This is a genomic window from Klebsiella sp. SWET4, from assembly GCF_024296565.1.
GTDB lineage: Bacteria > Pseudomonadota > Gammaproteobacteria > Enterobacterales > Enterobacteriaceae > Klebsiella > Klebsiella variicola.
In genome coordinates this window covers 346,030-389,189 of sequence record NZ_JANCOB010000004.1, presented here as the reverse complement: position 1 = coordinate 389,189, position 43,160 = coordinate 346,030, and the positions used below count along the sequence as shown (strand labels likewise).

The 43,160-nt window shown below is 59.8% G+C and carries 39 protein-coding genes, 1 pseudogene and 1 other annotated feature (1 of these 41 running past the window's edge); of the genes and pseudogenes, 13 read left to right on the top strand and 27 right to left on the bottom strand.

Translation table 11 applies throughout. The features are described 5' to 3' along the window. The 7 genes and pseudogenes from NKJ21_RS13220 to wbdC all read left to right on the top strand — a co-directional run. Positions 1-278: pseudogene (locus NKJ21_RS13220) on the top strand (phosphomannomutase CpsG); the annotation flags it as partial. A 1-nt stretch (position 279) separates the two neighbouring features. Next, a complete protein-coding gene (gene wzm / locus NKJ21_RS13215; protein WP_008804106.1) occupies positions 280-1,074 on the top strand; it encodes an O8 family O-antigen export ABC transporter permease subunit in 795 nt (264 codons plus the stop codon). Further along, positions 1,074-2,288 carry an O8 family O-antigen export ABC transporter ATP-binding subunit gene (gene wzt / locus NKJ21_RS13210; RefSeq protein ID WP_023322961.1) on the top strand — a complete coding sequence of 405 codons (1,215 nt, stop codon included), beginning with the start codon at positions 1,074-1,076 and terminating at the stop codon, positions 2,286-2,288. The genes wzm and wzt overlap by 1 nt, the downstream gene beginning before the upstream one ends. Then, positions 2,288-3,565, top strand: coding sequence for a bifunctional 2-polyprenyl-6-hydroxyphenol methylase/3-demethylubiquinol 3-O-methyltransferase UbiG (locus NKJ21_RS13205; protein ID WP_008804108.1), 1,278 nt, complete (start codon positions 2,288-2,290; stop codon positions 3,563-3,565). The genes wzt and NKJ21_RS13205 overlap by 1 nt, the downstream gene beginning before the upstream one ends. A 2-nt stretch (positions 3,566-3,567) precedes the next feature. Next, positions 3,568-7,209, top strand: coding sequence for a glycosyltransferase (locus tag NKJ21_RS13200; RefSeq protein WP_086631307.1), 3,642 nt, complete (start codon positions 3,568-3,570; stop codon positions 7,207-7,209). A gap of 67 nt (positions 7,210-7,276) precedes the next feature. Next, positions 7,277-8,422 (top strand): glycosyltransferase family 1 protein, encoded by a 1,146-nt coding sequence (locus NKJ21_RS13195; RefSeq protein WP_022065008.1) that lies wholly within the window; start codon positions 7,277-7,279, stop codon positions 8,420-8,422. Between the two features lie 9 nt (positions 8,423-8,431). Then, positions 8,432-9,547 (top strand): N-acetyl-alpha-D-glucosaminyl-diphospho-ditrans,octacis-undecaprenol 3-alpha-mannosyltransferase WbdC, encoded by a 1,116-nt coding sequence (wbdC, locus tag NKJ21_RS13190; protein ID WP_004184789.1) that lies wholly within the window; start codon positions 8,432-8,434, stop codon positions 9,545-9,547. 38 nt (positions 9,548-9,585) lie between these two features. On the opposite strand, the gene hisIE is transcribed toward wbdC, so the two are convergent. The 9 genes from hisIE to hisL form a co-directional block, all read right to left on the bottom strand. Next, positions 9,586-10,182 (bottom strand): bifunctional phosphoribosyl-AMP cyclohydrolase/phosphoribosyl-ATP diphosphatase HisIE, encoded by a 597-nt coding sequence (hisIE, locus tag NKJ21_RS13185; RefSeq protein ID WP_008804111.1) that lies wholly within the window; start codon positions 10,180-10,182, stop codon positions 9,586-9,588. Continuing rightward, positions 10,176-10,952, bottom strand: a complete 777-nt coding sequence (gene hisF, locus NKJ21_RS13180) for an imidazole glycerol phosphate synthase subunit HisF (RefSeq protein ID WP_008804112.1) — start codon at positions 10,950-10,952, stop codon at positions 10,176-10,178. Before hisF ends, hisIE begins: the two co-directional genes overlap by 7 nt. Further along, positions 10,934-11,671, bottom strand: a complete 738-nt coding sequence (hisA, locus tag NKJ21_RS13175; RefSeq protein WP_004152515.1) for a 1-(5-phosphoribosyl)-5-[(5-phosphoribosylamino)methylideneamino]imidazole-4-carboxamide isomerase — start codon at positions 11,669-11,671, stop codon at positions 10,934-10,936. Before hisA ends, hisF begins: the two co-directional genes overlap by 19 nt. Continuing rightward, entirely contained in the window at positions 11,671-12,261 is a 591-nt protein-coding gene (hisH, locus tag NKJ21_RS13170) for an imidazole glycerol phosphate synthase subunit HisH (RefSeq protein WP_008804113.1), read from the bottom strand. Before hisH ends, hisA begins: the two co-directional genes overlap by 1 nt. Continuing rightward, positions 12,261-13,328 (bottom strand): bifunctional histidinol-phosphatase/imidazoleglycerol-phosphate dehydratase HisB, encoded by a 1,068-nt coding sequence (gene hisB / locus NKJ21_RS13165; RefSeq protein ID WP_008804114.1) that lies wholly within the window; start codon positions 13,326-13,328, stop codon positions 12,261-12,263. The genes hisH and hisB overlap by 1 nt, the downstream gene beginning before the upstream one ends. Then, positions 13,325-14,386 (bottom strand): histidinol-phosphate transaminase, encoded by a 1,062-nt coding sequence (gene hisC / locus NKJ21_RS13160; RefSeq protein ID WP_012967604.1) that lies wholly within the window; start codon positions 14,384-14,386, stop codon positions 13,325-13,327. The genes hisB and hisC overlap by 4 nt, the downstream gene beginning before the upstream one ends. After that, positions 14,383-15,687 (bottom strand): histidinol dehydrogenase, encoded by a 1,305-nt coding sequence (hisD, locus tag NKJ21_RS13155; protein WP_008804115.1) that lies wholly within the window; start codon positions 15,685-15,687, stop codon positions 14,383-14,385. The genes hisC and hisD overlap by 4 nt, the downstream gene beginning before the upstream one ends. Before the next feature lie 39 nt (positions 15,688-15,726). Then, positions 15,727-16,626, bottom strand: coding sequence for an ATP phosphoribosyltransferase (hisG, locus tag NKJ21_RS13150; protein WP_002912152.1), 900 nt, complete (start codon positions 16,624-16,626; stop codon positions 15,727-15,729). Positions 16,627-16,673: 47 nt separating this feature from the next. Further along, positions 16,674-16,796 (bottom strand) — a sequence feature (His leader region). Continuing rightward, a complete protein-coding gene (gene hisL / locus NKJ21_RS13145) occupies positions 16,772-16,822 on the bottom strand; it encodes a his operon leader peptide (protein WP_004899375.1) in 51 nt (16 codons plus the stop codon). It overlaps the preceding feature by 25 nt. Before the next feature lie 176 nt (positions 16,823-16,998). Here hisL and NKJ21_RS13140 point away from each other — a divergent pair, with 176 nt between their 5' ends. The 4 genes from NKJ21_RS13140 (at position 16,999) to plaP (ending at position 20,400) form a co-directional block, all read left to right on the top strand. After that, a complete protein-coding gene (locus NKJ21_RS13140; RefSeq protein ID WP_008804116.1) occupies positions 16,999-17,823 on the top strand; it encodes an SDR family oxidoreductase in 825 nt (274 codons plus the stop codon). A 38-nt stretch (positions 17,824-17,861) separates the two neighbouring features. After that, positions 17,862-18,752: a LysR family transcriptional regulator gene (locus NKJ21_RS13135; protein WP_254732937.1), complete on the top strand. Its 891-nt coding sequence runs from the start codon at positions 17,862-17,864 to the stop codon at positions 18,750-18,752. Positions 18,753-18,989: 237 nt separating this feature from the next. Next, positions 18,990-19,052 (top strand): membrane protein YoeI, encoded by a 63-nt coding sequence (gene yoeI, locus NKJ21_RS27845; RefSeq protein ID WP_096335043.1) that lies wholly within the window; start codon positions 18,990-18,992, stop codon positions 19,050-19,052. After that, the gene (gene plaP / locus NKJ21_RS13130) at positions 19,042-20,400 is read left to right on the top strand and encodes a putrescine/proton symporter PlaP (RefSeq protein ID WP_004148994.1); all 1,359 of its coding nucleotides are present in this window, start codon (positions 19,042-19,044) and stop codon (positions 20,398-20,400) included. The genes yoeI and plaP overlap by 11 nt, the downstream gene beginning before the upstream one ends. 1,576 nt (positions 20,401-21,976) lie before the next feature. On the opposite strand, the gene NKJ21_RS13125 is transcribed toward plaP, so the two are convergent. The 4 genes from NKJ21_RS13125 to nifL all read right to left on the bottom strand — a co-directional run bounded on the left by NKJ21_RS13125 (position 21,977) and on the right by nifL (position 27,118). After that, positions 21,977-22,492 (bottom strand): nitrogen fixation protein NifQ, encoded by a 516-nt coding sequence (locus NKJ21_RS13125; protein ID WP_012541103.1) that lies wholly within the window; start codon positions 22,490-22,492, stop codon positions 21,977-21,979. Beyond that, positions 22,492-23,898 carry a nitrogenase cofactor biosynthesis protein NifB gene (nifB, locus tag NKJ21_RS13120; RefSeq protein WP_008804119.1) on the bottom strand — a complete coding sequence of 469 codons (1,407 nt, stop codon included), beginning with the start codon at positions 23,896-23,898 and terminating at the stop codon, positions 22,492-22,494. The genes NKJ21_RS13125 and nifB overlap by 1 nt, the downstream gene beginning before the upstream one ends. A gap of 164 nt (positions 23,899-24,062) precedes the next feature. Then, positions 24,063-25,637, bottom strand: a complete 1,575-nt coding sequence (gene nifA / locus NKJ21_RS13115; RefSeq protein ID WP_101837108.1) for a nif-specific transcriptional activator NifA — start codon at positions 25,635-25,637, stop codon at positions 24,063-24,065. Further along, positions 25,634-27,118, bottom strand: coding sequence for a nitrogen fixation negative regulator NifL (nifL, locus tag NKJ21_RS13110; RefSeq protein WP_025714614.1), 1,485 nt, complete (start codon positions 27,116-27,118; stop codon positions 25,634-25,636). The genes nifA and nifL overlap by 4 nt, the downstream gene beginning before the upstream one ends. Positions 27,119-27,437: 319 nt before the next feature. Here nifL and NKJ21_RS13105 point away from each other — a divergent pair, with 319 nt between their 5' ends. Continuing rightward, positions 27,438-27,968 (top strand): flavodoxin, encoded by a 531-nt coding sequence (locus tag NKJ21_RS13105; RefSeq protein WP_008804122.1) that lies wholly within the window; start codon positions 27,438-27,440, stop codon positions 27,966-27,968. A gap of 22 nt (positions 27,969-27,990) precedes the next feature. Here the strand turns inward: NKJ21_RS13105 and nifM are convergent, their stop codons facing one another. The 14 genes from nifM to nifH all read right to left on the bottom strand — a co-directional run bounded on the left by nifM (position 27,991) and on the right by nifH (position 41,604). Beyond that, complete coding sequence (gene nifM, locus NKJ21_RS13100; protein ID WP_101837109.1) at positions 27,991-28,791, bottom strand: nitrogen fixation protein NifM; 801 nt, start codon at positions 28,789-28,791, stop codon at positions 27,991-27,993. After that, positions 28,791-29,234: a nitrogen fixation protein NifZ gene (locus NKJ21_RS13095; RefSeq protein WP_012541106.1), complete on the bottom strand. Its 444-nt coding sequence runs from the start codon at positions 29,232-29,234 to the stop codon at positions 28,791-28,793. Before NKJ21_RS13095 ends, nifM begins: the two co-directional genes overlap by 1 nt. Continuing rightward, on the bottom strand, positions 29,231-29,488 hold the full coding sequence (locus NKJ21_RS13090; RefSeq protein WP_008804125.1) for a nitrogenase-stabilizing/protective protein NifW: 258 nt from the start codon (positions 29,486-29,488) through the stop codon (positions 29,231-29,233). The genes NKJ21_RS13095 and NKJ21_RS13090 overlap by 4 nt, the downstream gene beginning before the upstream one ends. Before the next feature lie 2 nt (positions 29,489-29,490). Next, the gene (nifV, locus tag NKJ21_RS13085) at positions 29,491-30,633 is read right to left on the bottom strand and encodes a homocitrate synthase (RefSeq protein ID WP_032733504.1); all 1,143 of its coding nucleotides are present in this window, start codon (positions 30,631-30,633) and stop codon (positions 29,491-29,493) included. A 15-nt stretch (positions 30,634-30,648) separates the two neighbouring features. Beyond that, positions 30,649-31,851 (bottom strand): cysteine desulfurase NifS, encoded by a 1,203-nt coding sequence (gene nifS / locus NKJ21_RS13080; RefSeq protein ID WP_023297938.1) that lies wholly within the window; start codon positions 31,849-31,851, stop codon positions 30,649-30,651. A 15-nt stretch (positions 31,852-31,866) separates the two neighbouring features. Then, the gene (nifU, locus tag NKJ21_RS13075; RefSeq protein WP_016161450.1) at positions 31,867-32,706 is read right to left on the bottom strand and encodes a Fe-S cluster assembly protein NifU; all 840 of its coding nucleotides are present in this window, start codon (positions 32,704-32,706) and stop codon (positions 31,867-31,869) included. Between the two features lie 194 nt (positions 32,707-32,900). Continuing rightward, positions 32,901-33,371, bottom strand: a complete 471-nt coding sequence (locus tag NKJ21_RS13070) for a NifB/NifX family molybdenum-iron cluster-binding protein (RefSeq protein ID WP_008804129.1) — start codon at positions 33,369-33,371, stop codon at positions 32,901-32,903. Beyond that, on the bottom strand, positions 33,358-34,743 hold the full coding sequence (gene nifN, locus NKJ21_RS13065) for a nitrogenase iron-molybdenum cofactor biosynthesis protein NifN (RefSeq protein ID WP_008804130.1): 1,386 nt from the start codon (positions 34,741-34,743) through the stop codon (positions 33,358-33,360). Before nifN ends, NKJ21_RS13070 begins: the two co-directional genes overlap by 14 nt. 9 nt (positions 34,744-34,752) lie before the next feature. After that, positions 34,753-36,126 carry a nitrogenase iron-molybdenum cofactor biosynthesis protein NifE gene (gene nifE / locus NKJ21_RS13060; protein ID WP_012967613.1) on the bottom strand — a complete coding sequence of 458 codons (1,374 nt, stop codon included), beginning with the start codon at positions 36,124-36,126 and terminating at the stop codon, positions 34,753-34,755. 582 nt (positions 36,127-36,708) lie between these two features. Beyond that, entirely contained in the window at positions 36,709-37,371 is a 663-nt protein-coding gene (locus tag NKJ21_RS13055; RefSeq protein ID WP_039104102.1) for a NifB/NifX family molybdenum-iron cluster-binding protein, read from the bottom strand. 10 nt (positions 37,372-37,381) lie between these two features. Then, entirely contained in the window at positions 37,382-37,600 is a 219-nt protein-coding gene (gene nifT / locus NKJ21_RS13050; protein ID WP_004203557.1) for a putative nitrogen fixation protein NifT, read from the bottom strand. Between the two features lie 39 nt (positions 37,601-37,639). Continuing rightward, positions 37,640-39,202, bottom strand: a complete 1,563-nt coding sequence (nifK, locus tag NKJ21_RS13045) for a nitrogenase molybdenum-iron protein subunit beta (protein ID WP_008804133.1) — start codon at positions 39,200-39,202, stop codon at positions 37,640-37,642. Positions 39,203-39,257: 55 nt separating this feature from the next. Then, a complete protein-coding gene (gene nifD, locus NKJ21_RS13040; RefSeq protein ID WP_012541112.1) occupies positions 39,258-40,706 on the bottom strand; it encodes a nitrogenase molybdenum-iron protein alpha chain in 1,449 nt (482 codons plus the stop codon). A 16-nt stretch (positions 40,707-40,722) separates the two neighbouring features. Continuing rightward, entirely contained in the window at positions 40,723-41,604 is an 882-nt protein-coding gene (nifH, locus tag NKJ21_RS13035) for a nitrogenase iron protein (protein ID WP_004203553.1), read from the bottom strand. A gap of 403 nt (positions 41,605-42,007) precedes the next feature. Here nifH and nifJ point away from each other — a divergent pair, with 403 nt between their 5' ends. Further along, positions 42,008-43,160: the 5' end (the start) of a pyruvate:ferredoxin (flavodoxin) oxidoreductase gene (gene nifJ / locus NKJ21_RS13030; protein ID WP_254732935.1), read on the top strand. The gene runs 2,363 nt beyond the window's last position; 1,153 of the gene's 3,516 nt are visible here — the first part of the coding sequence; it begins with the start codon at positions 42,008-42,010; its stop codon lies off the right edge, out of view.

The following is a 43,160-nucleotide window of genomic DNA, read 5'->3' as shown; positions in this document are numbered from 1 at the left end:
TGGCGGACCGCCAGGCGGCGTTCCCGGCGTCGGGGGAGATCAACCGCAAGCTGGGGAACGCGGCGGAGGCGATAGCGCGCATCCGGGCGCAGTATGAGCCGGCGGCCGCACACATCGACACAACGGACGGTATCAGTATTGAATACCCTGAGTGGCGCTTTAACCTGCGCACGTCCAATACCGAGCCGGTGGTGCGTCTGAACGTTGAGTCCAGAGCGGATACTGCGTTAATGAATGAGAAAACGACCGAGCTGTTACACCTGTTAAGCGGGGAATAAGGTGAGAGATTTACTAACGACGATTTATCGTTATCGGGGATTTATCTGGAGCAGTGTTAAGCGTGATTTTCAGGCACGCTATCAAACCAGTATGCTGGGCGCGTTATGGCTCGTTTTACAACCGCTCTCTATGATCTTGGTCTATACCCTGGTCTTTTCCGAGGTGATGAAGGCCAGAATGCCCGACAACACCGGGCCGTTTGCCTACAGTATTTATCTCTGTTCTGGGGTACTGACCTGGGGATTGTTTACAGAGATGCTGGATAAAGGTCAGAGCGTATTCATCAATAATGCTAATCTGATCAAGAAACTAAGTTTTCCGAAAATTTGTCTGCCGATCATCGTGACGTTATCAGCAGTGCTTAATTTCGCGATTATCTTCAGCCTGTTTCTGATTTTTATCATTGTCACTGGTAACTTCCCTGGCTGGCTGTTTTTCTCGGTGATACCGGTTCTGCTTTTGCAGATCCTTTTTGCCGGTGGGCTGGGTATGATCCTCGGTGTGATGAACGTCTTTTTCCGGGATGTGGGGCAACTGGTTGGGGTTGCACTGCAATTTTGGTTTTGGTTCACTCCCATTGTTTACGTACTGAATTCATTACCAGCATGGGCGAAAAATCTGCTGCTTTATAATCCGATGACTCGGGTCATGCAATCTTATCAGTCCATCTTCGCCTACCATCAGGCGCCCAACTGGTATTCGCTATGGCCAGTATTGGCTCTCGCCATTATTTTCTGCGTCATCGGTTTCAGGATGTTCCGCAAGCATGCGGCGGATATGGTGGATGAATTATAATGAGTTATATCAGAGTAAAAAATGTCGGTAAGGCATATCGCCAGTATCACTCAAAAACTGGGCGACTGATCGAATGGTTATCCCCTCTGAATACAAAACGCCATAATCTTAAATGGATCCTCAGCGACATTAATTTCGAAGTTGCTCCGGGAGAGGCGGTTGGTATTATCGGTATCAACGGTGCGGGCAAGAGTACCCTACTTAAACTTATTACCGGTACGTCCAGGCCAACGACCGGAGAGATTGAAATCTCAGGCCGTGTCGCTGCCTTACTCGAACTGGGTATGGGGTTTCATTCTGATTTCACTGGCCGACAGAACGTTTATATGTCAGGGCAACTGCTGGGGTTATCCTCTGAGAAAATTACTGAGTTGATGCCGCAAATCGAAGAGTTTGCGGAGATCGGGGATTATATCGACCAGCCGGTGCGCGTCTATTCCAGTGGTATGCAGGTTCGATTAGCTTTTAGCGTAGCGACCGCTATCCGTCCTGATGTGCTGATTATTGATGAAGCGTTATCCGTTGGGGATGCCTATTTCCAGCATAAAAGTTTCGAACGTATCCGTAAATTCCGTCTGGAAGGAACCACGTTGCTGCTGGTATCTCATGATAAACAGGCGATCCAGAGCATTTGCGACCGGGCTATTTTGTTGAACAAAGGCCACATTGAGATGGAAGGCGAGCCTGAAGCGGTGATGGATTATTACAATGCGCTTCTTGCCGATAAGCAAAATCAGTCCATTAAACAAGTTGAGCACAACGGTAAAACGCAAACTGTTTCAGGCACTGGTGAAGTGACAATCTCTGAGGTTCATCTTCTCGATGAACAGGGCAATGTGACTGAATTTGCCTCGGTAGGGCATCGGATCAGCTTGCAGGTTAATGTTGAGGTTAAGGCTGATATCCCTGAGCTCGTCGTCGGTTATATGATCAAGGATCGACTTGGGCAACCGATTTTCGGGACCAATACGCATCATCTCAAACAAACACTCACCAGCCTGAAAAAAGGCGAAAAGCGTTCGTTTTTATTCTCTTTTGATGCGAGGTTGGGGGTTGGCTCCTATTCTGTCGCTGTCGCGTTGCATACTTCCAGTACGCACCTCGGCAAAAACTATGAATGGCGCGATCTGGCCGTGGTATTCAACGTCGTTAACACGGAACAACAAGAGTTTGTCGGCGTGTCCTGGTTGCCACCTGAACTGGAGATTTCTTAATGGGTTCGTCGTTTTATCGTTCATTTGAAGAACGACACAGAGGTTCGGTTGAAGATATCAAGAACCGCCTGAGTTTTTATTTACCTTTCTTGTCTCGTCTGAAGGATCTTTATCCCGAAGGCGTGATTGCGGATATTGGCTGTGGACGTGGTGAATGGCTGGAAATCCTGACTGAAAATGGTATTGCGAACATCGGCGTCGATCTCGATGATGGCATGCTGGCACGTGCCAAGGAAGCCGGGCTGAACGTGCAGAAAATGGATTGTCTGCAGTTTCTGCAAAATCAAGCAGACCAGAGTCTGATAGCGTTGACTGGTTTCCATATTGCTGAGCATTTGCCCTTTGAGGTATTGCAGCAGCTCGTCATGCATACCTTACGGGTGCTGAAACCTGGCGGTTTGCTAATCCTCGAAACGCCGAACCCGGAGAATGTAAGCGTCGGGACCTGTTCATTTTATATGGATCCAACGCATAATCACCCTTTGCCGCCGCCATTGCTTGAGTTTTTACCTATTCATTATGGTTTTAACCGGGCAATTACCGTTCGTCTACAGGAAAAAGAGGCTCTCAAATCCCCGGACGCAGCGGTTAATCTGGTCGATGTGCTTAAAGGTGTTAGCCCCGATTACAGCATCATTGCTCAGAAAGCAGCGCCTGCAGATGTTCTTGAACGCTTTGAAACCCTGTTTACCCAACAGTATGGTCTGACGCTGGATGTCCTGAGCAACCGTTACGATGCAATTTTACGCCAACAGTTCTCATCCTTTGCCTCACAGCTGGAGACGTTAAACCAGACATATACGCGCCAGCTAAGCAAAATGGCAGAGAATATTCAGACGTTGCAAGGCCAGGTTGACGAACTAAATCATGTCATTGGTCAGAACAATCAGCTTCATCAGCAAGTGGCAGATTTGCATAACAGCCGTTCATGGCGTATCACTCAACCTCTACGCTGGCTGTCTTTGCAACGCCAATTACTGCGTCAGGAAGGGGCTAAAGTACGAGCCCGTCGGGCGGCGAAAAAAATATTGCGCAAAGGGATGGCGCTCTCGCTGGTCTTTTTCCATCGTTATCCTAAGTCAAAGGTTTATCTGTTTAAATTTCTAAGAAAAACCGGCTGCTACACATTGCTACAGCGTTTGTTCCAGCGCGTAATGCTGGTGCAATCTGACACGATGATGATGCAGTCCAGAAGATATGATGTGGGTACTGAAGAAATGACAAGTCGCGCGTTGAGTATTTATAACGAATTAAAAAATAAAAATACGGAGAAATAACGATGCGTATTGTCATTGATTTACAAGGCGCGCAGACGGAAAGCCGCTTTCGTGGCATTGGTCGTTATAGTATTGCTATCGCCAGAGCGATTATTAGAAATAACAATCGACATGAGGTTTTCATCGCGCTATCCGCTATGCTGGGTGAGTCGATTACTGATGTTAAGGCGCAATTTGCTGATCTCCTGCCAGCAGACAACATAGTCGTCTGGCATGCTGCAGGACCAGTACGTGCAATGGATAAAGGTAATGAATGGCGTCGGGAGAGCGCAGAACTGATTCGGGAAGCGTTTCTTGAATCATTGCGTCCGGATGTCGTTTTCATTACAAGCTTGTTTGAAGGTCATGTCGACGATGCGGCCACTTCGGTACACAAATTTAGTCGTCAGTACAAAGTAGCCGTACTGCATCACGATCTTATTCCCCTGGTGCAGGCTGAGACCTATCTGCTGGATGATGTATTCAAATCCTATTATTTACAGAAAGTGGAATGGTTAAAAAACGCTGACCTTCTGCTAACTAACTCCGCTTATACGGCACAGGAAGCGATTGAGCATCTGCATTTGCAGGGCGACCATGTGCAGAATATTGCAGCTGCAGCCGATCCTCAGTTTTGTATGGCGGAAGTGACAGCGAGCGAGAAAGAGTCCGTCCTTGGCCATTACGGTATTCAGCGCGAGTTTGTGCTGTATGCACCAGGTGGATTTGACTCCAGGAAAAACTTTAAGCGATTGATTGAGGCCTATGCAGGACTCAGTGATGCTCTACGTCGCAGCCATCAATTGGTTATCGTTAGTAAGCTGTCCATTGGGGATCGTCAGTATCTGGAATCCCTGGCGTCAGGTAATGGGTTGCAGCAGGGTGAACTGGTTCTGACTGGCTACGTGCCGGAAAATGAGCTGATTCAACTCTATCGTCTGTGTAAGCTTTTCATCTTTGCTTCGCTGCATGAAGGCTTTGGGCTGCCTGTTCTGGAAGCAATGTCGTGCGGCGCACCGGCCATTGGCTCAAATGTCACCAGTATTCCTGAAGTCATCGGTAATCCTGAGGCATTATTCGACCCGTATTCTGTCTCTTCCATTCGGGAAAAGATCGCGCAATGTCTGAATGATGCTCCATTCCTGGCGCGCCTGAAGGAAATGGCTCAGCAGCAAGCACGTAATTTCTCCTGGGACAACGCTGCCGTGACGGCTCTGGAAGCTTTCGAGAAGATTGCGACAGAAGACGCCGGCACCCTGCAGGTCTTGCCTGAGGCACTAATTCAGCGGATCCTTGCTATTTCTCACTGTCAGCCAGAAGAGCGCGATCTGCGTTTGTGCGCAACGGCCATCGATTACAATCTGAAGACGGCTGAGCTGTATCAAATTGATGATAAGGCGCTGACCTGGCGTGTGGAAGGTCCCTTCGATAGCTCATATAGTCTGGCGCTGGTGAATCGGGAGTTTGCCCGGGCACTCTCAGCCGATAGTGTAGAAGTACTATTGCACTCCACTGAAGGGCCGGGCGATTTTGCGCCGGATGTCTCGTTTATGGCACAGCCGGAAAATAGCGATCTTCTGGCATTTTATAATCAATGTCGTACCCGCAAGAGTAACGAAAAGATAGATATTCTTAGCAGAAATATCTATCCACCGCGGGTTGCCGATATGGATGCCAAAGTAAAACTCCTTCATTGCTATGCCTGGGAAGAAACGGGTTTTCCACAGCCGTGGATTAATGAATTTAACCGGGAACTTGACGGCGTGCTGTGTACTTCAGAACATGTCCGTAAGGTATTGATTGACAACGGCTTGAATGTGCCTGCATTTGTTGTAGGCAATGGCTGCGATCATTGGCTCACCACAGCAGCTGAAACGGCAAAAGATGTGGATGAGGGAACCTTCCGTTTCCTGCATGTCTCTTCCTGCTTCCCACGAAAAGGGGTGCAGGCAATGCTTCAGGCTTGGGGCAGGGCGTTCACTCGTCGTGACAATGTTATCTTGATCATTAAGACTTTTAACAATCCACACAATGAAATTGACGCGTGGCTGGCACACGCCCAGGCTCAATTCGCGGACTACCCCAAAGTTGAAATAATCAAAGAGGATATGTCAGCCAGCCAGCTTAAAGGGCTTTATGAAAGCTGCGATGTTCTGGTTGCTCCAGGTTGCGCCGAAGGCTTTGGTTTACCTATCGCTGAAGCAATGCTGAGTGGGCTTCCAGCCATCGTCACTAACTGGAGCGGTCAACTAGATTTTGTTAATTCACAAAATTCATGGCTGGTTAACTATCAGTTTACCCGGGTAAAAACACACTTTGGTCTGTTTGCCTCGACATGGGCCAGTGTGGACATTGACAACTTAACGGATGCGTTAAAAGCTGCAGCCTCGACGGATAAATCAGTGCTGCGTGACATGGCTGATGCTGGTCGCGAGCTTATTCTGCAGCAGTTTACCTGGAAAGCGGTGGCTGATCGTTCTCGTCAGGCAGTTAAGACGCTGCGTGCGCATATTGATATTGCTCAGCATCGGGCGCGAATTGGCTGGTTGACGACCTGGAACACGAAATGTGGGATCGCAACCTATTCTCAGCATTTGCTGGAGAGCGCACCGCATGGCGCGGATGTTGTTTTTGCTCCCCAGGTCAGCGCTGGAGATCTTGTGTGTGCAGACGAAGAGTTTGTACTGCGCAACTGGATTGTGGGTAAAGAAAATAACTATCTTGAAAATCTCCAGCCACAAATTGATGCTCTGCGACTTGATGTCATCGTGATCCAGTTTAACTATGGATTCTTTAATCATCGCGAACTGTCGGCGTTTATTCGTCGCCAGCATGACGCCGGTCGAGCGGTTGTCATGACGATGCATTCAACTGTGGATCCGCTGGAAAAAGAGCCGACCTGGAATTTCCGCCTTGCCGAAATGGCGGATGCGCTGGCGCTTTGTGACCGATTGTTGGTGCATTCAATTGCCGATATGAACCGCCTTAAAGATTTAGGCTTAACCGATAATGTTGCTTTATTTCCGCATGGTGTTATCAACTACGCTGCTGGGAGCGCCGCGCGTCAACAGCAGGCTTTACCGTTAATTGCGAGCTATGGCTTCTGCTTACCGCATAAGGGCCTGATGGAGCTGGTAGAATCCGTCCATCGCCTCAAGCAGGCGGGGAAACCGGTTCGTTTGCGTCTGGTTAACGCGGAGTATCCGGTTGGAGAATCACGCGATCTGGTGGCAGAACTTAAAGCGGCAGCTCAGCGGCTAGGTGTTAACGATCTCATTGAGATGCATAATGATTTCCTGCCTGATGCGGAAAGTTTGCGGCTGCTCTCAGAAGCTGATCTACTGATTTTTGCTTACCAGAATACGGGTGAGTCAGCTAGCGGAGCGGTACGTTATGGCATGGCAACCCAAAAACCTGTTGCGGTAACACCCCTGGCGATATTTGATGATCTGGACGATGCGGTCTTTAAATTTGATGGATGCAGCGTCGACGATATCAGTCAGGGGATTGACCGGATCCTTCATTCCATCCGTGAACAGGACGCCTGGGCTACCAGGACTCAACAACGTGCCGATGCATGGCGTGAACAACATGATTATTATGCTGTTTCACGCCGCCTGGTTAATATGTGTCAAGGCTTAGCTAAAGCTAAATATTTTAAATAAAAATATTCCCCCTTGTATTTTTTGCCTTTGAATACAAGGGGAGCTAGATGATGATGTGTCATTTATTATGAAAATTATTTTTGCTACTGAGCCAATTAAATACCCATTAACGGGCATCGGTCGGTATTCCCTGGAGCTGGTTAAGCGGCTGGCGGTTGCCCGTGAAATCGAAGAGCTGAAGCTGTTTCACGGCGCGTCGTTTATCGATCAGATCCCCCAGGTGGAGAATAAAAGCGATACCAAAGCCAGCAATCATGGTCGTCTGTCGGCGTTTCTGCGTCGCCAGCCGCTGCTGATTGAGGCGTATCGCCTGCTGCATCCGCGGCGCCAGGCGTGGGCATTGCGCGATTACAAAGACTACATTTACCATGGTCCCAATTTCTATCTGCCGCATCGCCTGGAACGCGCCGTGACCACGTTTCATGACATCTCCATTTTTACCTGCCCGGAATATCATCCAAAAGATCGGGTTCGCTATATGGAGAAGTCCCTGCACGAGAGCCTGGATTCGGCGAAGCTGATCCTGACCGTCTCCGACTTCTCGCGCAGTGAAATCATCCGCCTGTTCAACTATCCGGCGGATCGGATCGTCACCACCAAGCTGGCCTGCAGCAGCGACTATATTCCGCGCAGCCCGGCGGAGTGCCTGCCGGTCCTGCAGAAATATCAGCTGGCGTGGCAGGGGTATGCGTTATATATCGGCACCATGGAGCCGCGTAAAAATATCCGCGGTCTGCTGCAGGCCTATCAGCTGCTGCCGATGGAGACCCGCATGCGCTACCCGCTGATCCTCAGCGGTTATCGCGGATGGGAAGACGATGTGCTGTGGCAGTTAGTCGAGCGCGGTACGCGTGAAGGGTGGATCCGTTACCTGGGCTATGTCCCGGATGAAGACCTGCCTTATCTGTACGCGGCGGCCAGAACCTTTGTTTATCCCTCTTTCTATGAGGGATTCGGTTTACCTATTCTTGAAGCGATGTCTTGCGGTGTGCCGGTAGTATGTTCCAATGTCACTTCTTTGCCTGAGGTGGTTGGCGATGCCGGCCTCGTTGCCGATCCTAATGATGTAGACGCGATTAGCGCGCATATTTTGCAGAGCCTGCAGGATGATAGCTGGCGGGAAGTCGCCACCGCGCGCGGTCTTGCCCAGGCGAAACAGTTTTCGTGGGAGAACTGTACGACCCAGACCATTAACGCCTATAAATTACTCTAAGGGTGTCAGTTGAGAGTTCTACACGTCTATAAGACCTACTATCCCGATACCTACGGCGGTATTGAGCAGGTCATTTATCAGCTAAGTCAGGGCTGCGCCCGCCGGGGAATCGCAGCCGATGTTTTTACTTTTAGCCCGGACAAAGAGACAGGTCCTGTCGCCTACGAAGACCATCGGGTCATTTATAATAAGCAGCTTTTTGAAATTGCCTCCACGCCGTTTTCGTTGAAAGCGTTAAAGCGTTTTAAGCAGATTAAAGATGATTACGACATCATCAACTACCATTTTCCGTTTCCATTCATGGATATGTTGCATCTCTCGGCGCGGCCTGACGCCAGAACGGTGGTGACCTATCACTCGGATATTGTGAAACAAAAACGGTTAATGAAGTTGTACCAGCCGCTGCAGGAGCGATTCCTCGCCAGCGTAGACTGCATCGTCGCCTCGTCGCCCAACTACGTGGCCTCCAGCCAGACCCTGAAAAAATATCAGGATAAAACCGTGGTGATCCCGTTTGGTCTGGAGCAGCATGACGTGCAGCACGATCCGCAGCGGGTGGCGCACTGGCGGGAAACCGTCGGCGATAACTTCTTCCTCTTCGTTGGCGCTTTCCGCTACTACAAAGGGCTGCACATTCTGCTGGATGCCGCCGAGCGTAGCCGGCTGCCGGTGGTGATCGTCGGGGGCGGGCCGCTGGAGGCGGAAGTGCGGCGTGAGGCGCAGCAACGCGGGCTGAGCAATGTGGTGTTTACCGGCATGCTCAACGACGAAGATAAATACATTCTCTTCCAGCTCTGCCGGGGCGTGGTCTTCCCCTCGCATCTGCGCTCCGAGGCGTTTGGCATTACGTTACTGGAAGGCGCGCGCTTCGCCAGGCCGCTGATCTCCTGCGAGATCGGCACCGGGACCTCGTTCATTAACCAGGACAAAGTGAATGGCTGTGTGATCCCGCCGAATGACAGTCAGGCGCTGGTGGAGGCGATGAATGAGCTCTGGCATAACGATGAAACCGCCAGCCGCTATGGCGAAAACTCGCGTCGTCGTTTTGAAGAGATGTTTACTGCCGACCATATGATTGACGCTTACGTCAATCTCTACACTACGCTGCTGGAAAGCAAATCCTGAGGTCAGCTACCCCCGCCGTTGCGGCGGGGGTTAACGCGTTAGTGACGACTCTTCAGATTATCAATCACTTCCCCGAGATCCAGCCCCTGGTCCTGCAGCAGCACCAGCAGGTGGTACATCAGGTCCGACGCCTCATTCTTCAGCTCGAAGCGGTCGTTCACCGTGGCGGCCAGCGCGGTCTCCACGCCTTCTTCCCCCACTTTCTGCGCAATACGCTTGGTGCCGCTGGCGTACAGCTTCGCCGTGTAGGAGCTCTCCGGGTCGGCGTGCTTACGCTCGGCCAGCAGCTGCTCCAGCTGATAGAGGAACAGCCACTGGTGGCCGGTTTCGCCGAAGCAGCTGGTGGTGCCTTTGTGGCAGGTCGGCCCGATCGGGTTCACCAGCACCAGCAGCGTATCGTTGTCACAGTCCGGCGTGATGCTCACTACGTTGAGGACATTGCCCGAGGTTTCACCCTTGGTCCACAGTCGCTGTTTGGTGCGTGAGTAAAAGGTGACCTTGCCGGTGGCTTCGGTTTTCTCCAGCGCCTCCTTGTTCATGTAGCCCAGCATCAGCACTTCGCCGGATACGGCGTGCTGCACGATGGCCGGCATCATGCCGTCCGTTTTTTCCCAGTCCAGCTGTTCAGTCAACATACCCTTATCTCCACGCCCTGTGCCGCCAGGTACGCTTTCAGTTCGCCAATATTAATAATCTGTTTGTGGAATACCGAGGCCGCCAGCGCGCCGTCAACGTTGGCGTCGCGGAAGGCTTCGAGGAAGTGTTCCATGGTGCCCGCGCCGCCGGAGGCGATCAGCGGGACATGGCACACCGCGCGAACCTTCGCCAGCTGCTGCAGGTCGTAACCGTTGCGCACCCCGTCCTGGTTCATCATATTGAGGACGATCTCGCCCGCGCCGCGCTTCTGCACTTCCTCCACCCAGTCGAGGGTTTCCCACTGCGTCACCCGGGTGCGGGTCTCGTCGCCGGTATACTGGTTGACGTGATATTTGCCGGTCTCTGCATCAAACCAGGTATCAATCCCCACCACGATACACTGCACGCCAAAGCGGTCGGCAAGGCGGGTGATCAGCGTCGGGTCGGCGAGAGCAGGGGAGTTAATCGAAATCTTATCGGCGCCGAAGGAGAGGATCTGCGCCGCGTCTTCCAGCGACTTGATCCCACCCGCCACGCAGAAAGGAATGTCGATCACTTCCGCCACGCGCGACACCCAGCTCTTGTCGACCACCCGGCCGTCGCTGGAGGCGGTGATATCATAGAACACCAGTTCGTCGGCTCCTTCGTCGGCATAGCGCTTGGCCAGCGGGACGATGTCGCCAATGATCTCGTGATTACGGAACTGCACGCCTTTCACTACCTGGCCGTCGCGGACGTCGAGGCAGGGGATTATCCGTTTTGCCAGCATTGAATGGCCTCCGTTACGTTGAATTTGCCTTCCAGCAGCGCGCGACCGACAATCACGCCGCGCACCCCGGTGCCGCGCAGCGCGGCAATATCTTTGAGATCGCCGATGCCGCCGGATGACTGAAACGCCACCTGCGGGTAGCGGGCGCAGACTTCCTCGTACAGCGAGACGTTAGAGCCTGCCAGCGTGCCGTCGCGGGAGATATCGGTGCACAGCACATGCTGCAGGCCGACCGGCAGATAACTTTCCACCAGTTCCTCCAGCGTCACGCCGGAGTTTTCCTGCCAGCCGCTGACCGCCACCTGCTTGTTGCCGTCGGCGTCAATGCGCACGTCGAGCGCCAGCACCAGCCGTTCAGGGCCAAAGCGTTTAAACCAGCCTTTCACTTCCTCCGGGGATTTCACCGCGGTGGAGCCGACCACCACGCGGGCGACGCCGGCCTCAAGCAGGGCCGCGACATCCGCTTCGGTCCGCACGCCGCCGCCAACCTGTACCGGGACGTCAACGCCGGCGACCAGAGATTTCAGCAAGGGGATCTGGCGTTTCGCCGGATCCTTCGCCCCGGTCAGGTCGACCAGGTGCAGGACTTCCGCCCCCTGAGCGGCATAGGACTGCAGGCGCGGCAGCGGATCGCTGCCATAGTCGCGCTGCTGGCCGTAATCGCCCTGGTGGAGACGAACGACGGTGCCGTCGATTAAATCTAAAGCAGGAATAATCATCACATCTCCAGGAAGTTTTTCAGCAGCTGCGCCCCGGCGCTCCCGGAGCGCTCCGGGTGGAACTGCACGCCAAAGAAGTTATCTTTCTGCACCGCGGCGGTGAACGCCTCGCCGTAATTGCACTGGGCGATGGTGTACGGGTTGACCGGCATGGCGTAGCTGTGCACGAAGTAGAAATACGCGCCTTCTTCAATGCCGCGGAACAGACGATCGCCTGCTTTGGCATACACCCGGTTCCAGCCCATGTGCGGCAATGGCAGACCGTGGTCGGTCATCTTCGGCACCTCTTCTTCGATAATGCCCAGCAGATCGACGCCGTTGTTCTCCTCGCTGCGCTTGCCGAGCAGCTGCATGCCCAGGCAAATCCCCAGCACCGGCTGGGTACAGGCTTTGATCAGGTCGATCAGATCGCGGTCGCGCAGCTGGTCCATCGCCGCCTGGGCGGTGCCGACGCCGGGAAGAAACAGTTTATCGGCACGCAATACCACCTCCGGATCGCGGCTGACCACCGGCTCATAGCCGTGGCGGCCAATCGCCGATTTCACCGAATTGAGGTTGGCGCACCCGGTATCAAGGATCACCACATTCATCACAGCACCCCTTTGGAAGACGGCAGGGCATCGCCCTGGACGCGGATCGCCTGGCGCAGCGTACGGCCAAAGGCTTTGAACAGGCTCTCCACGCGGTGGTGATCGTTCTTGCCCTTGGTTTTCAGGTGCAGGGTCACCGCCATGGTGTAAGAGAGCGAGCGGAAGAAGTGTTCCACCATCTCGGTGCTCAGATCGCCGACGCGCTGATAGGTGAAGTCCGCCTTATACTCCAGGTGCGGACGGCCGGAGATATCCAGCGCGCAGCGGGCGAGACACTCGTCCATCGGCAGCACGAAGCCGAAGCGGTTGATGCCGCGCTTGTCGCCAAGCGCCAGCTTCAGGGCTTCGCCGAGGGCCAGGCCGGTATCTTCCACGGTGTGGTGATCGTCGATGTACAGATCGCCGCCGACGTTGATCTCCATGCGGAAGCCGCCATGGGTGGCGATTTGGTCGAGCATATGGTCAAAAAAGCCGACGCCGGTGTGGATCTTGCTGCCGCCTTCGCGGTCCAGCCACACCTTCACGTCCACCTGGGTCTCTTTGGTGATGCGCTCGACGTGGGCATAGCGGTCGCGGCGGGTCAGCTGCTCGCTGATGGTCGGCCAGTCCAGGGTCTCACGGTCATAGCGCAGGCCGGTAATTCCCATGTTATCCGCCAGCTCAAGGTCGGTGGCCCGGTCGCCAATCACATAGCTGTGGCTTTTATCCAGTACGCCGTCTTCCAGCCACGGCAGCACCAGCTGCGTTTTCGGTTTGCGGCAGGCACAGTTGTCGCCCGGGAAGTGCGGACAAATCAGCACCTCTTCGAAATTGACGCCCTGCGAGGCGAAGATCTGCATCATCAGGTTGTGCGGGCCATCAAATGCTTCCTGCGGCAGACTGTCGGTTCCCAGGCCATCCTGGTTGGTGATCATCACCAGCTTATAGCCTTCCTGCTGCAGCTTCAGCAGCGCCGGGATCACCTGCGGCTCAAACGCCAGCTTGTCGAAACGGTCCACCTGGAAATCCACCGGCGGTTCGGAAATCAGGGTGCCGTCACGGTCAATAAAGAGATACTTCTGGGTCATACATTCTCCGCAGTCAAGGCGTCAATCACGCGCTGGCTCTCGGCACGGGTACCGATAGTGATACGCAAACAGCCGCTTAATGAAGGTTGTTTATTCTGGTCACGTAAGATAATGCCCTGATCCCACAAAGATTTAAACACTGCGCTGGAGGCGGTTATCCGCGCCAGAACGTAGTTCGCCTCGGAATCGAAGACCTGCTCCACGCAGGCGATGCCGCGCAGCTGTTCCACCAGGTAGCGGCGCTCGTCGAGGATCTGCGCCACGCGCTGGCGCATCGCGGCGATGCCTTCCGCGCTCAGCGCCTGGGCAGCGATATCGGCCACTGGCGTAGAGAGCGGATACGGAGCGATCACTTTCAGCAGCACGTTAATCACCTCGGCGTTGGCGAGGGTGAAACCGCAGCGCAGGCCGGCGAGGGCGAAGGCTTTGGACAGCGTGCGCAGCACCACCAGGTGCGGATAGTCGCTGAGCCAGCCGGCGAGCGTCGCCTGCGGGCAGAATTCAATATAGGCTTCGTCAGCGACCACGATGGCTTTATCGCGAGTCATCTCCAGCAGGTCGCGTATCGACTGCGGATCGATGATCTGACCGGTCGGGTTGTTCGGGCTGCAGACAAAGACCACCTTCACGCCGTCCAGCTGCGCCTCGATACCCGGCAGGTCGAGCTGCCAGTCGGCGAGGGTCGGCACGGTGCGGCATTCGACGCCGATGGTCTCGGCGCTGACGCTGTACATGCCGTAGGTGGGCGGGCAGTAGAGTAGCGCGTCTTTGCCGGGCTCACAGAAAGCGCGGATCAGCAGCTCAATCCCTTCGTCGGCGCCGCGGCTGACCAGCACCTGCTCCGGTTTGACGTCGGCGTAGCGGGCGTAGCTCTCGATGACTGCCTTCGGCTGCGGCTCCGGATAGCGGTTCATCGTTTGCGCGGTAAGCTGGAAAGCCACGGCGGTCGGGAATTCGTTGGCGTTCAGCCAGACGTCGCCTTTGCCGCCCAGACGGCGAGCGGATTGATACGGGGTCAGCGCACGGACGTTGGCGCGGGCTAAATCTTCAATGCTCATGCTTGCTCCTTCAGGGCGGCAACGCGCAGCGTTACGGCGTTTTTGTGGGCGTCAAGGCGCTCGGCGGCGGCCAGGATCTCAATCGTTGAGGCGAGGGCGGCAAAGCCGTCGCGCGACAGCTCCTGCACGGTCATCCGCTTCTGGAAGTCGGCCAGGCCGAGGCTCGAACAGGTGGCGGTATACCCATAGGTCGGCAGGACATGGTTGGTGCCCGAGGCGTAATCGCCCGCGGATTCCGGTGACCAGTCGCCGAGGAAAACCGAACCGGCGCTGGTGATGCTGTCCACCAGCTCGCGGGCCTGACGGGTCTGAATGATCAGGTGCTCCGGACCATACTGGTTGGAGATAGCCACGCACTGCGCCAGGTCGCGGGCCACGATGATCCGGCTGGCGGAGAGGGCCACGCGGGCGGTTTCCGCGCGCGGCAGGGCGGCCAGCTGGCGTTCGACGGCCTCAGCGACGCGGCTGCCGAGGTCGGCGTCCGGGGTCAGGAGGATCACCTGCGAGTCCGGGCCGTGTTCCGCCTGCGACAGCAGGTCGGAGGCGACAAAGTCCGGGGTGGCGCCGCTGTCGGCGATTACCAGCACTTCCGAGGGGCCGGCCGGCATGTCGATGGCTGCGCCGTCCAGACGCTGGCTGACCTGACGTTTGGCTTCCGTGACGTAAGCGTTACCCGGGCCAAAGATTTTATCCACCTTCGGCACCGACTCGGTCCCGAGGGCGAGGGCGGCGATGGCCTGGGCGCCGCCGACGTTAAAGATGGTTTTCACGCCGCACAGCTGCGCGGCATAGAGGATCTCATCGGCGATCGGCGGCGGCGAGCAGAGCACCACCTGCTGACAGCCGGCGATGCGCGCCGGCGTCGCCAGCATCAGCACCGTGGAGAACAGCGGCGCCGAGCCGCCCGGAATATACAGCCCGACGGAGGCGATAGGGCGGGTGACCTGCTGGCAGCGTACCCCCGGCAGCGTTTCGACATCCACCGCCTGCAGCTGTTGCGCGTTGTGGAAGGTCTCGATGTTTTTCACCGCCACCGCCATCGCCTGCTTCAGCTCGTCGCTGAGGCGTTCGCCGGCGGCGGCGATCTCCGCCTCGCTCACCTGCAGCGCGGCGACGGTGGTTTTATCAAACTTCGCGCTGTATTCGCGCAGCGCCGCGTCGCCGTTGGCTTTGACGTTATCGAGGATCTCTGCCACCGTTTTACTGATGCTGTCGGAGGCGGAAATCGCCGGGCGCGTTAAGAGTTGTTGCTGTTGGTCTGCGCTACAGCCGTTCCAGTCGATGATTGTGTTGAAGCTCATGATTGTTTTCCCCTGTGTGTCCCGTGACCGGCTGGCCGATTACTCCATCATCTTCTCAATCGGCAGCACCAGAATGGAGCTGGCGCCCAGCGCTTTCAGTTTTTCCATGGTCTCCCAGAACAGGGTTTCGCTGCTGACCATGTGCATCGCCACGCGCTGCTTGTCGCCTGCCAGCGGCAGAATAGTCGGACGCTCGGCGCCCGGCAGCAGGGCAACCACTTCTTCCAGGCGTTCGGTCGGAGCGTGCATCATGATGTATTTCGACTCGCGGGCCTGGATCACGCCCTGAATACGGGTCAGCAGGCGGTCAATCAGCTGCTGTTTGGCGTCGGCCATCTCGCCGTCGCGCTGGATCAGGCAGGCTTTGGAGCGGTAGATCACTTCCACTTCGCGCAGTCCGTTGGCTTCCAGGGTGGCGCCAGTGGAGACGAGGTCGCAGATGGCGTCGGCGAGGCCGGCGCGCGGCGCCACTTCCACGGAGCCGTTCAGCAGACAGGATTTAAAGGAGATACCTTTTTGATCGAGGTAGCGCTTCAGCAGGTGCGGGTAAGAGGTGGCGATGCGTTTGCCGTCCAGCGCCGCCGGGCCGTTCCAGGCTTCATCCACCGGGGTCGCCAGCGACAGGCGGCAGCCGCCGAAGTCGAGACGGCGCAGGGTGAAGTAGCGCGGGTCTTCGCCCTGAGCGCGGCGGCTGAGCAGCTCTTCTTCCAGCACGTTTTCGCCGATAATGCCGAGGTCGACAACACCGTCCATCACCAGGCCCGGGATATCGTCATCACGCACGCGCAGAATGTCGATTGGCATATTTTCCGCCAGCGCAATCAGACGCTGGGTGTGCAAATTGACTTTAATGCCGCAGCGGCTGAGTAATTCGCGTGAATCTTCGCTTAAACGGCCTGATTTCTGAATAGCTATGCGTAAACGGGTGTTGTCTAACATTGTTCTTTTCCTCTGAATACCTGTCTGAATCTGTCCGAATTTGGTCCAAAAAAAAGCCCCCGGAAGTGAATCTTCCGGGGGCTCTCTGCGCGTTCATGCACCACTGGAAGATCCAAATGTCTTCCAGCACACATCGCCTGAAAGACTAGTCAGGATGATGGTGATGATGGTGGTGTTTAAATTGAACGCGGTTCATAAAAATTCTCTGTGAATGACTATGCATTTGATGTCCTTTAACCTAAACCACTTCCGCCGCAGAAAGCAAGGGCTTTTTTCTATCATTAATTCATTTCACATTGAGCGAAGAAATTGTCAGTTGCCGCTGGCTGGCGTAGCCTGTAATCAGCACAGCGAAAGAGTCAGGAGCCTGGGATGAAAAAGGTCGCGATAGTCGGTTTGGGATGGCTGGGAATGCCGCTGGCGCTGTCATTGATGGCGCGAGGCTGGCAGGTCACCGGCAGTAAAACCACGCAGGATGGCGTGGAGGCGGCGCGGATGTGCGGGATTGACAGCTATCCGCTGCGCCTGGAGCCGCAGCTGGTCTGTGATACCGAGGACCTCGACGCGCTGATGAACGTCGATGCGCTGGTGATCACGCTGCCGGCCCGGCGTACCGGGGCGGGAGAAGGGTTTTATCTGCAGGCGGTGCAGGAGATTGTCGATACCGCGCTGGCGCACCATATTCCGCGGATCGTCTTCACCAGTTCCACCTCGGTGTATGGCAACGTCAACGGCACGGTGAAAGAGAACTCCCCGCGTCTGCCGCAAACCGCCAGCGGGCAGGTGCTCAAGGAGCTGGAGGACTGGTTGCACAACCTGCCGGGAACCTCGGTGGATATTCTGCGTCTGGCCGGGCTGGTGGGGCCTTCCCGTCATCCGGGACGTTTTTTTGCCGGCAAGTCGGCGCCGGATGGCCAGCACGTGGTCAATCTGGTGCATTTGCAGGATGTGGTGGCCGCTATCGAACTGCTGTTGCAGGCCCCGAAGGGCGGGCACATCTATAATCTATGTGCGCCCCGCCATCCGGCGCGCGGCCTCTTTTATCCGCAGATGGCCCGTGAACTGGGGCTGCCGCCCCCGGTGTTCAGCGACAGCCCGGACGGTGGTCAGGGCAAGATTGTGGATGGCAATCGTATCTGCAATGAGCTGGGGTTTGAGTACCAGTACCCCGATCCGCTGGTGATGCCGATGGAGTGATCTACCAGCGGTGATTCGCATACCGTAAGGGGGTAGCGATGAAACCACTGCTGGATGTCCTCTTGATCCTCGACGCGCTGGAAAAAGAGGGGAGCTTTGCCGCCGCGTCGGCAAAGCTCTTTAAAACGCCCTCGGCGCTGAGCTACACCATTCACCGGCTGGAAAGCGATCTCAATATTCAGCTGCTCGACCGCAGCGGCCACCGCGCGCGCTTTACCCCCACCGGACAAATGCTGCTGGAGAAAGGGCGGGAGGTGCTGCATATCGCCCGCGAACTGGAGATCCGGGCGGTCAAACTGCAGCAGGGGTGGGAGCACACCCTCCGCCTGGCGGTGGACTGCACTTTTCCCGTGACGCAGCTTTCGCCGCTGATTGCCGCATTTTATCAACAACAGCCGCTGACCCGGCTGCACTTCACGCAGAACCCCTCGCTGCTGGACTGGCGCCCGCTGACCGACGGGCAGGCCGATCTGCTGCTGGGCGCCCTTGGCGAGCCGCCGCCGCTGAGCGGTTATGACTATCTCCCCCTCGGCGAGCTGGAGCTGCTGCTGGTGGTTTCCCCGCAGCATCCGCTGGCGCGACACCGCGCTCCGCTGAGCTGGCGGACCCTGCGCCGTTATCGGGCGGTGGCCACCGGCGAGGGCGGGGCGCTTCTCAGCGATCAGGAGACCCTGACGGTGTGTGACGCCGCGGGGCAGCTGGCGCTGCTGCGCATGGGGCTGGGCTGGGGCTGTCTGCCGCGTTACCAGGTGCAGGGGCTGCTGGAGAGCGGCGAGCTCATCAGCATGGCGGTTCGCGGGCTGTCGCCCCGCCAGCATGCCTGGATCGCCTGGAATGACGCCACCTGCGGTTTGGCCAGCAAATGGTGGCGGGAAATGCTATTAGCAAATAGTGCTATTTTTACAATTTATCATACGGAAATCGTATAGATATTAGCGCGTTAAAAAATACGCTTACGCAATGAACTTCATAACATCTTGTCAACGCCGTTGAATTTGTTGCAAAATATGCGGCCTGAAAACCAGAGACTAGCCGACGCTTTTTTTAAAAGTGTCGGTTATTTTTTTGGTCGAAAGACACATCATTCAATACCAAGAGGCCGGGCTTCGTACCGGATAGATATTTACTAAAAACCGACAGTCGTTGTCGCTGAGGAATAGAAAGAAATGGGGCAATTTTTTGCTTACGCGCTGGCGTTCACCGTAAAAGGGGATAACTATGTCGCATAACGCTACTCCAAATACCTCTCGCGTGGAATTACGTAAAACGCTTACGTTAGTTCCGGTTGTAATGATGGGCCTGGCCTATATGCAGCCGATGACGCTGTTCGATACGTTTGGTATCGTCTCTGGTATGACCGACGGTCACGTGCCGACGGCCTACGCCTTTGCGTTAATCGCCATTCTGTTTACTGCCCTGAGCTATGGCAAGCTGGTACGTCGTTACCCTTCTGCCGGCTCGGCGTATACCTATGCGCAGAAATCCATCAGCCCGACCGTTGGCTTTATGGTGGGGTGGTCCTCGCTGCTCGACTACCTGTTCGCGCCGATGATCAACATTCTGCTGGCGAAAATCTATTTTGAAGCGCTGGTGCCTTCGATTCCGTCGTGGGTGTTTGTTATCGCGCTGGTCGCCTTTATGACCGCCTTTAACCTGCGCAGCATTAAATCCGTGGCCAACTTCAACACCGTGATCGTGGTGCTGCAGGTGGTGCTGATTGCCGTTATTCTCGGCATGGTGATTTATGGCGTGTTTGAAGGCGAAGGCGCCGGTACGCTGGCCAGCAGCCGTCCGTTCTGGTCCGGTGACGCGCACGTGATCCCGATGATTACCGGGGCGACGATCCTGTGCTTCTCGTTTACCGGCTTCGACGGCATCAGCAACCTGTCTGAAGAGACCAAAGATGCAGAGCGCGTCATCCCGCGGGCGATCTTCCTGACCGCGCTGATCGGCGGCCTGATCTTCATCTTTGCCACCTACTTCCTGCAGCTGTACTTCCCGGACATCTCTCGCTTTAAAGATCCGGATGCGTCACAGCCGGAAATTATGCTCTACGTAGCAGGTAAAGCCTTCCAGGTTGGCGCGCTGATCTTCTCCACCATCACCGTGCTGGCGTCCGGTATGGCGGCGCACGCTGGCGTGGCGCGTCTGATGTACGTGATGGGCCGCGACGGCGTGTTCCCGAAAAGCTTCTTCGGCTATGTTCACCCGACCTGGCGCACCCCGGCGATGAACATCATCCTGGTCGGCGCTATTGCGCTGCTGGCGATTAACTTCGACCTGGTGATGGCGACGGCGCTGATTAACTTTGGTGCGCTGGTGGCGTTTACCTTCGTTAACCTGTCGGTGATTTCGCAGTTCTGGATCCGTGAGAAACGCAACAAGACGCTGAAAGACCACTTCCAGTATCTGTTCCTGCCGATGTGCGGCGCCCTGACCGTTGGCGCGCTGTGGGTCAACCTGGAAGAGAGCTCGATGATTCTGGGCCTGATCTGGGCCGGTATCGGTCTGGTCTATCTGGCCTGCGTGACCAAAAGCTTCCGCAACCCGGTGCCGCAGTATGAAGATGTGGCCTAAGGCATAGCGTGATGTAAATGAGAAAAGCCGGAGGGAAACCTCCGGCTTTTTTTCGTTTGGCCCGGTGCGATACCTTTTGCCCGGCGGCGCTGCGCTTGCGCGGGCCTACGGTGATGGTTAACCATCTGAAATTTAATGGTTATGTAGGCCGGGTCAGGCGTAGCCGCCACCCGGCAATATGTTGGGCACGGAAACGACGACCGGACGGTTCCCTCTCCCTCCGGGAGAGGGTTAGGGTGAGGGGAAGCACTGCAGTGTGGTTGTTTATGTTATCTGTGGCTTCAGCGTAGTTTGCGCTCCCGGTTAGTCTTCTGCGTTATGTCTCTTATGGTGCTGGGAGCGCACAGGGGGCGGCCAGTCGCCGCCGCCCCCTGTACCCCCGGGCTCCGGCCAGCAACATCGCCACTTCGTGGTACCTTCGACTTATCCCTGCAGGCTTCGGGTCGGGCCGAGGCAGCGTCCGTGCAAAACACGGCCCTCAGCCCGCATCCATGCGGGCTGCCCCGGCCTGCCGGGAACGTCTCAGCGATTTTGAGGCCGCCAGCACCGGCAGTTTCAGCGGCCCCTGATCCAGTGGTGATTTGGGGTTGTAGGCCGGGTCAGGCGCAGCCGCCACCCGGCAATATGTTGGGCACGGAAACGACGACCGGACGGTTCCCTCTCCCTCCGGGAGAGGGTTAGGGTGAGGGGAAGCACTGCAGTGTGGTTGTTTATGTTATCTGTGGCTTCAGCGTAGTTTGCGCTCCCGGTTAGTCTTCTGCGTTATGTCTCTTATGGTGCTGGGAGCGCACAGGGGGCGGCCAGTCGCCGCCGCCCCCTGTACCCCCGGGCTCCGGCCAGCAAAATCGCCACTTCGTGGTGCCTTCGACTTATCCCTGCAGGCTTCGGGTCGGGCCGAGGCAGCGTCCGTGCAAAACACGGCCCTCAGCCCGCATCCATGCGGGCTGCCCCGGCCTTCCGGGAACGTCTCAGCGATTTTGAGGCCGCCAGCACCGGCAGTTTCAGTGGCCCCTGATCCAGTGGTGATTTGGGGTTGTAGGCCGGGTCAGGCGCCGCCGCCACCCGGCAATATGTTGGGCACGGAAACGACGACCGGACGGTTCCCTCTCCCTCCGGGAGAGGGTTAGGGGGAGGGGAAGCACTGCAGTGTGGTTGTTTATGTTATCTGTGGCTTCAGCGCTCATTGCGCTCCCGGTTAGTCTTCTGCGTTATGTCTCTCATGGCGCAGGGAGCGCACTGAGGGCGGCCAGTCGCCGCCGCCCCCTGTACCCCCGGGCTCCGGCCGGCAAAATCGCCACTTCGTGGTACCTTCGACTTTTCCCTGCAGGCTTCGGGTCGGGCCGAGGCAGCGTCCGTGCAAAACACGGCCCTCAGCCCGCATCCATGCGGGCTGCCCCGGCCTTCCGGGAACGTCTCAGCGATTTTGAGGCCGCCAGCACCGGCAGTTTCAGTGGCCCCTGATCCAGTGGTGATTTGGGGTTGTAGGCCGGGTAAGCGAAGCGCCACCCGGCAGAAACCCGCGTAAAGCGCTAAAACGCGAGTGTGGTTGGGTCAGCCGCAGGGGGCTGCGGCTTGTTTATAGCGGTGGCGGTTCGAAGCAGAGGCTGCGCTCCAGGCACTCGTCGCAGCTTGGCGATCGGCAGACAATCTCCCCCTGCGACTGCAGGCAGCGCTGGCGGTAAAAGAACTTTTTCCAGCGCATATGGTGGACGTTCTGCACCACCAGCAGTGGAAAGCAGTCGCTCATCAGCCGGCCCAGTTCCGCCCGCGAATCGAGTCCCAGATCCTCCCACAGATGGTTAAACGCCAGCGCTACCTCGGCGACGATCTGCGCCATCGGTTCGGCCCCCGGCGCCATCCACTCCGTCAGCCACTGCCCCAGCTGCCGACGCTCTTCGTCGCGGGTAGCATTCAGCTCGGTCATCAGCCGACGGCGGCTCAGCGTCGCGCTGTCCAGCGGCGTCGCCACCTCGCCCAGCCGCTGCTGCAGCGACCGCCATGCCGCGGGCGTCAGCCCCATCCGCAGCGGAAAGCAGCCTTTTCCGGCGTGATACAATCGCCACAGGCGGGTCAACCAGTCGACCGGCGCCATCAGGCGACCCCCTGACGCAGACGCGATGCCGCCAGGCTCTGGCGCCGCCGCTGCCACCAGGCAGGCAGCACCTCGGCGACCGAACGCCACGCGCCGTCCACCTGCGGCTCAATGCCCTGTAATTCCAGCTGCTGCCATGGCGTATGGCCGATACGCACGCAGAACACCGCTTTTACGTCGGCGAGCAGCGCCAGCAGCGCCGCCAGTCTGGCCTCGTTCTCCTGTGGCTCACACTCCTCTTCGCCGCGGCAATATTTCGGTGTAAAGCGCTCGCCCACCAGCACCATACCGGCGGCCGACAGGCTGTAGATCGAGAAGCGGTCGGCATGGCCAAAATGACAGTCAATGACCTCGCCGTGGCGGGAGGCCACGGCCACCAGACAGGCGTCATCCGCGTCCGACTCCCCCTGCGTGGCGAGGCTGGCATGAAGTTCGGCGCGCTGGTGGAGGATGGGCAGCCAGTCGGGGAGGCTGTCCGGGTCCGGCAGCCGGGTGAACTGCTGGCTGCGATCTTCGCCCAGCATGCCGATGGCGTCGGCACGGCACTGGTGGCAGTGGGTCATCTGCGGCATCACCTCCCCGCACTGGCTGCGGATCGCGGCGAGCATCCCGGCGTCCGGCTCCGGCTGGCCGTTGAGACCAAAAACCGTGCCGTGCTCCGGTCTGGCAATCAGCGGCATAATATTGTGAATAAACGCGCCGCTTTCCCGCAAACGACGGCCGACCTCGGCCATGCCGCCGTCGTTGATCCCCGGGATCAGCACCGAGTTTATCTTGACCAGCACCCCCGCGGCGGTCAGCCTGCGGACCCCTTCAAGCTGGCGGGCAATCAGGATCTCCCCGGCTTCCCGGCCGCGGTAGCGTTCGCCGTCGAGCCACAGCCAGGCATAGATTTGCCCGGCGATATCGGCATCCAGGGTATTGATGGTCACCGTGACGTGATCCACGCCGACCTCCAGCAGGCGATCGACCGCGTCGGGCAGCATCAGCCCGTTGGTTGACAGGCATAATTTGAGGTCCGGAAGCTGGTCGCGGACCAGCTCCAGGGTGCGGAAGGTGCGGGTCATATTGGCCAGCGGATCGCCGGGCCCGGCTATGCCGACCACCGACAGCTGCGGGATGGCCTGGGCCACCTGGCGCACTTTCAACACCGCCTGCTCGGGGGTCAGCAGCGTCGATGACACCCCGGGGCGGGATTCATTACTGCAGTCGAATTTACGGTTGCAGTAGTTGCACTGCAGATTGCAGGCCGGGGCGACCGGAAGATGCATCCGGGCGAAACGGTGATGCCCGCTGCGAGAGTAGCAGGGGTGCGCGGCGACCTTGTCGGCCACCCGCGGCGCTAACGCGCTGGCGTCCGCCGACTGACAGGCGTTACCGCCGGAAAAAGAAGAGCAGGAAGTCATGGTCGTACCTTCATGGTTGGGCGATACCTTCCTGCTGCAAACGACGTACCAGTGACGAATTTTTTATCTGGCTGAAAAATAAAGCGTTATCCCGCATCCCTGCGGCTCAACATTGTCGCGTTCCTGCCGTACTGACGACAATGTCCTGAACCTGACACCGCGGCCTACAGACGCGGCAGGGTGATATCCATGATCTGGATCCGATAAGCGACCTGGCGCGGCGTCATCCCCAGCAGCCGTGCCGCCTTGGCCTGCACCCAGCCGGCTTTTTCCAGCGCGGCGATCAGTCGCTGACGTTCGTCCAGGCTGTTGTCCAGCCAGCTGTCTTCTGCTGACCCGCTGGCAGGCAGGGCTTTGGCGGGACGATCCTGGTGAGTGAAGAGGATCACGTCGCGATCGATCAGGCCACTCTCCGACATCACCGCCGATCGTTCGAGGCAGTTCTCCAGTTCGCGAACGTTACCCGGCCAGCTGTACTCCATCAGCAGGCGGATCGCGCCCTCGCTGATCCGCAGCGTGCGTCCCTGATGCTGGCCGATTTTGCGCACCAGGAAGTGCGCCAGCTCGGCGATGTCCTCCTGACGTTCGCGCAGCGGGGGCAGGGCGATGGGCATCACGTTCAGACGATAATAGAGATCCTCGCGGAAATGGCCCAGCCGGACCTCCTCCTCCAGGTGACGGTTGGTGGCGGCGATGATGCGGACATTCACCCGCAGGGTCTCATCGCCGCCGACCCGCTCCATCTCCCCCTCCTGGAGGATACGCAGCAGCTTGGCCTGGAACGAGGCGCTGCTTTCACCAATCTCATCGAGGAACAGGGTGCCGCCATCCGCCAGCTCAAAACGTCCTTTACGCTGACGCACCGCCCCGGTAAAGGCGCCTTTCTCATGGCCGAACAGTTCGCTTTCCAGCAGGGTGTCCGGCAGCGCCGCGCAGTTAAATTTGACGAAGGCGGCGCCAGCCCGTGGCGAATGGTGATGGATGGCGTTGGCGATCAGCTCTTTCCCGGTGCCGCTTTCGCCGCGTACCAGCACGGTGGTGTCCCAGCGCGAGACCTGACGGATCACCTCCACGATCTGGCGCATCGCCGGGCTCTTGCCGACCATATTGTCAAGGCCCACGCCGCGCGACGACGAGCAGGCCGGCGGCCGTTCCACCTTCGGCGGCTGGCGGCTCGACAGGGCGGGTGAGGCCGGAAGGATCATCAGCCGGATGGTCTGGGCGACGAGGTTGGCGACGGTTTCGAGAAAACGGGTGCAGGCCGGCAGCCGCTCTTCCTGGCGCGCCATCGGCTGGGCCGCCAGCACCCCTATTGGCCGGGCGTTGGGCCCCATCAACGGTACGGCGATAAACGGCAGATCGTAATCGTAGAGGCTCAGGCGGTCGAGAAAACGCTGATCGTCGGCGACCCGGGGCAGCACCAGCGACTGCCCCTGGGCCAGCACGGTCCCCACCAGTCCCTCGCCGGGGCGATAGCGGATCTGCGTGCTGCCGGGGAGGGGCTGCTGGCCGGTTTGCTGCAGCGCTTCGATACTGAGGATCTCCTGCTCGCTGTCGTACAGGCAGATCATCCCGTGCTGCATAAAGGCATCGTTGTGCAATACGCTGAGCACCTCCTGCAACGTTTTGCTGGCCTCGGTGGCCCGGCTCAGCACCACGCTTATCCGCTGCATGGCGGTGAACTGCTGAGAGAGGTCGAAGCGTCTGACGGAGGTGTCCGGGTCGGATTCAGGGATCATGCTTCACCTCCGGTCAGGGTGTTAAACAGCGGGAAACGCAGGGTCAGGCAGGTGCCGCCCTGCGGTCGGGAAGCCAGCTCAATGGCCCCGCGATGATGCGCCACCAGGGTCTGGATCAGCCGCAGCTCCATGCCTTTGCCCGGCGAGTTCAGCGCGTCGGGGGAGTGGGCGTAGCGCACCTGCAGCAGCGGTACGTTGTCAGTCAGGTACAGCGACAGCCAGCCGTCGTTCTCCTCGGCGTAGAGCTGCATCGCCAGCGGCACGGAGGGCAATTCGGCGGCGAGGGCCAGGGTGCGGTCGAGCCACAGGCTTAAGCACGCCAGCAGCGGGGTGCGCTGGCCAAAGCCGATCAGATGCGGTGAGGCCATGTCGACCTGCAGCCCGTCGGGATCGAAGCGGGTACGGTAGAGGGCGCACAGATCGTCGAAAAAGGGCTGCAGCGGCCAGACGGCGGGGTTTTCGAGTTCCAGCGATGGGCGACAGCGCTGGAGCCGCGCCATCGCCTCTTCCCCTTCACGCCAGGCGGCCTCCAGCGCCACATTCCCGCTTCCCTCGCCGTTCAGCCGACGGGCTGCCGCCAGCATATTAATCGGGCAGTTCAGCTGGATCAGCGCGGCGTCCAGCGACTCGCGGATCGCCGCCAGCAGCTTGCCGGCGGTCATTTGCTGCTTCAGCCGGTCAAGGCGTCCTTGCTCCTGCTGCTGACGCTGCTGGGTACAGTCGGCGATCACCACCAGGGTCCGCGCCAGCGCGCTGTCGATAAAGTAGCGGCTGGCCTCTTCGCTGACGCCGGGCAACGGCCAGCAGGTTACCGACAGCCAGCGCGCGGCCCCGCGCAGCGCCACCGGCAGGATCGCCTCCACGCCGGGCGTCATCCGGCCAGGGGAGACCTGCAGCTCGGTGAGCAGCTCCCGGCCGCCGCAGTCAGCGCAGAAGGTTTTGTAGGCGAGGTTGTCCATCACCACCCGATCCTGCTCGTCCACCACTACCACGGCGGCGGGGATATTATTCAGCACCGCCTCCATCAGGGTCATATGGTTGCGCAGCCGCTGCTCGAGGGTGTAGCTGACGCTGATATCCCGCTGCATCGCCAGATAATGCTCCAGTTCCCCTTGCGGGCTAAGCACCGGGGTGATGTCAATCTCCACCAGGTACAGGCCGCCGTCCCGACGCTGATTAATCAGCTGGCCGCGCCAGGGCTGACGCTGGAGCAGGGTATGCCACATCTCCTGATAGATCTCGCGCGGCGTCTGGCTGCTGGCCAGCAGGCGTGGGTTCTGGTTTAACAATTGCGCCAGCGAATAGCCGGTCTGGCGGCAAAACGCCGGGTTGGCGTAAATGATCCTGGCGCTGGCATCGGTGAGGGAGATGGCCACCGAGGCCTGTTCCACCATGGTAAAAAACAGCCCCGGATGTTGTTGAGTCAGCGCGCCGGCGATGGCCTCCGGCGCGGCGTTATCGAGCATCATATTCAGGGTCATCGCAAACTCCTGTGTCGCAGTTATGACAAATTGTCCGACACCGTGCGCAAAACGCGGCGGGGTAAGCCGAACCCGGATAACCATGCAAAGTGTGCGCCCTTATCGGAACGACCACGCGAAACATTGATCCGACAGGGGGAAAATTCACGGATTTTTACCTTTCGCCCCGCCGGGTGCGCCTTTGGCGCGCGGCATCGTGATGCGAAGCGATCCTGATGGGGCAGGGATGGGCCGTCGCGGTGCAGGGCAACCTGGCACAGCCTTCGCAATACCTCTGTCGTCATTCCTTTTTTCAACACCATTCCGACAGGAGCGTACTATGGCGAACATTGGCATTTTCTTTGGTACCGATACCGGTAAAACCCGCAAGATCGCGAAAATGATCCACAAGCAGCTGGGGGAGGCCGCCGCCGCCCCGGTCAATATTAACCGCGCCACGCTGGCGGACCTGCTGGCCTACCCGGCCCTGCTGTTGGGGACGCCGACGCTGGGCGACGGCCAGCTGCCGGGCCTCGAGGCCGGGGGCGAGAGCGAGTCGTGGGCCGAGTTTATCCGCAACCTCGGCGACGTCAGCCTGCAGGGGAAAACGGTGGCGCTGTTTGGCCTCGGCGATCAGCGTGGCTATCCGGATAACTTCGCCAGCGGGCTGCGGCCGCTGTACGACGCCCTGCGTGCCCGCGGGGCGACGATGATCGGCAGCTGGCCGAACGAGGGGTATGAGTTCAGCGCCTCATCGGCGCTGGAGGGGGATCGCTTTGTCGGACTGGTGCTGGATCAGGATAACCAGTTCGACGAGACCGACGCGCGGCTGGCGACCTGGCTTGAGGAGATTAAACCGCATCTGCTGTAGGCGATGGCGGGTAGCCTGTCGGCTACCCGCACAGCCCCGGCTGGCGCGCTAACATCTCGGCCAGCCACTGGCGCTGGTGGCGGCGCTGGCTCTGTTGACTGAGGTAATCGCGGGCGCTTTCCAGCGCCTGCTCAGGCGTCATCGGCGCGGCAGGGCGAATGGCCTCACACCAGATCAGATGCCAGCCGAGCTCACTGGCCACCGGCGCGCTCAGCGCATTTTCCACCAGCGCAAACAGCGCCTCCTCCAGCTGCGGATAGAGCAGCCCCCGGCCGATCCACCCCAGCCGCCCGCCGTCCAGCGCGCTCGGGCAGTGGGAGTGTCGCTGGGCCAGCGGCGCAAACGCCTCGCGAGAGGCTTCGATTTGCCCATGAAGCTCCCGTATGCGCGAGTAAACCGCCTGGTCGTCGCCATCGACGGTGAGCAGCAGATGGCGGGTCAGGCGCTGTTCCGGGCGCATAAACTGCGCCTGATGCCGCAGATACCAGGCCTGCACCGCGGCGGGATCCGGCCGCGGCGCCTGGCTGGCAATCCCGGCGAAGGCGGTTTCCAGCCGGGCGTGGTGCAGGACGATCGCCGCCCGCTCCGCTGGCGTAAATCCTCCCTCATCCAGCCAGGCGCCCAGCGAAGTGGCGAGGCCCTCCAGCAGCGCGGCGGGGATCGCCTCCGGCGCAATTTGGGCGACGATGAGCTGCTCCATCTGGGCCTGGCGCTGCCAGGCCGTCTCGAAGGCCTGCCGGTCGACCGCGTCGATGGCCGCCGGCTCGCAGTTCCAGCGGCTCTGCGCCAGCCGCTGCCGGCCAAATCGTTGCCATGGCTCCATTATTCTTCCTCCTCTGCCAGCGCCAGCGCGCTTACCGGGACCTGGAACCAGCGGCCGCCGAAGTCGACGATATAGCCGTCGCCATGCTCGCCCCGGTCGGTGGCTTCGATGCGCCCCAACTGACCTACGCTGACCACCATCTCGCCCTGCATCGCCAGCGCCGTCTGACAGATTACGCTATCGCCATACTGCAGATTGCCGGCCAGCCAGGGCCGATCGCCGGCAATCAGCTCCTGTTCGCGACAGCCGACCACCCGGTCGCAGTCCGGGAAGTGGATCTGGTAGATGATCTGGTCCTGCAAGAATACTCCCCAGTCGCGGACATAGCCGATGCTGCCCCGGCGCACCAGCAGGGCGCCGGACGGCAGGCCCGCATAGGTGCCATCGTTACGGATGGCGCGCACGACGCGGACCGCTTCGCTAAAGGTAAATCGGGGTCTCATGGCGTGTTCTCCTCGAACTGTTGCTGATAACTCTCCGCCAGCAGTCGGCGCGCCAGCAGCCAGTGCGCGCGCGGGTTATCCTCCAGCTGGTTGAGCAGAGGCACTTCCGCCTTCAGCTTGCGGTGAAAGGTGGCCAGCACCGGCAGGCTGCAGTGCGCCAGGCGCTCGGGCTGGTAGGGAACGGCGAAAAACTGAAAGAACGCATCGGCGGAGCGCAGGTCGCCCACGCCGGGGATCTGATAAAACCACTCCATACTCACCCCCTGGCCTGCAGCGTTTCGGCGCCGCAGAGCGCGTGGTAGATTGCCGCCAGCTCATCATCCCGCGGGCTGCGTTTGCCGTTTTCGGCAAAGCGACGGAGCGCTGGCAGCAGCTGGTCAATTTGCGCTGATGTCAGGTGATAACCCATCCGATCGAAGACGCCGTTAACCGCCTGGCGACCGGAGTGTTTGCCCAGCACCAGCCGATAGCCGCGGCCCAGCAGGGCGGGGTCGATCGCCTGATAGCTCTCGCTGTCGCGCAGCAGCGCCGCAACATGTACGCCGGATTCGTGGGTAAAGACCAGCTCGCCCACCAGCGGCTGCTGGGGGTCCACCGGGCGGCGGGTGGCGAGGGCCACCTGTTCGCACAGCGCCGGCAGGGCGGTGAAACGCACGCCGGTCTTGACCTCCAGGCAGCGCTCTAGTCCGAGCGCCACGGTCTCCAGCGCCGCGTTGCCCGCGCGTTCGCCCAGGCCCAGCACGGTGGTGTTCACGCTGGTGGCCCCGGCGCGCACCGCCGCCAGGGTGTTGGCGGTAGCCAGGCCCAGATCGTTATGGGCGTGCATCTCGAGTTCGCCGGGCCAGACGCGGCGCAGGGCGGCGATCTGCGCCGCGGTGGTGAACGGGTCGAGGATACCGACGGTATCGGCATAGCGCAGACGGGTGGCTCCCGCCTCCCGGGCCAGGCGGGCAATGTCCTGCAGCGTCGCATCGCTGGCTCGCGAGGCGTCCTCACAGCCAATGCAGACCTTCAGGCCAAGGGTGTGGGCGAGGTGGATCAGGGCCGCCAGCCGCTCCAGCAGCAGCGGTAAGCCTTCGCGCAGTTTGTACTGCCGCAGCTTGTCGGAGGCGGGGATGGAGATATCCACCCAGTCCATGCCCAGGTCGGCGCTCTGGCGAATTTCTCCCGCCTGCATCCGGCACCAGGTCATCAGCGTGGCGCCCGGGAGCTGTCGGCGCACCTGCCGGATACGGGCGCACTCCTCCTCGCCCATCGCCGGGGTGCCGACCTCCATGGCCTCGATCCCCGCCGCGTACAGCGCCTCGGCGATGGCGATCTTTTCGCTGGCCTGAAAGGCCACGCCGGGACTCTGTTCACCATCGCGCAGGGTAGTGTCGTTAATCAGTACGCGTCCCATCATTGTCTCCCCGCCTTAGCCGTAGACCGGCGTGAAGGCGCCATCCTGCAGGTGCGGCTGACCCTGTCGCCAGTAGGGCGACAGGGCGCGCAGCCGGTCGATAACCGACGGCAGGGTGGCGATGACGTAGTCGATCTCTTTTTCCCGGGTATAGCGTGAGAGGGAGAAGCGGATGGTGCCGTGGGCCGCAGTGTAGGGGATATTCATTGCCCGCATGACGTGCGACGGCTCCAGCGAGCCGGAGGTGCAGGCGCTGCCGCTGGAGGCGGCGATCCCGGCCTGATTCATCAGCAGCAGGATTGCCTCGCCCTCGATACACTCGAAGGCCAGATTGAGAGTGCCGGGCACCCGCGGCTGGCTGCCGCCCATCACCGTCACCGCCGGGATAGTGGCCTGGAGATGTTGTTCAAGACGATCGCGCAGTTGGCTAATCTGCGCCATGCCCGGCAGATGAACCTGCGCCAGCTCGCTGGCGGCGCCCATTCCGACAATGCCGCTGATATTTTCCGTACCGGCCCGCCGGCCATGCGCCTGGTGGCCGCCGCGCAGTAGCGGGCGAAATCGTGTTCCCCGCCGCAGCCAGAGGCAGCCCACCCCTTTGGGACCGTGGAATTTATGCGCCGAGCAGGAGAGCATATCGATCCGCGTCTGGCTGAGCGCCATCGGGATTTTGCCCACCACCTGCACCGCGTCGCAGTGAAACAGCGCGCCCTGCTCATGAGCCAGCTCCGCCAGTTCGGGCACCGGGAACATGACGCCGGTTTCGTTATTGGCCCACATGATGCTGACCAGCGCCACGCGCGGGCTAAGCGCCGCCCGAAATTGCGCCATATCCAGGGCGCCCTGCTGATCCACGGCGATACGGTGGATCAGGTATCCCTGGCGCTCCAGCTGCTCACACACCGCCAGAGTGGCGGGATGTTCGACCGCGCTGGTGATGATCTCGCGCCGCTCCGGCATCAGGGCCACCGCCGAGGCGATGGCGGTGGTGGTGGCCTCGGTGGCACAGGAGGTAAAGATGATCTCGCTGGGGTAGTCGGCCCCGAGCAGGGCGGCCACCTGCTGGTGCGCCCGTTCAAGGGCCGCCTGCGCCGGCAGACCAAAATCGTGTATCGACGAAGGGTTGCCGTAAAAGTCGGTTAAAAAGGGCATCATCGCGTCGAGAACCATCGGGTCGAGACGGGTGGTGGCGTTGTTATCGAGATAAACAGGTTTCATCGTATCCCCCTTGGGTTAGTTAACCGCGGCCGGGGCCGCCACCACGTCCATGTAAGTTCCGGTACGCTCCATCAGCTTTTGCTGCAGCCAGGCGAGGGTCATGTCGGTCATCATGCAGCCGCTGCAGCTGCCGGAGAGGCTGACGGTCACCTGACGCGGGGTGACGTTGAGCAACGTCATGTCGCCGCCGTCGGCCTGAATGTGCGGGCGCAGTTCGTTGATGGTATCGACCACGCTTTGCCAGTGCGCATCGTGGGTCGTCTCCGCTGGCAGGGGGGCTGGCGGCTGTTGGGCGAGGATCGCCGCCAGCGCCAGCTCAATTTTTTCATGGCAGGCGGTGCAGCCGCCGCCGGCTTTGGTGTAGTTGATCACTTCCTCGAGGGTGGTCAGGCCATTGTTCACCACGGCCCGGCGAATATGCCCTTCGTCGACGCCGAAGCATTTACAGATCAGCTTGCCCTCCTCATGCTCCTCCTCAAGGCTTTCGCCGCGAAAATGGGCGATGGCCGCACGCAGCGCTTCCTGGCCCATCACCGAGCAGTGCATTTTTTCCGGCGGCAGACCGTCGAGGTAGTCGGCGATCTGCTGGTTGGTGATCTGCCCGGCTTCGGTCAGGGTGTGGCCGATAATCAGCTCCGTCAGCGCGGAAGAGGAGGCGATGGCGCTGCCGCAGCCGAAGGTCTGGAAGCCCGCCTCCTCGATGATCTCGGTCTGCGGATCAACCCGCAGCATCAGGCGCAGCGCATCGCCGCAGCTTAATGAACCCACATCGCCCACCGCGTTGGCGTTGTCGACCACGCGCGCGTTGCGGGGATGAAAAAAATGGTCTTTCACTTTCTCGGAGTAGTTCCACATGCTGTCAGCTCCAGGGATGATGACGAAAACGCCGGGGCGCGGTACACCGCAGACTGGCGGTGGTACTGACCCCCAAGCAATTGCGATACCAACGCATAAAAACCTTATTTGTTAATGACCTGGCGGGTTAATCGCCCCCGACAGGGCCGACACTGTTGTGGCGTTTTGTGGGCTTTGTCACATAAACGACAGGATCAGGGGAGCGGGTCGGGTTCCTCCCGCCACGCCGGCTCCTCCAGCAGGCGGTTAAAGCGCTGCGGATCGCGTTGCCGCGCGCTGCGGCGCTGCGCTTTTTCATACCAGGAGAGTTGGATCTCCTGCAGCAAGCCGAGGATGGTGGTCTGGTCTGGGACACGTTCGGCGCGGACGCCCACCTGCAGCAGCTGGCGAAAAACCGCCTCGCCAATCGCCACGCAGAACAGGGTGACGCAATCCTCAAGGGCATGGATGCGCTCGGCTATCTTCTCGGTCTGGTGACCGCTGGCGACCGGGAACTCCACCACCCGCAGCAGGGTGACCCGGTCGGCTTTGACGCCGTAGACCACCAGCCGCGGCGTGGCGCCGAAATGCTGATCGACGTGGCGGTAATCGGAGCTGGCGAAGGCGACTTTCATCGACCACTCGTCGGCGTGGACCATATCAAACTGACGGTTAATGGGCGGCATAAGCGTCTCCTGAAGCCGGCTGGGGGTCGGCGCCCTGGCGAAGCGGCGAGCGGTAGAGGGCGGTGTGGTGATGGCGGTCGCGCAGCAGATTGGCCAGCTCAAACAGCGTATCTCGCATGCCGGCGTACCCCTGGCGGACCCGACGAAACTCACCGAGCCGGTCGAAGAGGGGAAAACCGACGCGGATCAGCGGCAGGGCAAACTGCTCCGCCAGATCGCGGGCGTGAGAGTTAGCCACCAGCAGATCGGCGGGTTGGTGGCTCAGCAGCTGCTGCAGATCCTCAAGATCCCCCGGCACGACTTGCTCGACCGGCAGCTGGCGCAGGCTGGGGTGGCTGGTGGGGGCGACCAGCGGGCCGGGCTGCATCCCCTGGCTGCGGGCGAAATCACACCACGCCGCCAGCAGGTCGCCCTCCGCCGCCATCGCCATGCGCTGGCCCTGAAGCCACATATGGCAGTCGATCATCGCATCCTGCAGCTGGCCGCGCTGGCGCTCAATCCAGGCCGGTACGCGGCGTCCGGACATCTTCGCCAGCTGATGGATAAAGGTATCGCAATGGTCGAGGGTCATCAGATGCGGCAGGGCGATCACGTCGCCGCGGCTGCGTTGGGTCAGGAGCGATGCCGCCCGCTGGAGCGACACGCCAATGGCGAAGCTGCCCAGACTCTGGCCCATCTGGGCAATCTGGCGCAGCGAGGCGCCGCCCTGGGTCAGGGGCGTAAAATCCCCTTCACCGAGGTGGCCATCCATTGACTGTGAGAGGTCCGGCAGGATCACCGGCTGCAGGCCAAAGGCCTCCACGCAGCGGCCCAGCCATTCGATATCCCCTGGCGAACAGAGGTGGCTGACCAGCAGGTTGACCCGCCGGGGCCGCTGCCCCGGACGCGGCGTCGGCGCGACCCACTGCTCGATCACGCTCTCGATCACCGCGCTGTAGCCGTTTTCCATAGAGCCAAAAAAATCCGGGGTATTGACGGTGAGGATCGCCACGCCGTTATGGCGCGGATGCGCCTCACGAAACTGGCGCACCACCCGGGCGATATCGCTGCCCTGCGCTTCCGCCAGACCGGTGCTGAGCAGCACGATGGCCTGCGGGCTGTGGCGCTGGCAGAGGGTGTCGAGCGCGGTGAAGATATTGCCGTCGGCCCCCATGATCGTGGCGGTCGGATCCATGGCCGTCGACTGCAGCGGCACCGGGTCATGGAAATGCTGAATAAAGAAAACTTTGGCGAAGGCGCTGCAGCCCTGGGCGCCGTGGACCAGCGGGATGGCCTGGGCCAGCCCGAGGCTGGCGAGGATCGCCCCGAGCGGTTGCCCGGTTTTAATCGGGCTCACCGCCAGCGGTTTTTCACTGCGGATAATGTCTGCCATGGTGTTCTCCTAGCGCCACGGGGCGCGGGTATGCGTTTGCGGCCAGACGGGACTGGCGAGGGTCAGACAGAGCTGGCGGGCGAGGGTGATGATGCCCTGATAGCCGGCGTAGGCGTGCTCGCGCTCCTGATTGATATCGAGAAACGGCAGCCGGGCTTTCCAGGCGGTGTACATATTGCGTCCGCCGGCGATCATCAGGTCGGCCTGATAGCGGTACACCACGTCGAGCAGGGTGCGGGCATTGCCCTCCTCAAGCATCACCGCCTCGTCGCCCATCAGCTCACGGATCCGCTGTTTGTCCTCCTCGGTGGATTTCCGCGTGCCGGTGGCCACCACGGTCATGCCGAGATCCTGCAGGGCCGAGACCACCGACCAGGATTTCACGCCGCCGGTATAGAGCAGCACTTTGCGCCCGCGGAGCTGCTCGCGCCACGGCGCCAGCGCCTGCTCCGCCGCCTGCTCTTCGCGGGCGATCAGCGCCTCGGTGCGGCGGCACAGGTCGTCATCCCCCAGCAGCGTCGCCAGCTGGCGCAAGGCGTCGGAGGTGGCGCGGATCCCGTAGAAGCTGCCTTCAAACCACGGCGTGCCGTAGCGCAGCTCCAGCCCCCGGGCGACGTTGATCAGCGCGCGCGAGCACACCAGCATATTGGCCTGCGCCCGGTGCAGGGTCTGGATCTCGGCAAAGCGGCCGTCGCCGGAGAGGCTGCCGAGGACGCGGATCCCCAGCTCATCCAGCAGCGGCTGGACCTGCCAGAACTCGCCGGCGATATTGAATTCGCCAATCAGGCCGATATCGTGGCGCTGGGCCGGGGCAAAGGGCGTGTTGTCTGGCCACGGGGCCGGTTCGCGCTGGCCAATCACCTGCCTGAGCATCACGTCGCCCGCCATTCGGTTGCCAAGATTTTTACTGCCGTAGAAACCGGCGGCGTCAATGGCGATGACCGGGACGCCGGTGGCGGTCTGTGCGGCCTGGCAGACGGCCTCCAGGTCATCCCCCTCCATCGCCGGTACGCAGGTGTTGTAGATAAAGACCGCCGCCGGATGATAGCGGTCGACGATGTGACGGACGGCGTGGAACAGGCGGCGTTCGCCGCGGCCCATAATCACATCCTGTTCGTTGAGATCGGTGGTAAAGCCGAGCCGGTTGAGGGCCGGGCCGGCGCTGACGCTGCCGCGGTTATCCCACGAGCTGCCCGCGCAGCCGATGGGGCCGTGCACCAGGTGCGCGACGTCGGCGATGGGCAGGAGCGTTATCTGCGCGCCGTCGAAGGCGCAGCCGCCGGCGGTAGCGCCGGGCTTAGGAGCGCTGCAGCCGGATTTTTGCTTCTGGTTGTGCTCGCAGGCGGGTTCGTCCAGCAGTGCCAGAATTTCCTTTCCCTTCATAGTGACCTCGTTGACGGTGGGAGACCGGAGAAGTGATGCAATTCGCGCTCCAGGGAGAGGGAGATTGATTTTTAAGGGAAAAGGGTTGTGGGTTTTGCGACAAAGGCAACAATCAAACAGGGGGAAGGCATGATTTATCGCGCTGATAACTGGATTTACCGCGACAGTATTGCCGCATATTGGCGAATGACGGGAAGGGTCGATAAGGTGGAATATTCCGTTCACTGACCTTCCTCACTATTTCATTGCGCCCTCTGCGGGTGAACGGCATGGGGGGCGTTTCGCCCGCCCCCCATGACCCCCAGCATGGCGCTGAAAATTGCCGCTGCGCGGTCCGCTCCACTCCGGCTTCATCTGGCGGAACGGGCGGACTCGACATCCTTGTCTCGACCGCCCTCTGGCCGCCGTCCTGGCGGCCAGTCCTGGATGCGCGCCTGCGTTCTCGCCAATTTTCCTGATGCGCCCAACCCCCGGCTGTTACTTTTGTCCCTGTCCTGCGGCGCTTGCCTTGCTGAAAGAATGTTCCCTGCGGGGGCAAAAAAAGGCCCGCGGGGTCGGCGGGCAACAAGCAAAACGCAACGATTAAAAAACACGTTCCTCCAGAGGGTTATCCCGGTTGAGGCGCTTCGCCAGCCACGGCGGCAGCCGACCGGCCAGCATCGTGCTTACCGCGTCGCACTGAGCCTGAATCGTCGTGCCCGGCGGCGCTTTCATCGGATGGATCTGATGGCGGATCAACCTCGCGGCGGCAGGCCCGCCAATCTCCTGACAAAACAGCAGATGGCAATCCTCCAGCAGCCTGGCGCGCATCTCGCTGGCGTCCGACGCCGCAGAAGAAGACGCATAGCGGCGCAGATCCGCCAGCCAGCTGCCCTGGTCATCGAAGGCATAGATAAAAAACAGCCGGCTCTGGCCAAAATGACCATTGATGGCCAGGCCATCCTGCGAGCAAAAAGCGACCCGCAGCTGCGGCGTTCGCTGAGGGGGGCGGGCGATGCGCAAATGGCCGGGCAGCACCCCCTGCAGGCAGGCGATGACCCGTGCCCAGCGGGCCGGGGACATCACCGCCGTCGCCGAAGGAAAGCTGGCGGCCAGCTGAGGCTGCGTCAGGGTGGTTAACCGTGCCGGGGTCAACGTTTCGCCGCACTCCTGCGCCAGCCAGTCGACGACTTGCACCGGCTGCAGCTCCGGCAGCGTCTGGAACAGCGCCAGCAGACGCCAGAAAAGGGTATCGTTGTCGGACATTTCCAGCTCCTTATAGCAGCGTGCTGCGGGTGGCGCGCAGGCTTATCGGGAAGACGGGTCGCCCCGGCTGCGGATTGACGTAGTAGCGACGTCCCCCCTCGAGGGCAATCGCGCCGCCCCAGCGGTCCGTCTCGTCATGTTCGACCTGGAGCACCCGGGCCTCCAGATCCTGTTTGGCGATATAGGCATACAACGCCTCGCCGCGCTCACGGAAAATCACGATGGGCATACTCCCTCCTGGCCCCGCCTGCGGCGGGGCGCCTGATGGTTAACGAACGAGGTCGAAGCTGTAATCGGTTTTGCCCAACTGGCTGGTGTCGTGGTCCAGTTTTTCCAGCACGGCGTTCACCAGCGTCGTGACGATGTTCATTGCGCCTTCATAGCCCCAGGTGGTCTGGCGGTGCAGATGATGGCGGTCGAACAGCGGAAAGCCCAGACGGATCAGCGGCACTTCGAAGGCTTTGCCTTTCGCCAGGGTATCGCGCTGGATAAACTTGCCGTAGGAGTTACCGATCATAAAGTCCGGCTGACGGGTGAACATCAGCGACCGGAAGTGCCACAGGTCGCAGTTGATGAACACTTCGCTTTCCTGACCGTACGGCGAGGCATCGAGCATTTTCTTCATCGCTTTTTGCCAGCGTTTATTGGCGTTATGGCTGAGGATCACCGTCGGCTCGCAGCCCAGCTCCAGCAGGAAGCGCGTCAGCCCCATTACGAAATCCGGATCGCCGTAGAGGCCGAATTTTTTGCCATGCAGCCAGGTGTGGGAATCCAGCATCATGTCGACCAGCCGGCCGCGCTCCAGGGTCAGAGCGTCGGCGATCGGTTTGCCGGTCAGCTGACTGACGGTCATCAGCAGCGCGTCGGTGGCAGCCAGGCCCAGCGGAACGGCCACCTCGGTGGCGGGCTGGTTCCACATCTCCTGAACCACCTTTTTGCTTTTCACCAGCTGCCACGGCTGCAGCAGCAGGGTGTCAATGGCGTCCGGCGCGGTTTTGATCTCCTGCTGGCTGGTGCCGCCGGCGTACATCCGGTAATGGCCGTCGGCAGGGGTGTCGAGCACCTCTGATGGGTCGGAGAGCAGGCTGCACGGGACATCCATCTGCGCCATCATCCGCTTCAGCACGCGGAAGTTGCCGAGATAGGTCTCAAATCCGGTCACCAGATTGAGCTTTTGCTGTTTGCCCGGCTGCCCGGCGTAGTCAGCGGTAAAGGTCTTCGCGAACCCTTCGAACATATTGTCCCAGCCGGTGACATGGCTGCCGATAAAGCTGGGGGTATGGGCGTAAGGAATGGCGATGCTGTCGTCAACAAATCCCTCTTTTTTGGCGTTGGCGATAAACGCCTGCAGATCGTCGCCGATCACCTCGGCCATGCAGGTGGTGGAGACGGCGATAATCTCGGGTTTATACAGCGCGCTGGCATTCTGCAGGCCCAGATTCATGTTGTTGTTGCCGCCGAACACCGCCGCGTCCTCGGTCATGGAGTCGGAGACGCAGGCGACCGGCTCTTTAAAATGGCGGTTAAAGTAGGTGCGAAAATAGGCGACGCAGCCCTGGGAGCCGTGCACGTAGGGCAGGGTGCCGGCGAACCCCAGCGCGCAGAGTACGGCGCCGAGCGGCTGGCAGGCTTTGGCCGGGTCGACGGTCAGCGCCTCGCGCTGGAAGTTCAGCGCTTCATACTCGGCGGTGGTGGTCCAGGCAAAAACCTCCTGCACACGCTGCGCGTCGTGCGCCTCTTCAAGGGTCTTTTTATTCTGGAACAGGGTCTGGTATTCATCCTGTTCAAACAGCGGATAACAGCTGTGAATTTTATCGATCGTTTGGCTCATGGTGTTCTCCTCCCGCGCCACAAATCGGTGGACTGACGGGACAGTGAAGGGGCAATCACGCAGACTTCAGCCACGGGGCAGTCAGTTCGTTCCACGCCGGATTGTTCAGGGTCATATCCATATCGCGGGCAAAGATGGCGAAGCCGTCATAGCCGTGATAGGGGCCGGAATAGTCCCAGGAGTGCATCTGGCGGAACGGCACCCCCATTTTCTGGAAGATATATTTCTCTTTGATCCCGGAGCCGATGAGGTCAGGTTTCAGCGCTTTGACGAAGGCCTCCAGCTCATAGCTGCTGGCATCGTCAAACAGCAGAGTGCCCTCTTTCAGGTCCGGCAGGGTGCGGTCGTAATCATCGTTATGGGCAAACTCGTAGCCGGCGGCGATGATCTCCATCCCGAGATCCTCATAGGCGCCGATGACGTGGCGCGGCCGCAGCCCCCCCATGTACAGCAGCACTTTGCGCCCCTCCAGCCGCGGGCGATATTTGGCGATGATGGCCGCCATCTGCCCCTCATATTTGGCGATCACCGCTTCCGCATTGGCGCGAATGGTGTCATCAAATTGATCGGCGATCTTGCGCAGCGATTCGGCGATTTTGGTCGGGCCGAAGAAGTTATATTCCATCCACGGGATCTGATGTTTCTCCTCCATATGGCGGGCGATATAGTTCATCGAACGGTAGCAGTGGACGAGGTTAAGCTTAACGAATGGGGTGTTCTCCATCTCCACCAGAGTGCCGTCGCCGGACCACTGCGCCACTACGCGCAGCCCCATCTCTTCCAGCAGAATGCGCGAGGCCCAGGCGTCGCCACCGATGTTGTAATCGCCAATGATGGCAACATCGTACGGGGTGCTGGCAAACGGCTGCCCTTCGCGATTGTTCAGCACCCAGTCGCGCACCACGTCGTTGGCGATATGGTGGCCCAGCGATTGCGATACGCCGCGAAAGCCTTCGCAGCGCACCGGGATCACCGGTTTATCCAGCGCCTTGCTGCTGGCGTTGGCCACGGCGCTGATGTCATCGCCGATCAGGCCCACCGGGCACTCCGACTGGATGGTGATCCCTTTGGTCAGCGGGAACAGCAGCTCCATCTCTTCGATCAGTTTGGTCAGCTTTTTATCGCCGCCGAAAACAATATCGCGCTCCTGAAAATCAGAGGTGAAGTTCAGGGTGCCGAAGCTGTCGACACCGCTGACGCCGGTATAGTAGTTGCGCCGTCCGGCGCGCGAGTACTGGCCGCAGCCGATGGGGCCGTGCGAGATATGGGCCATGTCTTTGATTGGCCCAAACACCACCCCTTTCGAGCCCGCATAGGCGCAGCCACGCACGGTCATCACCCCGGGCTGCGATTTACGGTTCGAGATAATGCACTTGCCGACGCTCTCCATCTGCGGATCGCTGATCATCATGTGCTTTCTGCGCTCTTTGCGCGCGGTTTCGGGAAACACCTCCAGGACTTCCTGGATGAGCGCAAGGTTACGTTCGCCTGTTGCGTTGGTCATGGTGAGGATCCTGTGCTCAGGCCGCGTTTTCTTCAGCGGCGGTTTTACCAATGATGCTGGTGTCTTCTTCTTCCATGATGCCGAACTCCATCAGCAGCGATTCCAGCTCGTCCATGGTGCACGGCGTTGGCACCACTTTTTTGGTGTTATTGACGATCTTCTGCGCCAGTTGACGATATTCATTCGCCTGCTGACAGGTCGGGTCGTACTCGATCACCGTCATCCGGCGGATCTCCGCGCGCTGCACAATGTTGTCGCGGGGAACGAAGTGGATCATCTGCGTGCCAAGCTTCTCCGCCAGGGCGATGATCAGTTCGTCTTCCCGGTCGGTTTTACGCGAGTTACAGATCAGGCCGCCGAGGCGCACCTTGCCAGATTTGGCGTACTTCACGATCCCCTTGGAGATATTGTTGGCGGCATACATCGCCATCATCTCGCCGGAGCAGACGATGTAGATCTCCTGGGCTTTGTTTTCGCGGATCGGCATGGCGAAGCCGCCGCAGACTACGTCGCCGAGGACGTCATAGAAGACGAAATCCAAATCTTCCTCATAGGCGCCTTCTTCCTCGAGGAAGTTGATGGCGGTGATCACCCCGCGTCCGGCACAGCCGACGCCTGGCTCCGGGCCGCCGGATTCGGCGCAACGGACATCGCCATAGCCGATTTGCAGCACGTCTTCGAGCTCCAGATCCTCGACCGAGCCCACTTCCGCCGCCATCTCCATGATGGTGTTCTGGGCTTTAGCGTGAAGGATCAGACGGGTGGAGTCCGCTTTCGGATCGCAGCCGACGATCATCACTTTCTTACCCATCTCGGCGAGGGCCGCGACGAGATTCTGGGTGGTGGTGGATTTACCGATACCGCCTTTACCGTAGATAGCGCATTGACGCATGGTCATGGTGACTTCTCCTGTTGTTGAGTGTTTGCCAGCAGAGAAGTGCAGGGAACGTACCAGCTGCGAATTTTTTCTCAGTTATTTGATAAATAAGTATTTTTTGTAAAGCAGTCGCGCAGGGAGGCTGAGCAAACGGCACAATAACGCTACCAAATGTGCGAAACAGAACAATTTCCCGCCACGGGCCCGGCGCGGCGCTTTGTCACCTGTTCAACAGCTTGTCGCGCACAGTGTCTTATTCCCCGCAATCCCGCCGGACGGGCCTGCGCGTTTCTTCCCTTAACCTGTTGAATTGATGAGTGACAGGCGGCAATTTGCGAGCTGGCACAGGCTGTGCTTGGAGAGGTGACAGGGTTTGCCGCGGGCTGCCGCGGTAAAGAGAACGCTCACCTTTGAGGATTGAACGATGTCCGGAAACATGAAAACAATGGATGGCAACACGGCGGCGGCCTGGATCTCCTACGCCTTTACCGACGTGGCGGCCATCTACCCCATCACCCCCTCCACGCCGATGGCGGAAAATGTCGATGAATGGGCCGCTAAGGGGAAAAAGAATCTGTTTGGCCAGCCGGTGCGCCTGATGGAGATGCAATCCGAAGCCGGTGCCGCCGGGGCGGTGCACGGCGCGCTGCAGGCGGGAGCGCTCACCACCACCTACACCGCGTCGCAGGGGCTGCTGCTGATGATCCCCAATTTGTACAAAATTGCCGGTGAACTGCTGCCGGGTGTTTTTCACGTCAGCGCGCGGGCGCTGGCGACCAATTCGCTGAATATTTTTGGCGATCACCAGGACGTGATGGCGGTACGGCAGACCGGCTGCGCCATGCTGGTAGAGAATAACGTTCAGCAGGTGATGGACCTGTCGGCGGTGGCGCACCTGGCGGCGATCGCCGGGCGGATCCCGTTTATCAACTTCTTCGACGGCTTTCGCACCTCGCACGAAATACAGAAGATTGAGGTGCTGGCGTATGAGCAACTGGCGACGCTGCTGGACCGGCCGGCGCTGGAGCGCTTTCGTCGGCAGGCGCTGCACCCGGATCATCCGGTGATCCGCGGCACCGCGCAAAATCCAGATATCTACTTCCAGGAGCGGGAGGCCGGTAACCGCTTCTACCTCGCACTGCCCGATCTGGTGGAAAGCTATATGGCGAAGATCACCGCGCTGACTGGGCGGGAATATCACCTGTTTAATTACCACGGCGCGCCGGATGCCGAGCGGGTGATTATCGCCATGGGCTCAGTGTGCGACACCGTCCAGGAGGTGGTGGAGACGCTGAATGCGGCGGGGGAGAAGGTGGGGCTGCTCAGCGTCCATCTCTATCGGCCGTTCTCGCTGGCGCACTTTTTCGCGCAACTGCCCGCCAGCGTGCAGCGTATTGCCGTCCTTGACCGCACCAAAGAGCCGGGGGCGCAGGCGGAACCGCTGTGCCTCGACGTCAAGAACGCCTTCTATCAACGCGACGATGCGCCGCTGATCGTCGGCGGACGCTACGCGCTCGGCGGTAAGGACGTGCTGCCCAACGATATCGCCGCGGTGTTTGACAACCTCAGGCAGCCGC

Bases quoted from the DNA above. Each gene is read 5' to 3' on its own strand.
- wzt (WP_023322961.1), top strand. From the start codon at position 1,074: ATGAGTTATATCAGAGTAAAAAATGTCGGTAAGGCATATCGCCAGTAT.
- NKJ21_RS13205 (WP_008804108.1), top strand. From the start codon at position 2,288: ATGGGTTCGTCGTTTTATCGTTCATTTGAAGAACGACACAGAGGTTCG.
- NKJ21_RS13200 (WP_086631307.1), top strand. From the start codon at position 3,568: ATGCGTATTGTCATTGATTTACAAGGCGCGCAGACGGAAAGCCGCTTT.
- NKJ21_RS13195 (WP_022065008.1), top strand. From the start codon at position 7,277: ATGAAAATTATTTTTGCTACTGAGCCAATTAAATACCCATTAACGGGC.
- hisIE (WP_008804111.1), bottom strand. From the start codon at position 10,182: ATGTTGACTGAACAGCTGGACTGGGAAAAAACGGACGGCATGATGCCG.
- hisF (WP_008804112.1), bottom strand. From the start codon at position 10,952: ATGCTGGCAAAACGGATAATCCCCTGCCTCGACGTCCGCGACGGCCAG.
- hisA (WP_004152515.1), bottom strand. From the start codon at position 11,671: ATGATTATTCCTGCTTTAGATTTAATCGACGGCACCGTCGTTCGTCTC.
- hisH (WP_008804113.1), bottom strand. From the start codon at position 12,261: ATGAATGTGGTGATCCTTGATACCGGGTGCGCCAACCTCAATTCGGTG.
- hisB (WP_008804114.1), bottom strand. From the start codon at position 13,328: ATGACCCAGAAGTATCTCTTTATTGACCGTGACGGCACCCTGATTTCC.
- hisC (WP_012967604.1), bottom strand. From the start codon at position 14,386: ATGAGCATTGAAGATTTAGCCCGCGCCAACGTCCGTGCGCTGACCCCG.
- hisD (WP_008804115.1), bottom strand. From the start codon at position 15,687: ATGAGCTTCAACACAATCATCGACTGGAACGGCTGTAGCGCAGACCAA.
- hisG (WP_002912152.1), bottom strand. From the start codon at position 16,626: ATGTTAGACAACACCCGTTTACGCATAGCTATTCAGAAATCAGGCCGT.
- NKJ21_RS13140 (WP_008804116.1), top strand. From the start codon at position 16,999: ATGAAAAAGGTCGCGATAGTCGGTTTGGGATGGCTGGGAATGCCGCTG.
- NKJ21_RS13135 (WP_254732937.1), top strand. From the start codon at position 17,862: ATGAAACCACTGCTGGATGTCCTCTTGATCCTCGACGCGCTGGAAAAA.
- plaP (WP_004148994.1), top strand. From the start codon at position 19,042: ATGTCGCATAACGCTACTCCAAATACCTCTCGCGTGGAATTACGTAAA.
- NKJ21_RS13125 (WP_012541103.1), bottom strand. From the start codon at position 22,492: ATGGCGCCGGTCGACTGGTTGACCCGCCTGTGGCGATTGTATCACGCC.
- nifB (WP_008804119.1), bottom strand. From the start codon at position 23,898: ATGACTTCCTGCTCTTCTTTTTCCGGCGGTAACGCCTGTCAGTCGGCG.
- nifA (WP_101837108.1), bottom strand. From the start codon at position 25,637: ATGATCCCTGAATCCGACCCGGACACCTCCGTCAGACGCTTCGACCTC.
- nifL (WP_025714614.1), bottom strand. From the start codon at position 27,118: ATGACCCTGAATATGATGCTCGATAACGCCGCGCCGGAGGCCATCGCC.
- NKJ21_RS13105 (WP_008804122.1), top strand. From the start codon at position 27,438: ATGGCGAACATTGGCATTTTCTTTGGTACCGATACCGGTAAAACCCGC.
- nifM (WP_101837109.1), bottom strand. From the start codon at position 28,791: ATGGAGCCATGGCAACGATTTGGCCGGCAGCGGCTGGCGCAGAGCCGC.
- NKJ21_RS13095 (WP_012541106.1), bottom strand. From the start codon at position 29,234: ATGAGACCCCGATTTACCTTTAGCGAAGCGGTCCGCGTCGTGCGCGCC.
- NKJ21_RS13090 (WP_008804125.1), bottom strand. From the start codon at position 29,488: ATGGAGTGGTTTTATCAGATCCCCGGCGTGGGCGACCTGCGCTCCGCC.
- nifV (WP_032733504.1), bottom strand. From the start codon at position 30,633: ATGGGACGCGTACTGATTAACGACACTACCCTGCGCGATGGTGAACAG.
- nifS (WP_023297938.1), bottom strand. From the start codon at position 31,851: ATGAAACCTGTTTATCTCGATAACAACGCCACCACCCGTCTCGACCCG.
- nifU (WP_016161450.1), bottom strand. From the start codon at position 32,706: ATGTGGAACTACTCCGAGAAAGTGAAAGACCATTTTTTTCATCCCCGC.
- NKJ21_RS13070 (WP_008804129.1), bottom strand. From the start codon at position 33,371: ATGCCGCCCATTAACCGTCAGTTTGATATGGTCCACGCCGACGAGTGG.
- nifN (WP_008804130.1), bottom strand. From the start codon at position 34,743: ATGGCAGACATTATCCGCAGTGAAAAACCGCTGGCGGTGAGCCCGATT.
- nifE (WP_012967613.1), bottom strand. From the start codon at position 36,126: ATGAAGGGAAAGGAAATTCTGGCACTGCTGGACGAACCCGCCTGCGAG.
- NKJ21_RS13055 (WP_039104102.1), bottom strand. From the start codon at position 37,371: ATGTCCGACAACGATACCCTTTTCTGGCGTCTGCTGGCGCTGTTCCAG.
- nifT (WP_004203557.1), bottom strand. From the start codon at position 37,600: ATGCCCATCGTGATTTTCCGTGAGCGCGGCGAGGCGTTGTATGCCTAT.
- nifK (WP_008804133.1), bottom strand. From the start codon at position 39,202: ATGAGCCAAACGATCGATAAAATTCACAGCTGTTATCCGCTGTTTGAA.
- nifD (WP_012541112.1), bottom strand. From the start codon at position 40,706: ATGACCAACGCAACAGGCGAACGTAACCTTGCGCTCATCCAGGAAGTC.
- nifH (WP_004203553.1), bottom strand. From the start codon at position 41,604: ATGACCATGCGTCAATGCGCTATCTACGGTAAAGGCGGTATCGGTAAA.